This is a genomic window from Treponema ruminis, from assembly GCF_014201975.1.
In the GTDB taxonomy this organism is placed as follows: Bacteria; Spirochaetota; Spirochaetia; order Treponematales; family Treponemataceae; genus Treponema_D; species Treponema_D ruminis.
The window spans coordinates 115343-157906 of the sequence record NZ_JACHFQ010000008.1 but is presented as its reverse complement, the minus strand read 5'-3'; the positions used below and the strand labels follow the sequence as shown (position 1 = coordinate 157906).

Below are 42564 nucleotides of genomic sequence, written 5' to 3'. Positions count from 1 at the left end.
CCGTTCCCGTTCCGAACACGGAAGTCAAGCACCCCTGCGCCGATGATACTCCGATACGGGGGAAAGTAGGGAGCCGCCGGCTTTTTCTTTTTAAAATAAAAAAATCTTCTGATAAGCCCCGGGAGCCGGGGGAAAGTAGGTAGGGAGCGACGGCGCAGCCGTCAAAACGCTTGAGAAGCGTTTTGAGCGAGTCTCGTCCGGAGCCGAGCTCCGGGCGCGTAAGCCGCCGGCTTTTTTCTTTTTAAACTGGATTCCGCCTCCTTCTTGGTCACTCTTGTTGCATCGAAAGTATCCAAAAAATCTGTTCGCTTTGCCTCGTCTTTTTTATATAAATCAATCAGGTTTCGGAAGTGATTTCCCCGGTCATAGCATTTAAGGGAATGCTGAATGTTCTGCGCAAGCCAGAAGTCTAGAGAATCTGTTCCAGATAATACAATTTCATCCCTTGAACAGCATATACATCAGGAAGAAGAGCCGCTATGATTTTTTTTATTGCATAGCCTATAGGAAGTGCGGAAGGGCGCAAAGCCGGGATTACCGGCCTTTTCGCGAATAAAAATTTGTTACGCCTTATTTTCTTGCGTGTGAAAGTTTTCCGTAAATCAGTGTGAGGGCGAATGTGATGGCCATGTCGAGGACCGTGCAGCCCAGGACGAAATCAACGCGCATCAGGAAGCGGTAGGCGGCGAAACCTGCGAGCCAGATGACGATTTTTGCGATGTCGATTTTTTTTGCAGAAGAATCTTTTTTGACTACGAAGAAATCTGCAATCAAAATGGCAATCATCGGGGCGAAAACTGAGCCGATGTAATACAGGAAGTCGGTGATGTTGTCCATGTTGAAAAGGATTGCTCCTGCTGTTCCGAGGAGAGCGACTACTACGGCTGTGATTTTTCCGTCGAGCTTTTCAAAGACTGTTTTTGCTGAAATTCCTGCGCTGAATGCATCGAGGAAGGTTGTCGTTACTGTTGAAAGAACGATGATGATAAGACCGATGATTCCGAGTCCTGATTTTACGGCAATCTGTGCGATGTCACCTTCGCCTGTGAAAATTGCGGCGCCCATGCCGATGATGTACATCCAGCATGAAACGATTCCGTAAATCAAGGCACTGGCAAGAGTTGCGCGGAATGGTTTTTCGGCTTCCTTGGTGTAGTCTGAGATGAGTGGCAGCCATGAAAGCGGCATTGCAACGGCGAGTTCTACTGCAGCCCCAAAGCTCATAGCTTCTTCAAGTGCCGGACTTGCAAGACTTTTTCCGAAGAAAATGATTTTACAGAGTACGAGGGTGAGGACAAAAAGAAGGCTCATTGTGATTACGTTGAGTTTTCCCAGGTTTGTGATTCCGATTATAATCCAGAGGACAATCAATGCTCCGATTACCAAAGCCCAAATCCACTTGCCGAATGAAAAAATCTCGTTTACAGCGAGAGATCCGTCGTAAATCATGATTCCTGTCCAGCCGACCAGCTGAAGGACGTTCAAGAGCGCGAAGAATTTGCTTCCCCATGAGCCGAAACTGAATTTTGTGGTTTCCATTGCAGATTTTCGGGCAATTCCACCGATGTAGCCGGCAAAAAAGAGAAGGGCACAGCCGATTAAATGGCCGAGAAGGATTGCGAGAGTGCCTTTTGCGAATCCGAGTGGTGCAAAGTATGTTCCTGTAATGATTTCGGCGATAGAAACTCCTGCGCCGAACCAAATCAAAGCGTTATTAAATACAGAGGTCTGTTTGTTGTTCATGATAAATTTCCTTTTTTAATTATTTGTTTAGAATGAAGTTGTGCATTAAAGGGCCGCTTCCTTTGCCCAAGTCCAGCATGGCTTCGAGTGCGCCTGAAATGTATTCCTTGGCTTTTTCAACGGCGTTTTCAAGACTTTCGCCTTTTGCAAGATTTGCCGCGATTGCGCTTGAGAGGGTGCAGCCTGTTCCGTGCGTGTTGGGATTGTTGATTCTTCTGCCCTTGAACCATTTTGCGACGATTTCGCCTTTTTCGTTCTTGCCGTAGAGGAAGTCGCTTGCGTCATTTACGTTGTGGCCGCCCTTTACGAGAACAGAGCAGCCGAATGCTTCGTGGATTTTGCGGGCTGCTTCTTCCATCTCAAATTCGCTGGTGATTTTGAGGCTTTTTGAGTCCATGCCGGAAAGACCTGCCTTTTCAAGAAGAACTTCTGCTTCCGGAATGTTGGGGGTGATTACGGTTGCGAGCGGAAGAAGTTCTTTTTTGAGTGTTTCGATTGCTTCTTCAGAGATGAGCCTTGAACCGCTCGTTGCGACCATTACCGGATCCACTACAAGATTTTTGAGCGAATAAGTTTTAATGGCCTGAGCGATTGTTTTGATCAGCTCGCTGGATGCTACCATTCCGGTTTTGACGGCGTTCGGAAAAATATCCGTGATTACGGCGTCAAGTTGTGCTTTTAGGAAATCGGGGGTGACTTCCATGATGTCTGTGACGCCGGTCGTGTTCTGGGCTGTCAATGCGGTGACTGCGCTCATGGCATAAACGCCATTCATAGTCATCGTTTTGATGTCCGCTTGAATTCCGGCGCCTCCGCAAGAATCACTTCCTGCGATTGTAAGTGCTGTTTTCATAATTCCTCCAAAACAGCGCATCATCAGGCGGTGCCCTCAAGATGATGCAAAATGAGTGTATGCGTTCAAAAATAGTGATTTGCAAAAAAAAGTTCAAGTGGGCCTGCTTGCCTAAAAGCCATATTTTAGCTAATATAAATGCATTGCAGGGGAACCCGGCGGATTTTTCCTAACGGGTTGAGATAGCGTAACGACGCAAAACCCTATGAACCTGTCAGCTAACACTGTGGAAGGGAGCAAGTTCGGTCAAAAGAATTTTACCCGCTTTCACGGCGGGCTTTATTTTTTGGAGTTAAAAATGACCGAATCTCAAATCAAATCGCAAGTCAAAGAGTCTGTAGAAGCCGTCCGCGCGCAAAAGCCCCTCGCTCCTTCAATCACAAACACAGTTACAATCAATTTTGTTGCAAATGCCCAGCTCGCCGTCGGTGGCTCGGCTGCAATGGTCTATCTTCCAGACGAGGGAGAATTCGTCTCAGAGGTCGGAAGCGCAGTCTACATCAATGCCGGAACCATGTTCCCGGTTTACGAAGAATCCCTTCCCCGCACTGCAAAACGCCTTTTCGAGCTTAAAAAGAATTGGGTTTTAGATCCTGTCGGAATCGGAATCGGCTCGCTCCGCACAAAATTGCTTGCAGGCTTTAAGGAATTCCCGCCGTCGATTGTCCGTGGAAACGCTTCTGAAGTCATCGCGCTGGCAAAACTCTGGGGAATTGAGCTTTCGACTTCTTCTCAGGGACCAAAAGGCGTTGATACTGTTGACAGCGTAAATGATGCAGAAAATGCCGCAAAAGCTCTTGCAAAATACATCAACGAAAAGCGCGGCGGACTTGGCGGAGCCGTTGCCGTAAGCGGAATCGAAGATCTGGTCACGGACGGCGAAAATGTCGTTTACAGTAAGGGCGGCTCCCACTTCATGGAAAAAATCACGGGTTCAGGCTGTTCTCTTGGCGGAGTCTGTGCCGTTTATGCAGGCGTCGCTTCTCCTTTCATCGCGGCTTTGACTGCTACTCAGATTTACAATCTTGCAGGAAAGAGGGCAGAGGCTAAAGTCAATGCTCCGGCTTCTTTCCAGGTCGCTTTCCTGGACGAGCTTTATCTTGCCTCGGCAGAAGACGTTGCAAACAATCCTTTTGAATTGAAATAAAGATTTAAAAACTGGAGGAAATATGAATACACTGATTGCAGTTGCGATTGCTCCTTTTGGAGTTGGAGACGAACTTTCTGAATATGTTGCCGAGGTCGTAAAAGTCATCCGTGAGTCTGGCCTGCCCAACAAAACGACTTCAATGTTCACCGAAATCGAGGGCGAGTACGACAAGGTTATGGAAGTCGTTAAAAAGGCAACTTTCGTTCTTGCCGAAAAAGGAATCCGGACCGAAGTAATCATGAAAATGGACATCCGCCCTGGCTACACGGACACAATGAATGGAAAACTTGACAGACTGGAATCTCACATTAAAAAATAGGAAGTAAAAAATGAAAGTAGACGTAAGCGCATATCTTGTTGTTGGACGAGAAAACACAAATGACCGCCCGGTTGCAGAAATCGTTGGGGACGCCGTTCGCGCAGGCTTTACCTGTGTTCAGATCCGCTCAAAAACTGCCAGCGCACTTGAAATGATTGAAGACTGCCGCCAGTCAGCAGATGCAATTGCAAAGCTAGGCAAATCTGATACAGTCGCCCTTCTTGTTGATGACAGGCTGGACATCGTTCTTGCAGCCCGCGAAATGGGAATCAAGGTTGACGGCCTTCACGTCGGTCAGAGCGACATTCCGGTTTCAATCTGCCGCAAATTTTTAGGAAAGGACGCAATCATAGGTCTTTCTGCCCCGACAAAAGACTTGATTGATTATGTTCAGACGACTGACATTTCAGAAATTGACTACTTTGGTGCAGGCCCTGTTCATGAGACAGCCACAAAACCTGACTGCGGAATGGACGAGACTGGCAAGGTCATCACAAGGACTTTCGCAGAACTTGCCGAGCTTGGAAAGAAAAGTCCCCTTCCAGTTGTCGTTGGTGGCGGCGTAAAGCTCAATGACATTGCGCCCCTCAAGGAGACCGGAGTTGCGGGATTCTTCGTTGTTTCAGCAGTTGCAGGTGCAGAAAATCCCTACGAAGAAGCAAAAAAACTTGCTGATGCCTGGAAAATTTAATTAATCTTTAGCCTTTTTCCAAAGTCCTTCGTATAAATAAATATACGGAGCTAATGATGACAAACCTTCAGTTAAAAACGGCTTTGGTAAAGGCTGGCCTTAAAAAAGAAAAGATTTCAGAGTTTCAGTACAATTTTGATGTTGAGAGAATTTCAATGGTAGTTGAGGCTTCTTCCTGCCCGGAAATCGCTTTTTCTGCCATTCACCAGATTTACCCGGATCTTGATGCCGAAGAATTGAAGGCTCAGTTCGGCTTTACAAAAGAAAGATTCACTTCCTGTATAAAGGAACATTTTTGGAAATCCGTTTTGATTGCGGTTGCAGTTTTCATTTGTGCTGCCTTGATTTCAGAAGATATTTTCAGTGCTTTGGCTTTTCTTTTTTTTAAGTGACATTATTTCAGAATTGAATTATACTTAAAAAATGAAATTCCCTTTTTTTCGGAAGACGAAGACCCCTACGGTTTTGCAGATGGAAGCCCTTGAATGTGGCGCGGCAAGTCTTTCGATGATTCTTTCTTATTATAAAAAGTATGTCTCCCTGGAAGAACTTCGCATAGAGTGTGGTGTTTCACGAGATGGAACAAAGGCCAGCAATTTGATTAAGGCGGCCAAACACTACGGACTGGAAGCAAAGGGTTTTAAAATGGAGGTGGATGTCCTTCGTGGATTGAAGGCTCCTGCCATAATTTTCTGGAATTTCAATCACTTCGTAGTCTACGAAAAATTTAAGCGTCATTCTGTTGTAATAAATGACCCGGCTCTCGGCAGGCGTTCCGTCGATTTGGATGAATTTGACGAATCCTTTACGGGCGTCGTGCTCACTTTTTTTCCTGGGCCGAATTTCGTTCCGAGCGGAGAAAAGCCCAAGGTCTGGAACAGGCTCAAAAAAAGGCTTGGCGGTCTTGCTTCAATCTTCACTTTCCTGGGATTTTTAAGTTTCTTCTATTTTATACCGGGTTTTGTTTATCCCACTTTCTCACGCTTTTTTATCGATGAAATTTTAGTCAAGAATTCAATGAATCTTTTAAAGCCTCTCCTTGTCGTAATGGCCGTCACTTGCGTGGTTTCGACGGTTTTGCAGGCGATTCAGAATTCGGTTTTGATGCGCTTTCAGGTCAGGCTCAGTCTTTCTTCGGCTTCAAAATTCATCAACCAGATTTTCAGGATGCCGATGCAGTTTTTCGTCCAGAGACTGCCGGGTGAACTTTGTAACCGCATTTCTTCCTGTGACTCAATTGCAAGCCTCATTTCAAATCAGCTTATCGGGGTCGTGATTAATCTTTTCAGCTCAGTTTTCTTCCTTATATTAATGCTGATGTATGATATTCCCCTCACGGTGATTTCTGTTCTGCTTACTTTTCTGGTCCTTGTGATTTTTAAAGTTACCAGCGAGCGGGTCAAGAACAAATCATTTAAAATCGAAATGGAAGGGGGCAAGCTCAGCGGTATCACCATGTCCGGAATCGAAATGATTGAGTCGCTCAAGGCTTCTGGTGCCGAAAATGACTATTTCATGCAGTGGTCGGGCCAGCAGGCAAAGGTGATTATGGAAAATCAGCGGCTTTTAAGGAGCAACACGGCCAATTCAATTTTACCGCAGACTGTTTCTCAGATTCAGAGCATTCTGATTATGTCAATCGGAGCCTTGCGGGTTATGGACGGTCATCTTACAATCGGTATGCTCATGGCTTTTCAGCTTTTGCAGTCAAATTTCGCCTCGCCGATCAATTCCTTTTTAAGTCTGGGGGCTTCCCTGCTTTCTGCAAATGCTGACATGCAGCGAATCGATGACGTAATGGAATACCCCACTCCCAAAATCTTCAAGGATGATTTTAAAAAGAAGGGGCAGGAGGGAGAAAATTCTGGAGCAATCAAGGCTTTTTACGCACCAATAAGAAAATTAGACGGATATATTTCCGTAAAAAATGCAGTTTTCGGCTATTCACCGCTGGCAGCCCCCCTGATTAACGGCCTCAACATTGAATTCACTCCTGGAAAGCGAATCGCACTGGTTGGAGCGACAGGAAGCGGCAAGTCCACAATTGGCAAATTAATCAGCGCGACTTATCCCTTGTGGAGCGGCGAGCTTTTGTTTGACGGAAAGCCCTTGAGCGAGATTGAGCGCAAGGTTTTCGCGGCCTCAGTTTCCGTTGTAAATCAGACCATCTCGCTTTTTGAGGGCACGATCAAAGACAATATCACCATGTGGAACTCAACTATTCCCGAAGAAGTTTACATTCAGGCGGCTAAGGATGCCTGCATTCACGACGTAATCACTTCGCGCCAGGGCGGATATTTTTCAATGGTCAGGGAAGGCGGCCGGAACTTCAGCGGCGGACAGAGGCAGAGGCTTGAAATTGCCCGCGCTCTTGCCACAAACCCAAGAATCATAATCATGGACGAAGCCACAAGTGCCCTGGACGCAATCACCGAGCAGAAGGTTGACCAGAACATACGCCGCCGTGGCTGCACCAGCATAATTATCGCACACAGGCTTTCAACAATCCGCGACTCAGACGAAATAATCGTGCTCGACCACGGAAATATAGTTCAGCGGGGAAGTCACGAAGAACTGATGGAGCAGGGCGGAATCTACAGCGAACTGGTCAGGACGATGTAAAATGGACAAGGGCATCTACAAAATCAACAACACGAATATCCTCACTCTGGACGGCTCGGCTCATGAAATCAAAGTCCTTCACGGTCACGGCTATCTCTTCCTTGTAAAAAAACTCCACGACGGACGGACCGGGGCCCGCCATGCGATTGCCAATTTCGGCGAGGGCGAGTCCTTTCCAAATATCACCGGCAACGAAAAATACAACATCATTCTTGCCGGAACGAACGGCACCGAAGTCGAATTTACTGAGACGACTGACCCGGATTTTGCAAAAAAGGCTGGGGAATGGCAGAAAAACATCATCATCGATATTGAGACTGGCTTTGCCTGGGAAAATTTGCGCTCAATGAAGCAGCAGAAGACGGCTGATTATGCTTTTTCTGATGCGCTTGCCAATATTTCTTCCGTTGTAAATAAAAACGTAAGGGAAACGAATATTTTCCGCCCTGATGACTTCCCTGTCGTCAAGGTCTTTAAAATTGTCGCCAGAAATATGGGCGGAATTTCAATCCACCAGCTGCCGGACAAAAGCTATGAGCCTACAAAGAGCGGCGTACAAAAGCTTGCCCGGGACAACACCGTGCGAGTGCGTGAAGTCGTTCTCCGCGAAAAATGGTATCAGGAAGACAACGGCCACTTAATCGGCTTTTACAAAAAAAACGGCAACATCGATATTTCCTGCGAAAATGACACTTCCGCTTCTCTTGTTCCGGTCGCTTTAATAAAGAACAAAAATTCTTCGGGCTATAAAATCATTGACCCAATCAACAATGTCGAGATTCCTGTCACAAAAAGCAATGCAAGACAGGTTTATCCGATTGCAATCATGGCCTACAAGAACATAAAGGAAGAAAAAATCTCGATTAAGACAATCTGCCGCTTCGTTCTCATGGACATTAGGCGGGACATTGCACGTTTTGTCGTCATCGGGCTTTTGTGCACTCTGATTGGACTCATCACGCCTCTGATTACGCGGACTTTCATTGACAATGTTATCCCGGAAGCGGCAAAAACTCAGGCGATTCAGATTTGTGTCCTCGTTTTCTTCTGTAACATTTCTTCGATGATTGGCGAGCTGGCAAAATACTTCGCCAACATGAGGATGGAAACAATGGCCGACAGCGATTTGGAAGTGGCACTCATGGATAGGCTCTTAAAGCTGCCGGTTGATTTTTTCAAGGGCTTTTCTTCGGGTGACTTGGCTGCCCGCACCATAACAATTACTGAAATCCGCAAGGCGATTTTCAACATCGTTCTTTCGGTCTTCATGAATTTCATTTTCAGCTTTGTCTATTTGATTCAGTGCTTCAGATTTTCCGGCTATTTTGCCAGATGGGGCATTTTATTCTGCATCTTCCCGATTTTGATTTCAGCTGTTTTCTGCTGGCTTACCTACAAATGGGAGAAAATTCTGATTGACTGCCAGGGAAAAATTCAGGGTATGCTGCACCAGTTTTTGAACGGCATCGAAAAAATCTCAAATTCTCATTCTGAAAAACGATTTTTCGCCCAGTGGTCCAATGAATATATCCGCCAGACTAAAGTCAGCTACAGGCTGGGCCTTGTCGGTATCGTAAGTTCACTGATTAATGCGATTTATCCGATGATTGTGTGCATTATCTTCTATTATTTGTATGGCCGTGGCGTAAGGATGCAGGCAATTTCCGCCCTCACAACCGGAACCTTCATGGCATTTTTGACTTCGTATTCTTCATTTCAGGGAGCCTTTCTTGGCCTTGCATCTTCCCTTCTTCAAATCCGCAAGGTCGTTCCTCTTTCAAAGAGAATCCAGCCGATTCTTGATGCCAAGCCGGAATTTGAATCTTCCAAGCCGCCGATTGACAGGCTCAAGGGAAACATCGAAATCAGCCATTTAAATTTCCGCTATTCTCCGGATTCTCCGCTGGTCTTAAAAGATGTGAACATGAGCATAAAGCAGGGAGAATTCGTGGCCGTGGTCGGAACAAGCGGGGCGGGCAAGTCGACCCTCATGCGTATGCTTCTGGGTTTTGAAAAACCTGAGTCGGGCGCGATTTTCTATGACAGCCAGGATATTTCCGCTGTCGATATCGGTTCCCTCCGCCGTCAGCTTGGCGTTGTATTGCAGAATGATACGGTTTTGCAGGGAACGGTTTTGCAGAACATACTTGGAAGCAGTGGCCTTAGGGAAGAAGATGCCTGGGAAGCTGCCAGGAAAGTTTCCTTCGACAAGGACATCGAGGAAATGCCCATGGGAATGTTCACGATGATTCCAGCCGGCGGTGCGACACTTTCAGGCGGTCAGCTGCAGCGCCTCATCATTGCCAGGGCGATTATCCGCAGGCCGGGCGTTCTGATTTTTGACGAGGCTACCAGTGCCCTCGACAATCTTACCCAGCAGGTGGTCCGGGAGAGTCTGGATGAGCTTAAAGTCACCAGAATCATAATCGCCCACAGGCTTTCGACAATCATCAATGCCGATAAAATCTATGTGATGAAAGACGGCGAAGTGATTGAGCAGGGTAAGTACGAAGAACTTATGGCTAAAAACGGCTATTTTGCACAACTTGCGAAAAGGCAGAGTGTATAATATATCAAAAAATATATATCAGGGGTTACAACATGACTGATTTTACAAGAATTATCAGTATTCTTTCTCTCGGTTTTCTTTCTTTCTTTTGCTTTCAGGCGGGAATATTTTTGTGGTCCGGGCATAAGTTAAAGCAAAACGGCAGGCGTACCCTCATCTTTATTGAACTTTTCACGGGCTTCTTGCTCCTTTCCGATGCTCTCGCTTACTGTTTCCGGGGAAATACAAGCACGACTGGCTACTACATGGTTCGCCTCAGCAATTTTTTAGTTTTCCTCTGTAATGCTTCAATCTCTCTTTTCTTTTCTTTCCATATCTGTGAATTTATCAAGCAGTCACGCTTAAGTTTAACCCTGCTTTTGCGGCCGAAAGCTTCTATTAAAGGGGGCATTCCGGTTCAGCTTTTTATTGTCTTTTTCTTCTGTCTTTTTGGGGTTGTCCTTACGGTAATCAGCCAGTTTACGAATTTCTTCTATTATTTTGACGAAAACAATATTTACCACAGGAGCACTTTTTATCCATTAAGCGTTGCCCTGGGACTTTTGCCGGGTCTCATTTCATTTACAATGTTCCTGCAAAACCGTAAAAAACTTGCAAAAAATGTCTTTGTTTCCCTTTTGTTTTACTTCTTTCTTCCTTTGATTGGCATAATTTTGCTTCTCCTTGTCTACGGATTCCCTTGGGTAGATATTTTCTTCGGTCTGGGTGCCCTGCATCTTTTCTATTCTTCACTGAAACTGATGGAGCTTGAATTCTATTCAGGCCAGCGGGAAAATACAATTAAGAGTCCGGTCTATAAAAGTGAGAGCGTTTCAATCCAGTCAAGAAAGAGGGTTGTTAGAAATCATTTCTGGCAGACTCTTTCAATAAGTCTGGGCGGCATTCTTTTGATTCTTGTAATCGTCTCAATCAAGGGCATTTCTTTGCCGGAAAAGACTTTGACCATCGAAAAGCCTTATTCAGAGAACGACTCGTCAAAATCAGTTTCCCTGACTTTTATTCGAAACGCAGATAAGCACTGGGTTGACGAAGGGGATCCTGACAGGACGGGTGCCCAGTTCGACGGCATTATTTTCAACAACATGAGCAGTACAATAATCACTGACTGGAATTTCAAGATTCTTGTTCCAGAAGGATGTTCTGTAGATCCGGGTCCATGGAACGGAACTTTCTCTCTTGCAGACGGTGCTTTAAATGTCAAAAAACCCCATAAGGATGACGTCGAAAACATTCACGGCGTAGATTTTTACACAATCACTCCGCTAAAGAGCCTGGGCTTCGGCTGTATCATGTACACTCCGCACGACTATCAGCCGCTTGAGCAGAAAATCGTCTTCACTTATTCCAGCATTTTAAAGCCTCTGACCAACAAGATTTTTGACAGCTTCCTGGGTCTTCTTTTCGTTGTTTTCATTATTTCAACGACTGTCATGCTTTTTGAGGGAAAACTTATCCGGGTCGAGGAAGAAAACAAAAAACTTGAGCGCACGGTTAAAGAACGCACCAAGGAACTTGAAGCCGAAAAGAACCGCTCAGAAAACCTCTTGCTCAACATTCTGCCAAAGGAAATCGCAAAAGAACTCACGGCTCACCCGGACAGCACGATAGCTAAGGAATATCCGAATGTCACCGTCCTCTTTACAGATATCGTCGGCTTTACAAAGATAAGCGGCGAAATGACGGCGGAAGAAGTCGTCACCATGCTCAACAAAATGTTTACGATGTTTGATGAGCGGGCCAAGCGTGAGGGAATCGAGAAAATCAAGACTATCGGAGACGCTTACATGGCGGCAACCGGCCTCACAAAAGAAGATTTCAACGACGGCGCTTTCAAAATGATTCGTTTTGCCAAAGGTCTTTTGGACGACGTCCGCGCTTTCAACGAAAAGTCGCCGGTCAAACTTTTAATCAGGCTTGGAATCAATTCAGGTCCGGTCGTTGCAGGCGTAATCGGAAAGACAAAGTTCATTTACGACATTTGGGGCGATACGGTTAATGTCGCAAGCCGAATGGAAAGCACCGGTCTTCCGATGAGAATCCACGTTACTGAAACGACAAAAGCCCAGACCTCAAGTCACTATCAGTACAGCAAAAATACTGAAATCGATGTAAAGGGCAAGGGAATGATGAAAACTTACTTCTTATAGAGAATCTTCCCGCTTTTTTAAGGCTGCGACGTAAAATTCTGCGTATCGTGACAAAACCACGCCCTTGCGGGTGATGATTCCGACTGTCATGCTGTCGTTGACTGCCAGCGGCCTTGAAATGATGTCTTTTCCGTTCAGTTCGTGGCTAATGATTCCTGAACAAATCGTATATCCGTCGAGACCAATCAGAAGGTTAAAGAGTGTCGCCCTGTCCCTGACCTTGATGTTCTTGGGGCAGTCAAAATCAATTTCGGTCAGCGGTTCTTCGGAAAAGTAAAATGAATTGAAATCGCCCTGCTCGTAAGTCAGATAGGGAAAAGGGGCGAGGTCTGAAATGGAAATCTCACTTTTGGCTGCGAGGGGATTTTTTGTGGAGATAAAAACGTGAAGGGGCCGGGTAAAAAGCGGCTCAAATTGCAGGTTGTTCTTTTTTATCAGTTTTAAAATTACGTCTTCGTTCCGCTTTGAAGTGTAAAGGACTCCGATTTCGCTCTTTAAGTGGGCTACGTCTTCAATAATTTCGTGGGTCTGGGTTTCCCGAATCGTAAAGTCATATTCCGAGCCGCCGAATTTTTTGATCAGGTCGACAAAGGCATTGACCGCAAATGAATAATGCTGGCAGCTTACGGAAAAAATCGAACTTCCGCCGTTGCCGCCTTTGAAGCGGTCTTCGAGCAGGGCGGTCTGTTCCAGAATCTGCCTTGCATAGGAGAGAAATTCATTTCCTTCGTTTGTGACCGTGACTCCTTTGTTGGAGCGGGAAAAAATCGTGATTCCCATTTCCCTTTCAAGTTCCCGGATTGCGGCCGTGAGGCTGGGCTGAGAGATAAAAACCCGGTGTGAGGCTTCGGTAATATTCTGGCTGTCCGCAACTGCAACGGCGTATTTCAACTGCTGTAAAGTCATATCCTGATGATAGCAGAAAAAAGAAAAAATCACCATAGCTTAAAACTATTGCCAAAACGATAAAAATAGTATTTCCCATTATTTCTGTAAAATCGTATACTTTCCAAAATAACATAGTAAAGGGGTAGGCAATAATATGGCACTAAAAACATCGGTAATCGGATTCCCACGAATCGGAAAAAATCGCGAGCTTAAATTCGAAAGTGAAAAATTCTTTAAGGGTCAAATAACGGCTGAGGAACTTGAAAAAACTGGAGCAGAAATCCGCTCTTACGGCTGGAAAAAGCAGGCTGAAGCCGGCATTTCCTTCATTCCGTCAAATGACTTTTCTTTTTACGACAACATGCTTGATACGGCTTTTCTTTTGGGGGCTATTCCCGAGCGCTACAAGGCTCTTTCTCTTTCTCCGCTTGAGACATATTTTGCAGTCTCACATGGCTATCAGGGGGAGGCGGGAGACGTAAAGGCCCTGCCGATGAAAAAATGGTTCAACACTAACTACCACTACATCGTTCCGGAAATTTCCGACGAGACAAAAATCGCTCTTTCTGAGAAAAACAAGGTTCTTTCTGAATTCAATGAGGCAAAATCCCAGGGAATTAAGACGGTCCCTTCTTTAATCGGAGCCTATACTTTTCTGACTCTGGCAAACTACACTGGCTCGAAAAAGGCCGGGGATTTTTCAGAAGAAGCGGTAAATGCTTTGGCCTTGCTTGCAAAATCGCTGGGAGAGGCCGGGGCTGAATGGATAACTTTTGCGGAGCCTGCTCTTGTTCTCGACGTTTCGGATTCTCAAAAGGCTCTTTTCACTTCAATTTACAAAAAACTGATTTCCAAAATCCGGGCTCAGTCAAAAATCAAAATCGCCCTGCAGACATATTTCGGTGATGTGCGTGATGTTTACGAAGAAATTTCTTCCCTTGGTTTCGATGCAATCGGTCTTGACTTTGTGGAAGGAAAAAAATCCCTGGAGCTTGTAAAATCAGGCTTCCCGAAAAATACCCTGCTTCTTGCAGGCCTTGTGAACGGAAAAAACATCTGGCGGACGAATTTCGAAAAGCAGGCCGCTCTCCTTGCTGAAATCAAAAAATACGTCTCTGAAGAGAATATCGTGATTTCAAGCTCATGTTCCCTTCTTCACGTTCCTTACACAACTCAGGCCGAAGAAAAACTCAGCTGCGATATCAAAAAACACTTTGCCTTTGCAGAAGAAAAACTAGTGGAGCTTGGCCAATTTGCAGCCGGTGACGAAAAAGCCTTCGAAGAAAATAAAAAGCTTTTTTCAATCGAGCGGGTTTACAGGACTCCGGGCGTGCAGAAAGCCCTTTCCGAACTTAAGGAGCAAGACTTCGTTCGTAAGCCTAATTTTGAGGTGCGGGAAAAAATTCAGCATGAGGCCTTTAAACTGCCGCTTTTCCCGACCACGACAATCGGTTCCTTCCCTCAGACAAAGGAAGTCCGTGCAAATCGTGCCGCCTATAAAAAGGGAAGCATTTCAAAAGACCAGTATGTGGCCTTTAATCAGAAGAAAATCGCAGAATGCATTGCCCTGCAGGAAAAACTCGGACTTGACGTGCTTGTTCACGGAGAATTTGAGCGCAACGACATGGTTGAATATTTTGGAAGCCAGCTTTACGGTTACATTTTCACACAGAATGCCTGGGTTCAGAGCTATGGAACGCGATGTGTTAAGCCGCCGGTTATCTGGAGCGATGTCAGCCGCCGCGAGCCTATGACCGTTGAATGGTCGGTTTTTGCCCAAAAGCAGACTAAGAAAATCGTAAAGGGGATGCTGACCGGCCCTGTCACAATCTTGAACTGGTCTTTCCCGCGCGAGGACATCAGCCTGAAGGAACAGGCCCAGCAGATTGCCCTTGCAATCCGAGATGAAGTCCTCGACCTGGAGAAAAACGGAATTAAAATCATTCAGATTGACGAGGCAGCCCTGAGGGAAAAGCTTCCCCTCCGCCGCTCGGACTGGCACAAGGAATATCTGGACTGGGCAATTCCGGCTTTCCGGCTTGTTCACGCAAAGGTAAAGCCTGAGACTCAGATTCATACCCACATGTGCTACAGCGAATTCAACGACATTATCCGAGATATTGATGCCATGGATGCGGATGTAATCACATTCGAGGCCAGCCGGGCAGACCTTAAAATCCTTGATGCCCTCAAAGAAGCAAATTTCAGGACTGAAGTTGGACCGGGCGTTTACGACATTCACTCAGCGCGGGTTCCGTCTGTTGAGGAAATCCGAAGCGCCCTTGAAAAAATGCTCGAAAAAGTTCAGAAAGAAAAGCTCTGGGTAAATCCTGACTGCGGACTTAAAACCCGGGGTGACGAAGAAACTGAAAAGAGCCTTGCAAATCTTGTTGAGGCCGCAAGACAATTGCGATAATAAAATGACAGGAAGCTGATTGTGTGTTATAATTTAAAAATAACATGAAAAAATACAGCTTCCTTCTATATATATTGCTTTCTTTTAGTTTTGCTTTCTTTTCTTCCTGCAAGAGTGATGACCCGATTAAAAGCCGTCAGGCGGCCATCAACCGCCTTTTTAAAAACGGTTCAGTTAAGATTGCCATCGCCAACAGCTTTGAGCAAAATCAGACTAAAATGTGGGAAGGTGCCCTTTTGGCTCAGGAAAAAATCAATGCTGAGGGCCTCCTTCCCGGCCGCCTTGAGCTGGTAAAATTTGACGACGGTGGTACTTCAATCAGCGGAATGTCCACGGCCTACCAGATTGCATCGGACGAAGAAATCTGCGCGGTGGTCGGTCACGGTTATTCCGACATTTCCCTTCCCTGCTCGCTGATTTATCAGTATTACGGAATCCTCACATTCAATTTCATTTCCACGATTCACGCCCTCACCGAGCGGAACAATCCCCTTATTTTCAGCAACATGCCCAGCGACAGCAAATTTGGCGAAGAAATTGCCAGACTCTGCGACAAGGAAGGCTTTAAAAACGTCATCATCTATTATCTGGAAAACACTTCCGGCACCAGCCTTTCAAACGCCTTTGAGATAAATTGCAGCAAGAGGGGAATTGCCGTTGTCAGCCGTGACAGCTATGACATTACGACTTCCGAGCAGGAATTTGAGCGCATGGCCAAGCGCTGGAAGAACAACTTCCTCTTTGACGCGATTTTTCTGGCCGGCCGCATGCCTTTGATTCAGCAGATTATTTCGATTCTGCGGGAAAACGGCATAAATTGCCCCATTGTCGGCTCTGACCCTTTTGACGATCCTCTTTTGACAGATCAGCTTGGTCCTTCAGAAAACGGAAAGATTTTTGCCGTATCAAACTATGATGTCGAAAGTCAGAATCCCCGCTTCAAGGAGTTTTATTCTTCATTCAAAGAGAAATTCGGCGGAGAACCGGACCAGGAAACTTTACAGGCTTATGATGCCCTCATGGTTCTTGCTAATGCAATTAAAATGGCGGATTCAGCAACGCCAAATGATATTGCCGGAATCCTGCACAGGTATATCTGGCTTGAGGCAGCCGGTTCCTACACCTTCGACCAGAACGGAGCCGTACAAAAAAGAAAACTCACAACTAAGGTCTTTAATAACGGAAAATTTATAAAACTCGCCGACTAGATCCTTATTTTTAATTGAAAAATTCTTAAGTCTATCTATAATATATCTTATGTTCCCTAAAATTATTCTCATCTTGCTGCTTTATTTTTTCTTGCCGCAGGCTATTTTTTCAGAGAACATAGTCAAAGAAGGGGAAGGGGAAACCCTTTCTTTGGAAGATGCTGTAAATCTTGCGGTTAAAAACAATTACGAAATCAAAAAACAGAGGTATGCGCTTTCAGCGGCAGAAGCTCGGTACAGACAGGCAAAAGGTTTACTCGATTTAGAAGTCGGAGCTGAGGGCGGATACTCAATCAAGCAGAATCCGGTTGACAAGAATGACCCGGCTTATGTGCTCGACTCATTCCCAGCAGAAGCAGGTGTCTTTTCAGTTTATTCTGACAATACTTTGGATCAGCAGACTTCAGGTTCTCTTTTCGTTCAGAAGCTTTTTGGCTTTGGACTGCAGTCAAGGCTTGCCTACACGGTCACTCGCCAGAAAAATACGCCGGACTACTCATATTCAGCAGGCTTTCCTGAGTCCTTAAAGCTTAAGGAGCCGGAAGCCCGCAATTACGGCACTGTGTCTCTGGAACTTTCCCTTCCTCTTTTCAAGTCTTTTAATGATTCACTCGCTTCTCTCCAGCTTGAAAGTGCAAAAGCTTACATCGAGCAGATGAGGGCAGATCTTGAAGATACGATTTCCAAAACGGTAATGGAAGTTTCCCGAAAATATTACAAATATTTCCTTTCCTGCAATTATATGCAGCTGGTATCGTCGCTTCAGCAGAAAATTGAAGAGCGAAATAAAAACATGGACACGCTGATTCGGGCCGGAGTCCGCTCAAAAAATGACTTGCTTGCCATGCGGGTTAACGAAAGGGAAAATCACCGCAATGCCGAAAATGCCAATGTTCAGTTTCATAGCGCGAAAATGGATCTTATGGTGATTCTGGGCATTACTGATCCAAGTGTTCTGCCTCCGCCATGCCATAACTCTTTTCCGAAAATTGATATTGAAGAAGCAAAATTCCTTGAAGAAAGCGAGATTGACAGCGCCTTTCTCGAAAAGGTGATTCAAAGGCGCAATGATATTGTCTCACTTCGAAAAAGCATTGAGTCGGCAGAGAAAAAACTTCGCATTACAAAAGTTGATTCCCGGCCGGACGCAAATCTTGGATTCGGAATCGGGGCGACTGGAACGGAATATTCGGACAGCTATGGAAAACTTGCCGGCTCTGGCAGCAAAAATGTCCGCGGGCTTGATATTTCGGGCAAACTTTCAGTGACTGCAAGACTGGGCAACAATTCAAAAAAGGGAGCTGAGGAAGAAGCCCTTGCAGAATACAATGCCCTTCTTGCTGAATACGAAAATGCCGTGAACACGCTCTCAATTCAGGTTAAAAATGTGGCCGGAAGAATCTCGGTTTACAAAAACTCTGTGCAAAATGCTGACGAAGTCCTTGACTTGCAGAAGAATCTCTATGACAATGAACAGAAGAGGTTTAATGCAGGACTTATAACTGTTGATAATCTTTTGTCTCAGGACGAAAAATATATTTCTGCGGAAAATTCTTACTATCAGGTGCTGATAAATTACCTTCTTTCGGTGCTTGAATATAAATATTACACCGGGGAGCTGATTTTCCTTGAAAATTTTTAGCTCTTTTTGATTCTCGTTCGTATAAATGTATGACGAAATCACTTAGCGAGGTAAGACTATGAACGATAAGAATCTTAAAAGATTGTTTGACTTTCAGAAATTTGAAGGAAATTCAGCAATGGATTTCGCAATTCAGAGCGCACGAAGCTATATCAGTTCTCTTCAAAATTCAGTAAGCGAAAATGCTTTTGAACTTAATGAAGACGAACTAGACATGGTTAATGCTGCAGGCCTCGTTGATTCTGGTCTACCTCGATCTGGAACGATTTCGCCTGTTACAAAAGATAAGGAAATTTTGTGACACCAAAAGAAAAGGACGAAATCTACAAAGAGTATAACCGCAAGGTTTTTTATTATTTTATAGGCAAGCACTTGGACGACGACGATGCCGAAGATTTAACGGCAAACGTCTTCGTCAAGTTCTACGATAAAGCTGATTTTTTTGATCCGTCAAAATCTTCTCCCTCCACGCTGATTTATAGAATCGCCCACAATACGCTGATTGATTTTTGGCGTGTCCGCAAGCAACATTCCGAACTGGACGAGGAAATTGCTTACAATGACGAAACTCTCGACAATATCCTCACTCAAGAAACACTTACTGAACTTGGACAGGCTCTCATGCGGCTTCCTGACCGCGAGCGGGCTTTGGTCGTTCTGGTTTACTACGACAACAAGACTTTAAAAGAAGCCGCTGAAATCCTCAAAATGAGCTACTCAAATTCCAAAATCGTCATGAAAAATGCCCTGGCCGGGCTAAAGGAATTTTTGCTACAAAAGACGTAAAATGCTGTATAATTAAAGCATGCAGTCAATTCAGTCTCTATTACAAAAAGAAATCACCAACCAGGACGCAGTTTTTGTCTTTCCTACGGACGTCGCCTGTCAGAAATGGGCGGATTGGGTTGTAAAAAATACATCCGTCAAAGCCGTGGCAATGGAGCGTTTTTTAGCCTGGGATAAATTCAAGGGCGAGTGCATCAGGGGAAAAGCCCAGGATTTGAACACGGTTCCCTCCCTCATGCGAAAGATTTTTGCCGGCACCCTTATCAAAAAGAACGCCGAAAAACCATTTTTTAAAAGCATAATCGTCGAAAAGTACGCAAAAGAAGCATCTGCCTTTACGGACTGGATTTCTTCGGTGCTTCCGTCCCTCAAAATGTGGAAGAATTTGCGTGAAGCCCAGAAGTCTTTTAAATTTGAAGTGAGTGATGATGATTCAAACCTCAATTCCTTTTACGAGGAATATAAAAATCAGGGATTTACCGACGACGAGGACAGGGATTTTGAAATTCTTTTTGATGAATACAGCAAATTCCTGAAGCAAAATCATCTTTTTGACCCTGCCTGGGTTGAGCCTGATTTTACTGACGATGGCCGCGAGTATTTTTTGATTTACCCGGAGAGCCTTGAAGACTGGGAGCAGTACCGTCACAAACTTTCTGCCATTGAAAAAATTCATTTTGTCAGCGTCCCGGAAGAGGAAGGTGACTACGAGGCTCACTTTTTTGAGAATTCCAGCGTTGAAGTTAAGGACGTCGCCCTCTTTTTGCGTGAAATGCATGATAAAAAGGGAATTGAATGGAGCGACATGGCGGTAAACGTTCCAAATCTGGACAACTATGGTTCCTATCTCGACCGCGAATTCAGCCTTTATGAGATTCCCCGCTCGCTACGTTACAGCCGCCCACTTTCTTCTTACGGCGCGGGAATTTTTTTCTCGCAGCTGCAGGACTGTATCGAAAATCAGTTTTCGTATGAAAGCCTCAAAAATCTTCTATTAAACGAGGACTTGCCCTGGGCACAAAAAAGTACGATTGAAAATCTTCTGCTTTTTGGCCGCATGAACAACTGTATCTGCACGGCCGGGGAAATTTGCTATGAAAAAGGGCTTGCGGTCACAGTCTGGGATGAAGCCTTTCTCAATCCTAAGGACGACCGGGGCTCAGACATCAACAAGGACGAGCTGATTAGAAATCTTTACAGGAACCTTTCGACCCTGATTCCAAAGATGGTGCGGGCTGAGTCTTTTGAGAAAATCCGTTCGGCCTACGAGGAATTTAAAGAGATTTTCTTCGACATGGAAGAATTTCAGGAAATGCCTCTCAGCAACAATGTCCTCAGCCGTTGCATAATTTCACTGAATGAGCTGGTGGATCTGGAAAAAATGTATCCGGACTACAAGCTTCCCAATCCCTTTGCCTTTTTCGTCTCGCATCTTTCAAAGGTCCAGTATCTTTCTCAGGGCGAGGCCAGGGCTGTTCAGGTTTATCCCTATAAATCAGCTCCAGCCGCTCCCTACAAAGTTCATGTCGTACTTGATTCAAGCCAGGATTCACTTTCTGTCGCTGAACTTTTTAAGCCCCTCAGCTTTATGAACGAAAACAAGCGGAAAATTTTCATGAAACTGGGCGAGTTTGATTCTTCTCTGGGCTTTTCCGACTCTGATCCGACCTTTGATTTTGTAAAGATGTACCAGCATTCGGCCACGGAAAAGGCTTATTTTACCGCATCCCGCCATGCCTACAACGGAGAATACGGTTTTGCCTATGGAAAGTTGAGCAAAATGGGAGAGGCGGAAGGGCTTTCCCGTAAGGATATTTACGCCCACGAAAAAAAGTGCCTTTTGGATTCCTGCGGACAGGGGTCTGGGGCTCCTCTCTCAAAAATTTTTGCAAAACAGGCGACTGGATTTTCAGAATGGAAGAATTTTCATCATCTCGACAAAAAAGATTCCGGCCTCTTTCAAAGCGACAAGGATTTCAGCGAGATGATTTACAGGCGGCTTCATTATCGTGACGAAAATTTACCCGGTCACAGGCAGAAAAATCCCCTTCTGCTTAAGCGGATTGAAGTCACCCAGACTGCGCTCAAAAATTATTTCAAGTGTCCGCGAAAATGGCTCTTCAAAAACGTGCTCAAGCTTGATCCTCTGGACAATGAGGCTGAGCTGATTGACGAGTACATCATGGGCAAGGTGAACCACAAGATTTTTGAGAATTTCTTTGCTTCCCTCAAGGAAAAAAGACTCTTGCTCTGTGCGGACTCTGAGGGAAAGGGGCTCGGCGATGAATATCTCAAGCTCTTGGTTTCTGCCGTAAACGATGCGGTTGATGTGAAGAGTCAAAAATCCGCGTTTATAGAAATTTTCGGCTCAGATTATAAAACGGTCAGCGCGAGCCAGACGACAACAAAAATCATTTCTTCTCAGTATGCGATTTCAGATTTTGGAAAAGCCCGCGAAAATCCAAATTTCAGGATGATTGAAAGAAGCGTCTCCCATCTTTGTGAAATTTTCAGCGGCTATAAAGTCGTCGCAGTTGAAAAGGAAGTTGCCGCCCTGCCAAAAGACCAGAATGGCCTGGAAGAGGAAGGCTATTATTTTGAGGGAAAAATCGACTGTATTCTGGCAAGCTCAAATGAATCAGAATTCGCAATTGTCGATTACAAAACTTCAGCCCTGCCGACAGGCCTCTATGTAAAGGCTCAGGAAGAGGGCAAAAAAGAAAACGTCATTGATTTTCAGATGCCCATGTACATTTATCTTCTTGAAAACAATGTGGAAGAGGTCGAGAGGATTAAAGTCAGCTCGGCTGTTTTCTATTCAATAAAAAGCACCGAGGAAAAGCCTTTTTTAGGTCAGGCGCCAAACGGAAAGGAAAACAAGCACGGTCAGGCGGAAGTGGAACTTGCAATAAGTGAATTCCTCAAATACGCAAAAAGATTCTATGACGAAATTTCAGACGGAAAATTTGCCGTGAACGCTTTGAATCAGAGCCGTGCGCTTTGTGCCGCCAAGGACAAATTCAACAACTGCATTGATTATCAGGCAATTTGCAGGCGATATTTTGCTGTCGCAGGAGAAGAAGAATGATTGAAAATAAACAGGATTCCTTTGAAATTGATGATGCAAGCCTCACCCTGCTTTCTTCCGGTTTGGACAGCGACCAGCTTTCTGCAGTAAAGGAAACGAAGAACGTAGTTGTCAGTGCGGGTGCGGGCAGCGGCAAGACTACGGTTCTGGCCAGCCGCTATGCCTATCTTGTCGAAGCAAAGAACCTGCCTGCCGAAAAAATCCTTACGCTCACATTCACCAAAAAGGCTGCAAACGAAATGAAGGAGCGTATTTTCAACGGCCTCAAAAATCACCTGAACGGCTATCCGATTAAGAGGAATTCAAAAACTCAGCCCCTTCCCGCCGATTTCCCGCATTTGGCGGAGATTAAGGAGCGGGCAAAAAAGGCGATTGAGCATTTTGACAAGAGCCACGTCCAGACTTTGGACAGCTATTTTTCTGAAATTGCAAAAAAAGGTGCCCGCTATTACGGAGTCACCCCGAATTTTACCCTCGATGACGAAAAAATCACTTCGGCAATCAATTTTAAGGCGACGAAATATGTCCTTGAAAACCTGAATCAAAGCGAAATCAAGGAAATCGCCACGGTTTTCCAGATTCAGAATGTGGCCGAAGATTTGTTCGCTGCTCCGATTTTAAAATACTCGACCCTTCTCACGCCGATTGACTTTGAAAAGGGCCTTCAATATCAGAAATCAAAAATCCTCAGGGACTACGCGGATTATACGGCGCAGATTTATGATGAAGTGGAATCTTTTATCGCCCTTCCGCGAAACCTCAAAAGCAAGTCCAAGCAGCTTCTGGCACTCTACGATTATATCGATCAGAATGGAAATCCCAAGCCTCCTGCCCTGGACGAAAGCCTTTTTGCGGGTGAGAGAAATGCAAAGTCCTTCCTTGATGAGCAATTTTTGCCTTACTGCAAGGTGATTTCGGGATATTGCGGCGGAGATTATTCGCGCGTGGCAGATGATTCTTATAAAACTTTCAAAGGTCTGGTCCTTCCTCTTCTTGAAAAACTTTACCTGATCGCAAATTCAATTTCAGGCTTCGCTTTGCAGGAAAAGGTTTTTGCCCATCTTGAGCGCTTTCAGGAAGACGTGAACAAAAGCAAGCGGACCGGCGGGCTTCTTTCATTTTCTGATGTTAGTCAGCTGGCTTTTGCAATTCTTTCCGAGCACTCTGAAATCCGCCACATCGAGCAGCAGAAATTTGATGCAATCATGATTGACGAATTTCAGGACGACAACAGCCTTCAGTGCGACGTCCTTCTGATTCTTTCTGATGCAAAGGAAAAATATGACCAGGCCGGAAACTACATTCTTCCCCGGCTTTCGGATTCTGACCTTCTTGATAGGCTCGACACCCACAAGCTTTTCTTCGTCGGTGATGACAAGCAGAGCATTTACCGCTTCCGTGGAGCCGACGTCAGCGTTTTCAGAAATCTTTCTTCATCGATTAAAAACCTGATTGAGCTTAAGACGAACTACCGCTCTCGCGCTGAGCTTATTTCCGGCTTCAACACGATTTTTGGTGGCTACGATTATCCAAATGGCCCTAAAGTAAATGAAAATTTACAGGCCGTTTTTATGACTAAGGAAAAATTCCCGGCCAAGGTAAGCGGCCAGGAGCAAATTCCTGAATACGAGGCTGATTATAAAAAGGTCGAGGTCCCCTCTTTCGGAATCAACGAAAAATCATATTCAGAAAAGAAAATCACCCTGGTTCTCTATCAAAAAAGCAAGAGTGCGGAGGAAAATCAAAATTCCTGGGAGCAAAATCCACTGGAAGTCAGCGAGGATATTGAGGCTGAGCGCAAGACTTATGAATGTGAGGCAAGTTTTGTCGCCCGCGAAATCAAAAAACTGCTTGAAGAAAAAGACGAGAAGGGCGCTCAAAAATACAATTACCGGGACATCGCGATTCTCTTCCGAAGTTCGACGCCGACTGGTGCCTACGAAAGCGTCCTTCTTTCGGCCGGAATCCCATACTCAACCGAAGTCTACAAGGGCTTTTTCTCGGACGGTCCGATTAACGACATTATTTCCCTGCTCAAGCTCTGTGTTTACCCAGAAGACAAAAATGCCTGGGCCAAGCTTTTGCGCTCTCCCTTCTGCTCGCTGACTTTTGCCCAGATGCAGAAAGTTCTTGCCAGCACGGAAAATCCCTTCAAGTCGCCTTTTGATGAAGGAATTCTTGAAAAAATTGCCCCTGATTCTGACTTGTCGGCAAAAATCCTCAAGCTCAAGGCACTGTACGATGACATTAAGGGTCGCCTTAAAAGTGAAAAGCTCACCAAGACGATTTCTTACATCTGGTACGAGCTCGGCTACCGCTACGAAACTCTCTGGAACAAAAGCGTTTCCATGTATTCTTCATTTTACGACATTCTTTTTGAGATGGCCCGCCTTGCCGAAGGAAAGACCCAGAGCCTTGCCAGCTTCATCGACATGGTAAAGAGCTACGAGGATTCGGACAAAAAGCTTGACGGACTTGATGTCGTGATGGATGCCGAGGACGCCGTTCAGATTCTTACGATTCACAAATCAAAAGGCCTGGAATTTAAGGTCGTCTTTGTCTGTGCGGCAAGTGCTGTGAGCAGGGGGCAGGATAATTCTGTCGCCATGAGCCGGGATGCAGGCCTCCTGCTGAAAACTCCTTCCTGGGGTAACTATAAGAATGCGGCCGAAAAACTGACTGCGACCGGAAACATCCGCAAGAAAAATGCCGGAAAGTCTTACTTTTTCTCAATTATGGAAGATGAAAACGCAAGGCAGGAAAGCGCGGAGCTGCGACGTCTGGCTTATGTCGCCTTAACGCGTGCCGAAGAAAGGCTTTACATTGTCGGCTGTCAGGGGCTGGAAAGGGAAGGTGAGGAAAAGTGCCGGAAATTTGAAGTTCATTCGCCGGAAGAAAAAACTTTTACCTTCACAAAAGATCAGAAGGAAAAGACGGAAGAATATGCTGAGCCAAAATCGATTTACCAGCTGCTTCTTCCCATGCTTTTTGACAGTGACTGCCAAGAGGGCGTGAATAATCCTGCCTTCAATTTCGTAGAAGATCCGCAGGCTTTTGCGCCGGTTACAATCGAAGAAAGCGAAAAGAAAGACCGCTCTGCTTTTATAAAGGATTTTTCATTTGCCGAAGCCGAGCTTGTTGAGGAAAAACTTTCTCCAAAAGTCTATCTTTCACCGAGCAAATTGCATGACGGGCATTTGACTGGCGGGGAGAGAGCGGAGCTAAATGAAACTCCTTCCAATTCTGAATACAACTTGATAAATAAAATCGTCGCAAGTTCAGTGCCGGGAGCCGTAAGCAATTTGAGCCTTGAAGATGAGGGCGATGAATCAGGAAAAGTAAATGAGGCTACAGGACTTGAAAACTCACCCCAGCCCGCCTTTTCCTTCTTCAATTTTGGTACGATTGCGCACGCTTACATGGAGGCCGCTGTTCTTGGGACTGATCCAAAAATCAATTCCCGCGAATGGTTAGGCATAAACGAAAAGCCGATTCCGGGTGTAGACCTTAAAAAGTGGGCCGGAGAAACGAACCGCGAAAGGAAAATCTCAAAAATCCGCCAGCTTTGCGAGGATATGACTCAAAAATTCAAACTTTCTTCTATATATATGCAATCTTCTGAGAGCAAATGGAAGAAAACTGAATACACTTTCAGAAGCCTGATTGAAAATGCCCGGCCGCCAGCTGACGGAGAAGACTATGCCAAAGACCTGATTGTCACCGGCCAGATTGACCTGCTCTACAAGAATGACGAAAATTCGCCATACAAGTACACAATCGTGGATTACAAGACAAATCAGAAAATCGAGCCGGAAATATATTATGAACAGCTTTCCTGCTATCGGAAAGCTGTCAGCCAGATGCTTGGCGTGGGAGAAAAAGAAATCCGCTGCTTACTGTATTACCTTCGCTTTGCTAAGGAAGTTGATTGCAGCAACATGGGAATTTAGGCTTTCCAGAGGCCGTGCTTGTTGCAGTATTCATAAGCGGCAAGCAGTTTTTCGTTTGAAAGAACGAAAGTTGCTTCTGGAGCTTCGCCCGGATTGAGGTATTTTCGCTGGATTCCCTTGTCGGTTTCAATTGCAATCCACTGAATCCAGTGATCAGCTTCCATCGGGTGAACTGCTGAGCCTACTTTGACTGTAACTTTGTCGCCGTTCTGCTCGATTACAGGAACGTGTTTTTCGCTTGCTCCGTCTGTGGTATTAGCTTTGAGCTCTGTCATTTCTTCGCCGCAGCAGACAATGACAGGACAGCCCTTGTTTACGATTTCGATGATTTTTCCGCATTTCTTGCATTTGAAAAATTGTGCCATATTCGTACCTCTCATAAATGAATATTGAAATAATTATAAACCAGGAAATCTGATAAGGCAAAGAAAAAATTCTTGCAAAAACCCAAACTCTTAGGTTATACTGATTTCATGTCTAAGAAAACCGAACAGATTTACAAGGCGCTTGCCTCTCTCGAAGATTTGCAGAATCAGATTTCAATAATCAACCAGCTTGAAAAGTCAAAGACTGGGGCGGAACTTTCCCTGGATGAAAAGATTGAAAGGACTCATCATCTTGAAAACATTGAATTTGAAATGGGGCAGGCGATAAAGTCCCTGCGCTTTTGGATTGCCTCCCTTTATTCTTACAACGGAAAATCCACCAGCAATGCCAAAAAAGCGGCAAGTCAGGAAAACGGCAAAAAAGGCGGCCGCCCGCCAAAGAAGGTCACCGAGCTGAAAAGGCGCAAGACCGACCTTGAGGAAAACATTCTTCCTGAACTTAAGCGTGAAAAATCCGTGACTACAGACCTTGAGCGTGAATCCCAGATTGAAAGCCAGATTACTGAATACGAAAATGAGCTCTTTATAATAGAAGAAAAGTTAGAAAGATGGAATGAAGAGAAGAGTTTAAAATAAAAAACGTCAGCACTCTTTGCGGAATAGTAGATTCGAACTACTGACCCCCACGATGTCAACGTGATGCTCTAACCAACTGAGCTAACCCCGCAGACAGTGCTGACGTTATGGAAAATATTTTATCAGAGATTTATGGTGCGTGTCAATAGAGCTCCCCGGCTTTTGAAAAATATTTTTCTCATCTTTATGACTATTGCAAAAATCTTCTATAAATAGCATTATTATTTCATGCGAATTAAACTCGAACATTTGAAAAAGACTTATGAGTCAAAGCAAAAAAATGACAGGACCCTGATTTGTGCGGTAAATGATGTTTCGCTCGACATTCCTGAGAACACGATTTTTGGAATTATCGGAAAGAGCGGTGCGGGCAAATCATCCCTCGTGCGCCTTGTGAGTATGCTCGAAAAACCTGATGAGGGCGCAGTTTATTATGGCGATAAGCGGGTTGATAATCTTTCAAAAAAAGAACTGATTTTAGAAAGACGAAAAATCGGCATGATTTTCCAGAACTTCAATCTTTTTTCTTCAAGGTCGGCCGGTAAAAACGTGGCTTATCCTCTTGAAATTGCAGGAGTTCCAAAAGACAAAATCCGTGCCAAAGTCCGTGAGATGCTTGAACTGGTCGGACTTGGCGACAGGGAAAATGCCCCTATCAGCACTTTGAGCGGCGGACAAAAACAGCGTGTCGCCATTGCGCGTGCGCTTGCCACTGAGCCGAGCATTCTTTTTTGTGACGAGGCCACCAGCGCGCTTGACCCCAACACCACAAGGCAGATTCTTGCATTGATTAAAGAAATTCAGCAGAAGATGAACCTCACTGTCGTTATGATTACGCATCAGATGGAAGTCGTGCGTGATGCCTGTGAGAGCGTTGCGGTGATTGAGAACGGACGGGTCGTTGAGAGCGGGCTTGTAAAGGAAATTTTCTCAAATCCCCAGACTCAGACCACCCGGGATTTCATCAAGAATATTGCCTCTGGAGCAGAGCAGAAGTCAGACAAAGACGGCGAGATTGTAAAATGGACCGAAAAGGCTGGCAGCTATCTTTTGCATTTTGTGGGCAATGCCACGGGCGAGCCGATTTTGTGCAAAATGGCAAAAGAGTTTGATGTGAGCTTTAATATTCTGGCCGCAGGAATCAGTCACTTGCCGGATGAAGACGTGGGCTACATGGAGTGCGACATTTCGGGTGACGATGCGGCTGTCGAAAAGGCTGTTGGCTGGCTGGCGCAGAATAATGTCAGGGTACAGAAGAGGTAATTTATGGATCAGATTTTGGAATTGGTTGGAACATCTACGCTTGAAACGCTTTTGATGGTGTTCTTTTCTACAGTGTTTGCGATTTTGATTGGATTTCCGCTCGGCGTTCTTTTGAATGTTACGAATAAATACGGAATCACGCCCAAAGCAGGCTTTAATTTGGTTTTGAGCCGAATCATCGACGTCTTGCGCTCGTTCCCGTTCGTAATCCTGATGATTGTTCTCTTGCCTCTGACCCGCCTGATTTTGGGAACGGCGATTGGCACCACGGCTACGATTATTCCTCTTTCGATTGCGGCAGCTCCCTTTGTAGCCCGCATCACGGAGACAGCTTTGAACGAAGTTGATCCCGGAGTAGTTCAGGCGGCCCGCGCGATGGGCTCGACCAACTGGCAGATTATTTACAAAGTCCTCGTGCCGGAAGCAATGCCTTCTGTTGTTTCTGGAATCACGCTCACGGTCATCAACCTTGTAAGCTATTCCGCAATGGCAGGCACTTTGGGCGGCGGCGGCTTGGGAGACCTTGCAATCCGCTACGGCTACCAGCGCTTCCGCACTGACGTGATGATTGCCTCGGTCGTGGTGATTATCGTGATGGTAGCAGTGATTCAGTTTGTGGGAACCAGACTGACAAACAGGATGCTGAGCAAGAGATAGAAATGATTTCGCAGGACGATAGCATTTACTTTTAGAAAATTATTCAACACTTTTGAATTAACAGGAGAATATTTTTTTTCTGCCTTATTGACACAAATTGAATTAAACTGTATAACATAAAACATACTAACTCGCTAGGTTAATAGTGATTTAAAAATTCAAAAACAAGGAGCTTACTATGAAAAAATTAATCGCTTTTGCAGGAATCGCACTTCTTGCTTCTTCTGTTTTCGCACAGAAAGTTCTTAAAGTTGGCGCAACACCTGAGCCACACGCTGAGATTCTTAATCTTGTAAAAGAGGACTTGGCTGCCAAGGGAATCGACTTGCAGGTCGTTGAGTTCACTGACTATGTCACTCCAAACGATGCTGTTGAAGCCGGTGACATCGATGCAAACTACTTCCAGCACATTCCTTACCTTGAGTCTTTCAACAAGGAAAAGGGCTATCATCTGGTAAATGCAGCTGGCGTTCATGTTGAGCCGGTTGCTTTCTATTCAAACAAAATCAAAAAACTCGACGATTTGAAGAAAAAGGCTACAATTGCCATTCCGAATGACCCGACAAACGAAGGCCGCGCTCTTCTTCTCTTGCAGGACGCTGGTCTTATCACTTTGAAAGAGGGCGTTGGAATCACAGCTACTCCTCTCGACATCAAAAAGAATCCAAAAAAACTTAAGTTCAAGGAAATCGAAGCTGCATCTCTTCCACGCGTTTTGGGCGATGTTGACGGTGCCGTTATCAACGGAAACTACGCTATCCCAGCTGGTCTTTCTGCAAAAAAAGACGGTCTCTTCGTAGAAGGTTCATCTTCTCCATATGTCAACGTAATTGCGGTAAAAGCTGGAAATGAGAGCAAAGAAGAAATAAAATTCTTGATTGAAGCTGTAAAGAGCGATAAAATTAAGAAGTATATTTCTGAGCGTTATCCAAACGGTGAGGTTGTAGCTGTATTCTAAGCTCAAACAAGCAGATGATGCTCCGAGATAAAATGGGGGCATCATGGCAAAAAAACGTTACAAAATTTCAGTCATCCTTTGTCTTTTCCTTGTGGGATTGGTTCTTGCAATAAATATTGTTCAGGGCATATTAATCTCCACATTTGCCAAAAAATCAACGGCAGAAAGCTATGCAATGGATTGTACGCAGATTACGAATGCTTATTCGCTTGCAATCGCAAACAAAATAAGTGAGTACATCAATCAAATGTCTTTCTATTCCGACGCTGATGTCGTTGCTGCTGGTGATGATGAGCAGATTGTCACCTGGCTCAAAGAGCATAACGGTACAAGAAAAACATATTTTTCTTCCATTATATATGCTGGCAAGGACGGCAAAGGCTACAGTGATATTGGTGGCGTCGAGAATGTTTCAGGCGAGCGATTTTATCAGGCGGTCATGAGAGAAGGGCGGTCAAGCTATGTTGATAACCCGATTCGTGATTCCAATGGAAACATGATTTTCCATATTGCTCGTGCGGCAAAGCTTCATGGAGAGGTCATCGGCGTTTTTGCGGCGGTGATTTCTCTTGATAATATCAAAAATATGGTCGAGTATATTTTGCTCGGCGAGTCCGGCCAAACCTGGATTGTTTCTGACAACGGAACTGTCGTTGCAAACATGAACCAAAGCGTCATCATGAAGCAGAATCTTCTTGACAGTTCAAACGATTCTTCCGTAACGGAGCTGATTAAAAAGGCTGTCAACGGCGGAATCGGAACAGGCTGGGTCAAAAACTGGGGCGACATAAAAGGCAATGTCTTCGTCACTTATACGCCGATTGCTTATACTCCGTGGGTTTTAGCCTTTACAATCGGTGAGTCTCAGGTCTACAAAACTGGTAAAACCCTCGAAAAAACAAATATCATTATTTCAATTTTCACAATTCTTGCGCTAGCACTTTCAATTCTTTTAATTTCGGGCTTCATGCTCAAACCTCTTGGCGTAGTCGAAAAATCAATCAACGAAATTGCTTCTGGTCATGCAGATTTAACTCAGCGTATTCAGATTGAATCTCGCACAGAAATTGGGTCTGTCGTCGAAGGCTTCAATAGTTTCACAAAAAAATTGCAGAGCATCGTAAGTGAGCTTAAAAATTCAAAGGATCAGCTTTCTGCGGCAGGTGAGGAAATGCATGCCTGTTCACAGGAAACGGCTTCTTCAAACACTCAAATCCTTGAAAATATCGATACGGTTTCCGAGCGAATTTCTCATCAGTCGGCAAGTGTTGAGCAGACGGCAGGTGCAGTCAACGAGATTGCCTCAAACATCGAGTCTCTGGAGCGCATGATTGAGCAGATGGTTCAGAGCGTTTCTCAGGCGAGTGCGGCTGTTGAGCAGATGATTGGAAATATTGATTCCGTAAACGATTCTGTCAAAAAAATGGCGAGCCAGTTCGATGAGCTTGAAGAGACTTCGGCTGTCGGTTCCGAAAAGCAAAAAGATGTCAACGATAAAATTGCCCAGATTGAGCAGGAATCTGTCATGCTGCAGGAAGCAAACACGGCAATCGCGGCAATCGCAAGCCAGACTAATTTGCTGGCTATGAACGCGGCGATTGAGGCGGCACATGCTGGCGAGGCAGGCAAAGGCTTTGCAGTTGTCGCCGATGAAATCCGCAAGCTTTCAGAAACTTCAACTGTTCAGTCAAAAACAATCGGAATGCAGCTCAAAAAAATCCGGGATTCAATCACGAGCGTTGTTTCGGCTTCAGAGGCTTCGAGCGAAGCGTTCAATTCCGTTACTCAAAAAATCCAGAGCACGGATATGCTCGTTAATCAGATTAAGGGCGCAATGCAGGAGCAGGCAGAAGGTTCCCGCCAGATTGGCAGCGCGCTCAGTACGATGAATGACAGCACGCTCGAAGTCCGAACGGCGTCAAAAGAGATGTCCGAGGGCAATCATGCGATTCTTCTGGAAATCAAGCAGCTTCAGGATGCGACAGGTGCAATTCGTGACAGTATGAATGTTATTTCTCAGACTACCGAAAAAATCACAGAAACGGGTCAGTCGCTCGATAAAATCACAAAGATTATGTACGATTCAATTCTTGAAATCGGTAATCAGGTTGACCAGTTCACAGTTTAAGGGGGCATCATAATATGAAGAAGTTTTTATTGATTTCGGTTCTTTCTGCTTTTGTTTTTTCTTTTATTGGATGCGACAAAAATTCATCATCCCAAAAGGAAGTGATTGGAGTTCTTCTTCGCAATGATAACGAGGCATTTTTTCAGGCCTACAAAAAAGGTCTGCTCGAATCTGCTCAAAAACTCAATGTCACGCTTCAAATTTATTCTGCAAACAATGATGCGGCGATTCAAATTGACCAGATTAAAACAATGCTTCTCAACGGAGTCAAGAATTTCGTAATTATCGCATACAGCACGGATTTGACCGAACAAATTACAAAAATCATCAATTCGCAGGGCGGTTCGGCGGCTTTCTCAAACGTCATTCCTTCTGTTGAAGCACTCAAAGTTGGCAAGAATTTCTTTTACGCTTCTTCCCCGGAGACTGATGCAGGAAATTTCCAGGCTCAGATTATCGACAATTATTTCAAAAAAAATCCGGGCAAGCTCTCTGGAAAAACTCTGAACGTTGTTTATTTTAACGGCGAATATGGTCATCCGGCACAGATTTATCGAAAAGTCGGTGTAATGGAAGGTCTTCAAAAGCTCGGCTACATTGTCAACATTGTGGCAGAATACGGTGCCAACTGGGACAGGGCAAGCGCACGTCAGTATCTCGATTTGCTGATTGAAGGCTCTGGCAAGAAGTTTGATGTTGTAATTGCGCAGAATGATGAGATGGCTTTGGGCGCGGTTGATTCTCTTGTGAGTCATGGGCTTGTTGATAATCCTTCCAGCCCCACAAAAGATATAGACAACGACGGCACGGCTCTGATAGTGCCTGTTCTCGGAGTTGATGCCACTGATGCGGGCAAAGCTTCGATGGCGAGCAATCAGATGTACGGAACTGTCTTGCAGGATGCGAACGCACAGGCTGCCACAGCTCTGGAACTTGTATGCCAGTGTATGAAAAATGGCTCTGCTCAGGGATACACGACTCAGGGCGGGTTAAAAGCTGCCACTCAGGTTACAAAGGAAGCTCCTCTCACGGACAGTGCGGTTATAGGTCAGTGTTTTGTAGTTCCTTTTGTTCCTGTACAAAAATAGGCTTAAAAAGTGCGTTAAAGTCCATTTATTTTTTGTTGTGAAATCTAAAATCTCATGCTAAAATTTAAGTATCTTTTAAAGAAAGGCGGCCCACTTTATGAAAAAGATACTTATTGTCGATGATGAAAAAATCTTCCTGATGATAACGGAACGCATTCTTTCTTCATCCTATGCGACAGTCTGTGCCTCTTCCGCTATGGAAGCCATCGAACTTTACAAGCGGGAAAAGCCTGATATGGTTCTTTCGGATTTGCGAATGCCGGGCATGTCAGGTTATGAGCTCAAGCAAAAGCTTCAGGAAGAATACGGCGAGCAAATTCCCTTCATGTTTATGACTGCCGATACCGCTGAAGAAACTGAGAGCCGCGGTTTTGATATTGGGGCCATGGATTTCGTTCAAAAGCCCTTTCATGCTGATATCCTTTTAAAACGTGTCGGAAACATCCTCAAAACTGTCGAGAGGATTCAGGGCTTAAAAAAGGCTGCCGTTCTGGACAAAATGACCGGGCTTTTAAACAAGGCTTCTGCCGAGGCCGAAATTTCCCAGCTTTGCAAGACGGCCCAGGGCGCCCTTTTGATGATTGATCTCGACAATTTCAAGCTGGTTAATGATATTTACGGTCACGCGATGGGCGACAAAATCCTCATCTGCTTTGCGGAGATTTTAAAGGCCGTCGTTCGTCCGGTTGACGTTATCGGTCGCCTGGGCGGTGACGAATTCATTGCTTTCTGCCGTAATGTCCATGATGAAGTCGTAATCGAAAAAAAATCCCGCTTCATAAATAAATATCTTCTGGATGCCGCCGTGGAACTCATGGGCGAAAACATGACTATTCCGCTGGGTGCATCGATTGGCTGCGTTGTCGTTCCAGACGAAGGAATCGAATTTTCTGAGTTACGGGAAAAGGCCGACAAAGCCCTTTACGCTGTCAAACAGAACGGCAAGCACGGCTTTGTTTTCTACACCGACTTGTCTCAGGACGATGAAAAGAGCGACTTCCAGCCGGCTGACATCACGAACACGATGAAAATTCTTGGGGAGCGGGGTAAAATCCAGGGGGCTTTCCAGCTGCCATTCGAGCAGTTCCGGAGTGCCTATCAGTTTTTGTACCGGCTCAACAACAATTATCACAACGAAATCTGTATCCTTCTCTTTTCAGTCAAAGAAAATCCTTCCGCCCCGAATCCTCTCGAGCAGGCAGTCGAAGACCTTACGAAAATTCTGGTAAATTCCCTGAGGCAGAGCGACATCATTACCCAGTACGGCAAGAATCAGTGCATAGTCCTTCTCCCGGAAACGCCTTTTTCCAACATCAAGACTGTCACGGAGCGGGTTATTCATAACTGGAAGGAATCGTCTTCCAGTGCAGGCTTTGAAGTTTCTTTTGAATGTGGTAGACTAGAATAATTCCAAATGAATATGTCAGAGTCTCTTTCAAAAGAATATATGCTCCGGGCCATTGAACTGGCAAAAAAGGGCAAGGGCAGAACAAATCCCAATCCCCTTGTTGGAGCGGTCATTGTTAAAAACGAAAAAATCATCGGTCAGGGCTGGCATCACGCTTATGGCGACCTTCATGCCGAGCGAGAGGCGTTGAAAGATTGTTACCAGAAGGGCGAAAATCCTGAAGGTGCCACAATTTACGTCACGCTGGAGCCCTGCTGTCATTTTGGCAAGCAGCCTCCCTGCACTCAGGCCATTCTTGAATCAAAAATCGCCCATGTCGTTGTCGGAAGCCGGGATCCAAATCCCCTCGTTCACGGAAAGGGCAATGCTTTTCTTCGTGAGCATGGAATTCTCGTCGATGAGGATTTCCTTCGCGAAGAGTGTGACCAGCTGAATCCGATTTTCTTCCATTACATAAGCAGCAAAATGCCTTACGTCGCCTTAAAATACGCGATGACTTTGGACGGAAAAATCGCTACAAAAACCGGCGAGTCCAAGTGGATTAGCGGTGAAAAGTCGCGCCAGTTCGTGCATCAGCTTCGAAACCGCTACGCAGGAATTCTGGCTGGAATCGGCACGGTTTTAAAAGACGACCCCATGCTGAATTGCCGGCTTCAGGACGAAAATGGTCAGATGACTGGCCGAAATCCCGTTCGCATTATTTGTGACTCGGACTTAAGCATTCCCCTTGAAAGCAAGATTGTCAAAAGTGCCGGGGAAATCCAGACCATTGTAGCCTGTCTTGCACCTGCTGATTCTCAAAAAAAGGCCTTGCTTGAAAGAGAGGGCGTTGAAGTTCTTGAAGTAAAGGGCGGAAATCGTCACGGACTTCTGGCTAAGGCTAAGACAATGGTGCAAAACAACCCAAAGCCTCAGGTTAATCTTTATGAGCTGATGAAAATTCTGGGCGAAAAGAAGATTGACAGCCTTCTCATTGAGGGCGGCGGTGCGATAAATTTCAGTGCTCTGGAAGCAAAAATTGTCCAAAAAATCTACGCTTTTGTATCTCCCAAAATTTTCGGCGGTGTGGCAAAATCTCCTGTAGGCGGGGAAGGGGTCAGTCTGCCTGACCAGGCTTTCGGCTTTAAGATTGAAAAAGTTTCACAGATTGGAGAAGACGTTTTATTGGAGTTGGAAGCTAATAATTAGGAGGTTATTTTGTTTACCGGTATTATTGAAGAAATTGGCAGCGTTAAAAGAATTTCCATTGGCGGAAAATCAGGTTCCCTTGAAATCTCTGCAAAAAAAGTCCTTGAAGGAAGCAAAGTTGGTGATTCCATTGCAGTAAATGGAGTTTGTCTTACGGTTACATCACTGAGCCCTTCAAGTTTTACGGCCGATGTTATGGCTGAAACCCTGCGCCGAAGTTCCCTTGCATCCCTTTCGGTTGGAAGCGGAGTAAATCTGGAGCGTGCCATGGCGGCTGACGGTCGTTTTGGCGGACATATTGTCAGCGGTCACATCGACGGAACAGGTACTATTTCCAAAATGCAGAAAGAAGAAAATGCAGTCTGGGTTCATATCAAGGCTTCTTCGGAAATCCTGAATCTTATTGTCGAAAAGGGCTCAATCGCAATCGACGGAATCAGCCTCACGGTTGCCGGCGTAAATGAAAGTGAATTTTCTGTGAGCATAATTCCCCATACATCAAAAGAAACGACTCTGCTTTCAAAAAAGCCGGGCGATATTGTGAATCTGGAAAATGACATCATCGGAAAATATCTGCAAAAATTAGTGAGCCTTCAGTCCTTTGGCTCTTCTCAGAATGATTCTGCCAAGGACGACAAATTCCTGAGCTGGCTTTCAGAGGACTAAAATGATTCAACTGGAGCATGTTCTTCCTGCCGACATCGAAAAAACAAGTTTCTCAATCATCGCTAGTGAACTTGCCGAAAAGGGAATTTCCCTGCCCGAAGAACTTGCTCCCATTATCATGCGCGTAATCCACACAACGGCTGATTTTGAATATGCAAAGACCCTCAAATTTTCTCCGAACGTGGTCGAAATCATCAAAAAGGCGATTAAAAGCGGAGCCGACATCGTCACCGACACCAACATGGCTTTGGCCGGAATCAATAAAAAAAGTCTTGAAAAATTCGGCGGACAGGCCCACTGTTTTATGGCTGATGAGGAAGTCGCCAAAAAAGCCAAGGAACTGAATCAAACCCGGGCCACTGTGAGCATGAAAAAAGCCAGCCAAATTGAAAAATCAGTGATTTTTGCAATCGGGAACGCGCCCACGGCCCTTGTCGAACTCTGCTCACTCATGGAAATTGGATTTAGACCTGTTGCGGTCATCGGTGTTCCGGTGGGTTTTGTAAATGTTGTTGCCGCCAAGGAAATGATTATGGCCAGCGGAGTTCCTTACATCGTCAACGAAGGCAGAAAGGGCGGAAGTACAGTCGCCGCCGCAATCTGCAATGCGATTTTATACAGCCTTAAGTGATTTTAGAATTTCTGTAATTTCAGCGATTCCCTTTACCCCGTATTCAGGCGGAGTGAAATTTTCCCCGTAAAGATTGATCCAAATTGTGTGCCAGCCAAGTTCGCTTGCGGGCAGGATGTCGTTCTGGAATGAGTCACCGATTATCAAAAGATTTTCAGCATTTTCCCCGGATTTTTCTTCTGCGATTTTAAAAAGTCTCTTGTCTGGTTTGGGGCAGCCGTGCTCACCGGAAATTATGATTAAGTCGCTTGAAATCCACTTTTCCAGGCCGAGACTTTTGATTTTATTCCGCTGATGCTCGCCGTGTCCGTTCGTGATGATTCCGAGCTTTTCAAAATGAGTCTTTGCAAAATCCAGCATGGCGGTTACTTGCGGATTGAGTTTCATGGAATAAAGGTGATTTTTGTACAATCTGTAAAAGTTCCGGGCATCTTCACGATTGATTTCAATTCCGACGTCAGAAAATCCTGTTAAAAAGCGGAAAATATACATTTCAAGTTCAGTGATTTCGCCCTTCTGGCACTTGAAAAATACCTCGTCGCCACGGATTCTGCATCGATCATTGGCGGTGGCCTTTAAATCCTGATATTTTCCTTCAAAAAAATCGTCAAAAGCGAGGAAAAATGCGTCCCTTCTGAAATAAAGAGTGTCGTCCAAATCAAAGAAAATTGTTTTCATCAGCGTAAACTTCCCCAACAGTATAAATTTTTTCTCTTCTTTGATAAAGTAATAGTCGGGAATATGGCTGAGCAAAAGAATCCTACAAAATCTTTTTTCCTTCTCAAAAAAACTTCCGAGCCTGAAATCGGCTTTACAACGGGAACCTGTGCCGCGGCGGCAAGTCTTGCGGCAACCCGGATGCTTTTGACCCAAAAAAACGTCTCCTATGTGACTCTGCTCACGCCCAAGGGCATCAAAGTCTTCCTTGAAATTGAAAATCAGTCCTTTACAAAGAATTCGGCAACCTGTTCAGTCAAAAAATTCTCCGGAACTGACCCTGATGTTACAAACGGAATCGAAGTTTTTTCGACTGTGAGGAAAATTACCGACAATCAGATAGTAACAAATTTTCAACGCGACGACATTTCCAATCAAATTAGCAAGCAGAACAAGAGCCTTCAGCAGGCGGCAGGTTCAGTTGACGAGATTCCAATCAAAATCACAGGCGGGAAGGGCGTCGGAAAAGTGACTTTGCCCGGTCTAGACCAAAAGCCCGGAGCCTCCGCCATAAATTCCGTGCCCCGCAGGATGATTTTGGACGGCGTAAAGCGTGAAATCGGTTTTTTTCTTGAGCAAAATGGCGAAATTTGCGATTTTAAGAAGGTCTTCCCCGGTCTTGAAGTTGAAATCAGCGTGCCGGGCGGCGAAGAAATTGCAAAACAGACCTTTAATCCCAAGCTCGGAATTGTGGGCGGAATTTCAATCCTTGGAACCAGCGGAATCGTCGAGCCGATGAGCGAGCAGGCCCTTCTGGACACGATTCAGGTCGAAATCAATGTGCGAAAGGCCCAGGGCTTTGAAGTTCTTCCTGTTGTTCCGGGTAATTACGGCGCGGATTTCCTTCAGTCGGAATTCGGCTTTTCCGTGGAGACGGCGGTTCATTCCTCGAACTTTGTCTATGATTCTCTGCTTATGGCAAAAAATTCCGGCTTTAAAAAGCTTCTTTTTTGCGGTCATCTGGGGAAACTTGTTAAAGTGGCGGGCGGAATCAAAAACACCCATTCAAAGTACGGCGACCACCGCATGGAAATAATCTCCCAGGTCGCAGAGGATTTTATCCCAAAAGAGCAGCTTTCTTCCATCAAAAAGGAACTTTCGGCCTGCATTTCGACGGAGCAGGCGGTTAAAATCCTTGATTCGCTTGATGAATGCCAGGAAATACGCAATAAAATCATGGCTGAAATCACAAGACGGATTCAGAAAAACATGATAGAGTGGACGGAAGGGGGCCTTGAGATTGAAGTGATTGTTTTCACCAAGGAGCAGGGGCTTTTGGGAGAAAGTCAGGGTGCCAGAAATTTTTGCAGCAAAATATGGAGGGAAATATGATTTATTTTATCGGTGCGGGGCCGGGTGCGGCAGATTTGATTACGGTCCGCGGTCAGAAATTGCTTGAAAAGGCCGATGTCGTGATTTGGGCCGGTTCCCTTGTGAACGAAGAGTTGCTTGAAAATTGCAGAGAATGTGCAGAAATTTATAACAGTGCCAAAATGACCCTCGAAGAAGTGCTTGAAGTCATGAAAAAAGCCGAAAAAGACGGAAAGACTACCGTTCGTTTGCATACCGGAGACCCGTCTTTGTACGGAGCAATCCGCGAACAGATGGACCAGCTTGAAAAACTGGGCATAAAATATGAATCGGTGCCGGGAGTAAGCTCTTTTTGCGGAGCCGCAGCCAGCTTAAACCTCGAATACACCCTGCCGAATGTTAGTCAGTCAGTGATTATTACTCGTCTGGCTGGCAGAACCGACGTTCCTGAAAAGGAAAGCCTTCGCTCGCTGGCCCAGCACAATGCGACTCTGGTGCTTTTTTTGAGTTCCGGCATGTGCGAAAAAGTGCAGGCTGAGCTTCTTGATGCAGGAATTTCACCGCAGACACCGGCCGCCCTTGTTTACAAAGCCACTTGGGCAGATGAAAAGAAGGTCCTCTGTACTGTTGGAAGTCTTGCAGATTCAGCAAAAGCCAATGGAATTTCTAAAACAGCCCTGATTATCGTAGGTGATGTCGTATCACACACGAATTACGAGCGGTCGAAACTTTACGATCCGACTTTTACGACGGAATTCCGCGAAAGTTCAAAATAGAGGGGCTCTAAAAAGAGGGATTACATCGTGCTGTAGTCTTTTGCCCGGTAAGTTGCGACGGAAGCACAGACTTCGATTAAAAAGCCCTTCTTTTGTAAAGAATCCGCGATTTCCTCGAGAACTTTTGAATTTTTTGCCTCGATTGTGTGGTAATGGTAGTTTCCGGTGATGTTTTTGAGTGGCGTGGAGACTCCGCTTTTCAAATCAGCGATGAAGTTCTGAATGTCCCGCTTGCTTGAAATGTTGAGTGGAGCAGAAATCGTTCCGTAAACCTTGTGCTCGATGAAAACGTCAAGAATCGTTCCGCCCAGGTCAACGATTGCCGAAAGCTCGCTTTCAATCTGCTCATCAGTGTGGGAAACCTTGAAAACCCTGCGCTCTCCCTTTGCAACCTCTGCCTTGCCCGAAATAATGTAACCGGAATTTGTGGCGATTATGTCATTTCTTTCAGCGCGGAGAAGGGCCATATCAGTCACGATGACCTGCCGGCTTACCCCCAGCATTTTTGCCAGTTTTGAGCCTGCGACTGCCTCGCTTGTTTCAGAGAGAATTTTCAGGATTTCGTTACGGCGTTCTTCACCGATGAGTTTTTTCTGCTCCATAAATACGTTTTTCTTTTATATTATAGCTTAGATTGCGTGCAAATTTTTGAGTGAAAGGTCAAGAATCGGGCTTGAGTGGGTCAAGGCACCGCTTGAAATGTAATCAACTCCGAGATTTGTGAGGCGGGAAATATTTTCCTTTGTGACATTTCCGCTTACTTCGATTTCAATCTTGCCTTTTGATGCACGGATGATTTCGATTGCCTTTTTCATGGTCTCGTTATCCATGTTGTCCAGCATGATGATGTCAGCTTCGGCTTCAACTGCTTCCTTTACCATGTCGAGATTTTCTACCTCAACTTCGATTTTGCGAACGAAAGGGGCGTAGTCTTTTGCCATTTTGACAGCTTTTGCAACTCCGCCTGCAGCACCGATGTGATTGTCCTTCAAGAGAACTCCGTCCGAAAGGTTGTAGCGGTGATTGTGTCCGCCGCCGACAGTTACGGCATATTTCTCAAAAATACGGTTGTTTGGAGAAGTTTTTCGTGTGTCGAGAAGCTTTGTATTGCTTCCTTCGAGAAGTTTTGCGACATTGTTTGTGTAAGTTGCAACTCCGCTCATTCTCTGAAGATAGTTGAGGGCAGTTCTCTCTCCAGAAAGAAGAACCCGGATATCACCCCTGACTTCGCCGATTTTCTGGCCATTTTTTACGGCGTCACCGTCTTTAGCAGTGAAAGTACATTTTGTAGTCGGATCAAGAAGGGTAAAGACCCGCTCGAAAACCTTAAGGCCACAGATGATTCCGTCCTGCTTTACGAGAAGTTCTACAAGTCCTTCCTGTCTTTCCGGCATAACGGCATTTGTTGAGACGTCCTCGCTTGAAATATCCTCGCGGAGTGCCGAAAGAATCAGATTATCTACATTAAGACCCATTGTGATTGTGTTCATTTTATTCTCCTGTGAACTGACATCAGTTATTCATGCAATTTTTGTTTTAATTGAAAGAGCCTGTGACTCCCTGTTGATTTTGTTTGCCGCGATTTCTGCGAAAACCAGGCTTTCCAATAGGGAATTGCTTGCCAGACGGTTTTTACCGTGAACGCCGTTGCAGCTTGTTTCGCCGACAGCATAAAGGTGGTTGAGGCTTGTCATTGAATCATCGTCAACCTCGACTCCGCCCATAAAATAATGCTGGGCAGGAACGACAGGAATCAAATCCTTGGTACAGTCCAGACCTTCTTCAAGGCAGCGCTCGTAAATATGCTCGAAGTGAGTTTTGATTACGTCGGCCGGAATTGCCTTCATGCTCAGCCAGACGTGCTCGGTTCCGTCCTTTTTCATCTGCTCGTTGATGGCTTCAGTCACTTTGTCGCGTGGAAGAAGCTCGTTTACGAAGCGGTTGAGGTTTTTGTCCAAAAGGATGCCGCCTTCGCCGCGGACAGACTCACTGATTAAGAAGGAGCGTTCTTTTTTGCCCTGCTCGGATTTTACGAAAAGGGTCGTAGGGTGAATCTGAACGTAGTCTTCGTGGATTACAGGAATATTGTGCTTTTTTGCGATTGTAAGTGCGTCTCCTGTCAGATGAGGGAAATTCGTTGAGTGACGGTAAGTTCCGCCGATTCCGCCGGTTGCCCAGATTACATCCTTTGCCTTGATTGTAAATTCTTCGCCTGAAATGAGGTTCTTTGCGACGATTCCGGTGCAGTTTCCGAATTCTTCTATAATATCAGTCATTTCAGTCATTTCAAGAATCTGAACGTTTGTTAGTCTTTTTACGGCCGCAAGAAGTTTGCTTGTGATTTCCCGGCCTGTAATATCCTGATGGAAGAGGATTCGCGGAGTGGAGTGAGCGCCTTCTTTTGTGAATTTAAGGCTGCCGTCTTCGTTTCTCTCAAAGTCAACGCCGTAAGAAATCAGTCTCTGAATTGTTTTCTGTGAATTGCGGATCATGGTGTCTACGGACTTTTTCTTGTTCTCGTAGTGTCCGGCCCGCATTGTGTCCTCGAAGTATGAATCGTAATCAGCTTCGTTTTTGAGCATACAGATTCCGCCCTGGGCCAGGAAAGAGTCGCATTCCTCAACCCTGGCTTTTGTAATCATGAGGATTTTTTTGTCCGAATCGAGGTTCAGGGCAGAGTAAAGGCCTCCAACTCCGGTTCCGGCGATTACGACATCGTATTGATTCTGAGTCATTTTG

General features: G+C 45.2%; 35 protein-coding genes, 1 tRNA gene and 1 rRNA gene (1 of these 37 running past the window's edge). 27 read left to right on the top strand and 10 right to left on the bottom strand.

The window, feature by feature from the left end; translation table 11 throughout:
- Positions 1–82 (top strand): 5S ribosomal RNA (rrf, locus tag HNP76_RS12890); the annotation flags it as partial.
- 488 nt (positions 83–570) lie between these two features.
- Here the strand turns inward: rrf and cytX are convergent.
- Both cytX and thiD read right to left on the bottom strand, forming a co-directional pair.
- A complete protein-coding gene (gene cytX / locus HNP76_RS12885; RefSeq protein ID WP_184661184.1) occupies positions 571–1743 on the bottom strand; it encodes a putative hydroxymethylpyrimidine transporter CytX in 1173 nt (390 codons plus the stop codon).
- Positions 1744–1762: 19 nt separating this feature from the next.
- Positions 1763–2596 carry a bifunctional hydroxymethylpyrimidine kinase/phosphomethylpyrimidine kinase gene (gene thiD, locus HNP76_RS12880; protein WP_184661182.1) on the bottom strand — a complete coding sequence of 278 codons (834 nt, stop codon included), beginning with the start codon at positions 2594–2596 and terminating at the stop codon, positions 1763–1765.
- Positions 2597–2894: 298 nt separating this feature from the next.
- Here thiD and thiM point away from each other — a divergent pair, with 298 nt between their 5' ends.
- The 7 genes from thiM to HNP76_RS12845 are packed head-to-tail and all read left to right on the top strand — an operon-like array spanning position 2895 to position 12094.
- Positions 2895–3743 (top strand): hydroxyethylthiazole kinase, encoded by an 849-nt coding sequence (gene thiM / locus HNP76_RS12875; protein WP_184661180.1) that lies wholly within the window; start codon positions 2895–2897, stop codon positions 3741–3743.
- A 22-nt stretch (positions 3744–3765) separates the two neighbouring features.
- A complete protein-coding gene (locus HNP76_RS12870) occupies positions 3766–4065 on the top strand; it encodes an MTH1187 family thiamine-binding protein (protein WP_184661178.1) in 300 nt (99 codons plus the stop codon).
- 10 nt (positions 4066–4075) lie between these two features.
- Entirely contained in the window at positions 4076–4756 is a 681-nt protein-coding gene (locus HNP76_RS12865; RefSeq protein ID WP_184661176.1) for a thiamine phosphate synthase, read from the top strand.
- Between the two features lie 56 nt (positions 4757–4812).
- Complete coding sequence (locus HNP76_RS12860) at positions 4813–5148, top strand: hypothetical protein (protein ID WP_184661174.1); 336 nt, start codon at positions 4813–4815, stop codon at positions 5146–5148.
- 31 nt (positions 5149–5179) lie between these two features.
- Positions 5180–7378: an NHLP family bacteriocin export ABC transporter peptidase/permease/ATPase subunit gene (locus tag HNP76_RS12855; protein ID WP_184661172.1), complete on the top strand. Its 2199-nt coding sequence runs from the start codon at positions 5180–5182 to the stop codon at positions 7376–7378.
- A gap of 1 nt (position 7379) precedes the next feature.
- Positions 7380–9947 (top strand): NHLP bacteriocin export ABC transporter permease/ATPase subunit, encoded by a 2568-nt coding sequence (locus tag HNP76_RS12850; RefSeq protein WP_184661170.1) that lies wholly within the window; start codon positions 7380–7382, stop codon positions 9945–9947.
- A 32-nt stretch (positions 9948–9979) separates the two neighbouring features.
- On the top strand, positions 9980–12094 hold the full coding sequence (locus HNP76_RS12845; protein ID WP_184661169.1) for an adenylate/guanylate cyclase domain-containing protein: 2115 nt from the start codon (positions 9980–9982) through the stop codon (positions 12092–12094).
- On the opposite strand, the gene HNP76_RS12840 is transcribed toward HNP76_RS12845, so the two are convergent.
- Positions 12089–13000: a LysR family transcriptional regulator gene (locus HNP76_RS12840; RefSeq protein ID WP_184661167.1), complete on the bottom strand. Its 912-nt coding sequence runs from the start codon at positions 12998–13000 to the stop codon at positions 12089–12091. The two genes, HNP76_RS12845 and HNP76_RS12840, sit on opposite strands and share 6 nt — an antisense overlap.
- 136 nt (positions 13001–13136) lie before the next feature.
- Between HNP76_RS12840 and metE the strand changes: the two genes are divergently transcribed.
- From metE to HNP76_RS12805, 7 genes are read left to right on the top strand one after another with little or no spacing between them, the layout of a single operon-like run.
- Positions 13137–15398: a 5-methyltetrahydropteroyltriglutamate--homocysteine S-methyltransferase gene (gene metE, locus HNP76_RS12835; RefSeq protein ID WP_184661165.1), complete on the top strand. Its 2262-nt coding sequence runs from the start codon at positions 13137–13139 to the stop codon at positions 15396–15398.
- A 44-nt stretch (positions 15399–15442) separates the two neighbouring features.
- A complete protein-coding gene (locus HNP76_RS12830; RefSeq protein WP_184661163.1) occupies positions 15443–16606 on the top strand; it encodes an ABC transporter substrate-binding protein in 1164 nt (387 codons plus the stop codon).
- Between the two features lie 49 nt (positions 16607–16655).
- Positions 16656–18248, top strand: a complete 1593-nt coding sequence (locus tag HNP76_RS12825) for a TolC family protein (protein WP_184661160.1) — start codon at positions 16656–16658, stop codon at positions 18246–18248.
- 58 nt (positions 18249–18306) lie between these two features.
- On the top strand, positions 18307–18549 hold the full coding sequence (locus HNP76_RS12820) for a hypothetical protein (RefSeq protein WP_184661158.1): 243 nt from the start codon (positions 18307–18309) through the stop codon (positions 18547–18549).
- On the top strand, positions 18546–19034 hold the full coding sequence (locus tag HNP76_RS12815) for an RNA polymerase sigma factor (protein WP_184661156.1): 489 nt from the start codon (positions 18546–18548) through the stop codon (positions 19032–19034). Before HNP76_RS12820 ends, HNP76_RS12815 begins: the two co-directional genes overlap by 4 nt.
- A gap of 19 nt (positions 19035–19053) precedes the next feature.
- Positions 19054–22122 (top strand): PD-(D/E)XK nuclease family protein, encoded by a 3069-nt coding sequence (locus HNP76_RS12810; RefSeq protein ID WP_184661153.1) that lies wholly within the window; start codon positions 19054–19056, stop codon positions 22120–22122.
- Complete coding sequence (locus HNP76_RS12805) at positions 22119–26072, top strand: UvrD-helicase domain-containing protein (RefSeq protein ID WP_184661151.1); 3954 nt, start codon at positions 22119–22121, stop codon at positions 26070–26072. The genes HNP76_RS12810 and HNP76_RS12805 overlap by 4 nt, the downstream gene beginning before the upstream one ends.
- Here the strand turns inward: HNP76_RS12805 and HNP76_RS12800 are convergent.
- On the bottom strand, positions 26069–26437 hold the full coding sequence (locus HNP76_RS12800; protein WP_184661150.1) for a desulfoferrodoxin: 369 nt from the start codon (positions 26435–26437) through the stop codon (positions 26069–26071). The two genes, HNP76_RS12805 and HNP76_RS12800, sit on opposite strands and share 4 nt — an antisense overlap.
- Before the next feature lie 108 nt (positions 26438–26545).
- Between HNP76_RS12800 and HNP76_RS12795 the strand changes: the two genes are divergently transcribed.
- The gene (locus HNP76_RS12795) at positions 26546–27034 is read left to right on the top strand and encodes a hypothetical protein (protein ID WP_184661148.1); all 489 of its coding nucleotides are present in this window, start codon (positions 26546–26548) and stop codon (positions 27032–27034) included.
- Positions 27035–27051: 17 nt separating this feature from the next.
- Here HNP76_RS12795 and HNP76_RS12790 read toward each other — a convergent pair.
- Positions 27052–27125, bottom strand: a tRNA-Val gene (locus HNP76_RS12790).
- Positions 27126–27283: 158 nt separating this feature from the next.
- Between HNP76_RS12790 and HNP76_RS12785 the strand changes: the two genes are divergently transcribed.
- The 9 genes from HNP76_RS12785 (at position 27284) to HNP76_RS12745 (ending at position 37021) form a co-directional block, all read left to right on the top strand.
- The gene (locus HNP76_RS12785; RefSeq protein WP_512700721.1) at positions 27284–28297 is read left to right on the top strand and encodes a methionine ABC transporter ATP-binding protein; all 1014 of its coding nucleotides are present in this window, start codon (positions 27284–27286) and stop codon (positions 28295–28297) included.
- A gap of 3 nt (positions 28298–28300) precedes the next feature.
- Positions 28301–28954 carry a methionine ABC transporter permease gene (locus tag HNP76_RS12780; RefSeq protein ID WP_184661144.1) on the top strand — a complete coding sequence of 218 codons (654 nt, stop codon included), beginning with the start codon at positions 28301–28303 and terminating at the stop codon, positions 28952–28954.
- A 178-nt stretch (positions 28955–29132) separates the two neighbouring features.
- The gene (locus HNP76_RS12775) at positions 29133–29912 is read left to right on the top strand and encodes a MetQ/NlpA family ABC transporter substrate-binding protein (RefSeq protein WP_184661142.1); all 780 of its coding nucleotides are present in this window, start codon (positions 29133–29135) and stop codon (positions 29910–29912) included.
- A gap of 43 nt (positions 29913–29955) precedes the next feature.
- The gene (locus HNP76_RS12770; RefSeq protein ID WP_184661140.1) at positions 29956–32040 is read left to right on the top strand and encodes a methyl-accepting chemotaxis protein; all 2085 of its coding nucleotides are present in this window, start codon (positions 29956–29958) and stop codon (positions 32038–32040) included.
- A 14-nt stretch (positions 32041–32054) separates the two neighbouring features.
- Positions 32055–33128 carry a substrate-binding domain-containing protein gene (locus tag HNP76_RS12765; RefSeq protein ID WP_184661138.1) on the top strand — a complete coding sequence of 358 codons (1074 nt, stop codon included), beginning with the start codon at positions 32055–32057 and terminating at the stop codon, positions 33126–33128.
- A 97-nt stretch (positions 33129–33225) separates the two neighbouring features.
- Entirely contained in the window at positions 33226–34536 is a 1311-nt protein-coding gene (locus tag HNP76_RS12760; RefSeq protein ID WP_184661136.1) for a diguanylate cyclase, read from the top strand.
- 6 nt (positions 34537–34542) lie between these two features.
- A complete protein-coding gene (ribD, locus tag HNP76_RS12755; protein ID WP_260309242.1) occupies positions 34543–35724 on the top strand; it encodes a bifunctional diaminohydroxyphosphoribosylaminopyrimidine deaminase/5-amino-6-(5-phosphoribosylamino)uracil reductase RibD in 1182 nt (393 codons plus the stop codon).
- Positions 35725–35733: 9 nt separating this feature from the next.
- Complete coding sequence (locus HNP76_RS12750; protein WP_184661134.1) at positions 35734–36390, top strand: riboflavin synthase; 657 nt, start codon at positions 35734–35736, stop codon at positions 36388–36390.
- Position 36391: 1 nt separating this feature from the next.
- Positions 36392–37021, top strand: coding sequence for a precorrin-8X methylmutase (locus HNP76_RS12745; RefSeq protein WP_184661132.1), 630 nt, complete (start codon positions 36392–36394; stop codon positions 37019–37021).
- Here the strand turns inward: HNP76_RS12745 and HNP76_RS12740 are convergent.
- Positions 37004–37699, bottom strand: a complete 696-nt coding sequence (locus HNP76_RS12740) for an HAD family hydrolase (protein ID WP_184661130.1) — start codon at positions 37697–37699, stop codon at positions 37004–37006. The two genes, HNP76_RS12745 and HNP76_RS12740, sit on opposite strands and share 18 nt — an antisense overlap.
- A 63-nt stretch (positions 37700–37762) precedes the next feature.
- Between HNP76_RS12740 and cbiD the strand changes: the two genes are divergently transcribed.
- Positions 37763–39070, top strand: a complete 1308-nt coding sequence (cbiD, locus tag HNP76_RS12735; protein WP_184661128.1) for a cobalt-precorrin-5B (C(1))-methyltransferase CbiD — start codon at positions 37763–37765, stop codon at positions 39068–39070.
- The gene (gene cobM, locus HNP76_RS12730) at positions 39067–39825 is read left to right on the top strand and encodes a precorrin-4 C(11)-methyltransferase (protein ID WP_184661126.1); all 759 of its coding nucleotides are present in this window, start codon (positions 39067–39069) and stop codon (positions 39823–39825) included. The genes cbiD and cobM overlap by 4 nt, the downstream gene beginning before the upstream one ends.
- 20 nt (positions 39826–39845) lie before the next feature.
- Here cobM and HNP76_RS12725 read toward each other — a convergent pair whose 3' ends face one another.
- The 4 genes in view from HNP76_RS12725 to nadA are tightly spaced (at most 30 nt apart) and all read right to left on the bottom strand, a layout consistent with a single transcriptional unit that may run on beyond the window.
- A complete protein-coding gene (locus HNP76_RS12725; protein ID WP_184661124.1) occupies positions 39846–40427 on the bottom strand; it encodes a transcription repressor NadR in 582 nt (193 codons plus the stop codon).
- A gap of 27 nt (positions 40428–40454) precedes the next feature.
- The gene (nadC, locus tag HNP76_RS12720) at positions 40455–41315 is read right to left on the bottom strand and encodes a carboxylating nicotinate-nucleotide diphosphorylase (protein ID WP_184661122.1); all 861 of its coding nucleotides are present in this window, start codon (positions 41313–41315) and stop codon (positions 40455–40457) included.
- Between the two features lie 30 nt (positions 41316–41345).
- Positions 41346–42560, bottom strand: coding sequence for an L-aspartate oxidase (locus HNP76_RS12715; RefSeq protein WP_184661120.1), 1215 nt, complete (start codon positions 42558–42560; stop codon positions 41346–41348).
- A protein-coding gene (nadA, locus tag HNP76_RS12710; RefSeq protein ID WP_184661118.1) for a quinolinate synthase NadA crosses the window boundary here: on the bottom strand, positions 42557–42564 show its end. It continues 916 nt past the right edge of the window; only the last 8 of its 924 coding nucleotides appear in the window; its start codon lies beyond the right edge, outside the window; it ends in the stop codon at positions 42557–42559. The genes HNP76_RS12715 and nadA overlap by 4 nt, the downstream gene beginning before the upstream one ends.

Excerpts from the sequence above, each read along its gene's own strand:
- HNP76_RS12825 (WP_184661160.1), top strand. The coding sequence starts at position 16,656 with ATGTTCCCTAAAATTATTCTCATCTTGCTGCTTTATTTTTTCTTGCCG.
- HNP76_RS12780 (WP_184661144.1), top strand. The coding sequence starts at position 28,301 with ATGGATCAGATTTTGGAATTGGTTGGAACATCTACGCTTGAAACGCTT.
- cytX (WP_184661184.1), bottom strand. The coding sequence starts at position 1,743 with ATGAACAACAAACAGACCTCTGTATTTAATAACGCTTTGATTTGGTTC.
- HNP76_RS12800 (WP_184661150.1), bottom strand. The coding sequence starts at position 26,437 with ATGGCACAATTTTTCAAATGCAAGAAATGCGGAAAAATCATCGAAATC.
- HNP76_RS12850 (WP_184661170.1), top strand. The coding sequence starts at position 7,380 with ATGGACAAGGGCATCTACAAAATCAACAACACGAATATCCTCACTCTG.
- HNP76_RS12725 (WP_184661124.1), bottom strand. The coding sequence starts at position 40,427 with ATGGAGCAGAAAAAACTCATCGGTGAAGAACGCCGTAACGAAATCCTG.
- HNP76_RS12845 (WP_184661169.1), top strand. The coding sequence starts at position 9,980 with ATGACTGATTTTACAAGAATTATCAGTATTCTTTCTCTCGGTTTTCTT.
- HNP76_RS12715 (WP_184661120.1), bottom strand. The coding sequence starts at position 42,560 with ATGACTCAGAATCAATACGATGTCGTAATCGCCGGAACCGGAGTTGGA.
- HNP76_RS12775 (WP_184661142.1), top strand. The coding sequence starts at position 29,133 with ATGAAAAAATTAATCGCTTTTGCAGGAATCGCACTTCTTGCTTCTTCT.
- nadC (WP_184661122.1), bottom strand. The coding sequence starts at position 41,315 with ATGAACACAATCACAATGGGTCTTAATGTAGATAATCTGATTCTTTCG.
- HNP76_RS12770 (WP_184661140.1), top strand. The coding sequence starts at position 29,956 with ATGGCAAAAAAACGTTACAAAATTTCAGTCATCCTTTGTCTTTTCCTT.
- HNP76_RS12795 (WP_184661148.1), top strand. The coding sequence starts at position 26,546 with ATGTCTAAGAAAACCGAACAGATTTACAAGGCGCTTGCCTCTCTCGAA.
- thiD (WP_184661182.1), bottom strand. The coding sequence starts at position 2,596 with ATGAAAACAGCACTTACAATCGCAGGAAGTGATTCTTGCGGAGGCGCC.
- thiM (WP_184661180.1), top strand. The coding sequence starts at position 2,895 with ATGACCGAATCTCAAATCAAATCGCAAGTCAAAGAGTCTGTAGAAGCC.
- cbiD (WP_184661128.1), top strand. The coding sequence starts at position 37,763 with ATGGCTGAGCAAAAGAATCCTACAAAATCTTTTTTCCTTCTCAAAAAA.
- HNP76_RS12740 (WP_184661130.1), bottom strand. The coding sequence starts at position 37,699 with ATGAAAACAATTTTCTTTGATTTGGACGACACTCTTTATTTCAGAAGG.
- HNP76_RS12805 (WP_184661151.1), top strand. The coding sequence starts at position 22,119 with ATGATTGAAAATAAACAGGATTCCTTTGAAATTGATGATGCAAGCCTC.
- HNP76_RS12860 (WP_184661174.1), top strand. The coding sequence starts at position 4,813 with ATGACAAACCTTCAGTTAAAAACGGCTTTGGTAAAGGCTGGCCTTAAA.
- metE (WP_184661165.1), top strand. The coding sequence starts at position 13,137 with ATGGCACTAAAAACATCGGTAATCGGATTCCCACGAATCGGAAAAAAT.
- HNP76_RS12765 (WP_184661138.1), top strand. The coding sequence starts at position 32,055 with ATGAAGAAGTTTTTATTGATTTCGGTTCTTTCTGCTTTTGTTTTTTCT.
- cobM (WP_184661126.1), top strand. The coding sequence starts at position 39,067 with ATGATTTATTTTATCGGTGCGGGGCCGGGTGCGGCAGATTTGATTACG.
- HNP76_RS12870 (WP_184661178.1), top strand. The coding sequence starts at position 3,766 with ATGAATACACTGATTGCAGTTGCGATTGCTCCTTTTGGAGTTGGAGAC.
- HNP76_RS12820 (WP_184661158.1), top strand. The coding sequence starts at position 18,307 with ATGAACGATAAGAATCTTAAAAGATTGTTTGACTTTCAGAAATTTGAA.
- HNP76_RS12745 (WP_184661132.1), top strand. The coding sequence starts at position 36,392 with ATGATTCAACTGGAGCATGTTCTTCCTGCCGACATCGAAAAAACAAGT.
- HNP76_RS12855 (WP_184661172.1), top strand. The coding sequence starts at position 5,180 with ATGAAATTCCCTTTTTTTCGGAAGACGAAGACCCCTACGGTTTTGCAG.
- HNP76_RS12840 (WP_184661167.1), bottom strand. The coding sequence starts at position 13,000 with ATGACTTTACAGCAGTTGAAATACGCCGTTGCAGTTGCGGACAGCCAG.
- ribD (WP_260309242.1), top strand. The coding sequence starts at position 34,543 with ATGAATATGTCAGAGTCTCTTTCAAAAGAATATATGCTCCGGGCCATT.
- HNP76_RS12760 (WP_184661136.1), top strand. The coding sequence starts at position 33,226 with ATGAAAAAGATACTTATTGTCGATGATGAAAAAATCTTCCTGATGATA.
- HNP76_RS12865 (WP_184661176.1), top strand. The coding sequence starts at position 4,076 with ATGAAAGTAGACGTAAGCGCATATCTTGTTGTTGGACGAGAAAACACA.
- HNP76_RS12810 (WP_184661153.1), top strand. The coding sequence starts at position 19,054 with ATGCAGTCAATTCAGTCTCTATTACAAAAAGAAATCACCAACCAGGAC.
- HNP76_RS12830 (WP_184661163.1), top strand. The coding sequence starts at position 15,443 with ATGAAAAAATACAGCTTCCTTCTATATATATTGCTTTCTTTTAGTTTT.